The sequence below is a fragment of the Aquimarina ulvae genome (assembly GCF_053613295.3).
This window is the reverse complement of sequence record NZ_JBSIBP030000015.1, coordinates 57,672-115,342: the sequence shown is the minus strand read 5'-3', so window position 1 is coordinate 115,342 and position 57,671 is coordinate 57,672. Positions and strand designations below refer to the sequence as shown.

Sequence of the window (57,671 nt, the reverse complement as noted above, 5' to 3'; positions counted from 1 at the left end):
AGGAGATGTACGAACAACCGCTATTTGGCGTGAGGCCACACTAAATAATATACCTGCTGGATCTAACTTGAGATTAAGAATTACCGTTTCTGATGGTGTTGGTAATGGTGATATTGTAGAAGGTGGTATAGATGACTTGACTATTATCTCTACTCCTGGAGAAATATCAATCGACGATGTTACAGTCAACGAAGGAGATGGAACAGCAACTTTTACAGTAACTCATTCTGGAGCTAATGTATCAGGCCCCTTCACAATTGACTACACTACAACTAACAATACCGCTCTTTCGGGTAGTGACTATACGTTAACAAGTTCTCCTCCACCTCTTACATTTACAGGTGTTAGCGGAACTACTAGAAGTATTACTGTTCCTCTAATCGATGACAGCGTTTTTGAAGGAAACGAAAGTTTTTTTCTTAATCTTAGTAATGCTAGCAATCCTTCTGTGTTAATTACAGACGGACAGGGACAAGGAATAATCACAGATAATGACGGTTTTATTATCACAGATAACACCACAGTAAATACGTGTAGCGGTACCTTTTTCGATTCTGGCGGACCTGCAGGAAATTATTCCAATAATGAAGAAATCACATATACTATTTGCCCTGATAGTCCTAACTCATTTGCCCAACTAGATTTTACATTTTTCGACATAGAGGATAGAGGATTTTTTGGTCAAATTTACGATACTATGACCATCCACAACGGAGATGATGATACTGCTCCAGTGATTGATGTTTATGATGACGGGAACCCACCAGGAATCATATTTGCAACTAATGCTTCTGGCTGCTTAACAATTGTTTTTGATTCTGATTTTACTGAAGTTGCGCCGGGTTGGGAAGCCACTATTAGTTGTATTGAAACCATAGTGTTAATAAATGACATTGTAGTGAACGAATCAGATGGTACAGCGACGTTTCAAGCTACTTACAATGGTCCTGTGGGTGTTGGTAATTTTACCGTTGACTACTTTACTGTTGACAACACTGCCTACGCTACATCAGACTATACTGATACTTCAGGAACACTAACATTTTCTAAAGCTCTTCCTGGGGTGCCCCAAAATATAACTATTCCGTTAATTGATAATCCTTTTGCAGAAGATGATGAAACTTTTTTCCTAAATCTAAGAAATATTAGTGACCCTACAATTAATCTGGGAAATGGAATCGCTACGATTATTGATGATGCTGCTGATAACCCTGTACCTGTAGATGCTCCTCTAACTCTTTTTGATGAGTTCAACGGCTATTTTGATTACGCTCTTGTGGGAGGTACTTTTAGGGACAATGTTAATGATCAATGTTCTATAGTGAACAGTTCTTCTGTTACTGGTTTGACAACACCTATTCCAAATACTGCCACGATCACCAAAGCATACTTATTGTGGGCTCATTCCGGACCTGCTGCCGATGATGTCATAACGTTTGAGGGACAAGTAGTAGTTGCTGATATTGTCAATAAATCAAACAGTTTTGGTACCAATTTTAACTCTTATGGGATGATTTCTGATATTACCTCCATAATCAATTCAATTTCTGATCCTTCTAATAATCAATATGATGTATCAGACCTTAAAATAGATAATGGTTCTCCTTATTGTGACAGAACCGTCGTTTTCGGAGGATGGTCTTTAATGATATTTTATACAGAACCGACATTACCTGCGGTAGGTATTAACTTCTACAGAGGATTTGATGGTGAACAGAATACTTCTACAGATTATACGTTAGACGGCTTTTATGCTATTGGTTCTAACGGATCTAAAACTACAATACTATCTTGGGAAGGAGATGTAGATTTGGCAAATAACGAGTCATTAACAATATCAAATGGTTTGGGTACAGCAAGCGATATAGAATTGGTTGGAGATGGTAATAATGATGGTACCACCATTGACAACCCTTTTAATTCCACCATTTATGATAATACTGCTATACCCATTGTAAATAACCAAACTTTAGGTTTGGATCTTGATACTTATGATATTTCTTCTTATATCGCTCAAGGTGAATCCTCTGTAACAACATCTGTTAATGTAGGAGATGATTTTGTATTGCTTAATGCGGTATTGCTAAAAGTTCCTAGTAATTTGATAACAGGGACTGTTTTTGAAGATATTAACTATCCTGGAGGCAGTGGAAGAAATCAAACAGTAGCATTAGGTACGGGATTAATTAACGTAACTGTAGAATTATACGATGATTCGGACAACCTTATAGAGACTACTACAACAGATGCGTCTGGAGTTTATTCCTTTGGAGGAATGGCGGACGGAGATTACAGTATACGGGTAGTTAATGAAAGCATACGTTCTGCAAGAGGTGGTGGTAGCGGATGCTCTTCTTGTTACGCCGTGCAAACTTTTAGAAGAAATTATATTTCAAGTACACTTATCGATGTAGTCAATGAAGTGGGGGGAGCTAATCCTTCTAATCAAGATTCCGCATCTAACGTATTGACAGGGGCTCAAAGCGTCTCTACTGTATCTATAGCAAGTGAAGGTGTTGCAGGACTCGATTTTGGTTTCAATTTTAATACGATTGTTAATACCAATGGAGATGGACAAGGATCTTTAGGCCAGTTTATCATTAACAGTAATAACTTAGATGAAACTGGTTTAAATATTGAAGCAAATGGTATTTTTGATCCAGCTGCTGGAGAAGACACTTCTATCTTTATGATCCCTCCTACCGGAGATCCATTAGGTAGAACAGCTGATATTAACTTTGCTACTGGATTTTTTGATATTGATTTACCGAATAGCACCCCTCTTGATGTAATTACAGATGATGCCACACATATTGATGGTCGAACGCAAACAGCATATTCCGGAGATACAAATACGGGAACTATTGGCTCTGGTGGAACTGCTGTTGGAATCTCGACTAATACATTACCAAATTATGATTTACCTGAAATACAAGTACGAAGTGATGATGGTGATGTTATACATTTACAAGCTTCAAATACTGTGATTAGAAATCTTGCTGTTTATGGAGGAAATCGAAGAGCCATACGTCAGGATTCAGGTGCTGGAAATCTAATTACTGAAAATCTACTAGGCGTAAATGCTCTGGGAGTAGTTGGTTCTGTTGGCGTAGGAAGCTATGTAGATGACGGTTTTGAAATTAGTGGTGGAACAGTTACCATTGATGGTAATTATATCGCTTCCAACACTGATTTTGGAATTTCTATTAATGGAGGAACTTCTACTCTTATCCAAAATAATCATATTACGAATAACGGATTTAGAAATTGTGAATTCAATATTATAATTAATAACGGAAGTGGAGTTACCATACAAAACAACCTTATTAATGGTTCGGCATCCACAGGAATTTTTGATAATCAAGGCAATGTTACGATAAGTGAAAATACCATAACTACGTCAGGTAGTGATAATGGATGTTCACAACTAAGTGGTATCAATTTAGCACAAAATAACTCGTCAATAATTAATAATGTTATCAATACAAATGCAGGATCTGGTATAGCACTGACCGGAGGAACTACTTCGGGAAATTTAATATCACAAAATTCTATATATGCAAATGGTACAGTGGTAGATGCTTTAGGAATAGACATTGCTAACGATGGAGTAACAATAAATGACTCCGGTGATAGTGATCCGGGACCTAACGGACGTCTTAACTTCCCCGTTTTCGAATCTGCAACAATTTCAGGAAATACCCTAAAAATAGTTGGTTGGGCTCGTCCCGATGCTACTATTGAAGTTTTCCTAACTGATATTAATCAAGGAACAGCCATTGCTAATGATAATCAATTAGGCTTGACCCAAGATTACGGTGAAGGTCAAATATACTTGGGGACCGCCATAGAAGGAAGTGGTACTGATACGGATAATACCACCTCAGCATATACCGATGCAGATGGAAATACAGATAATACGAATAAGTTTAATATCAGCATAACATTAGGATCAACAATACCACCAGGAAGTATTATTACAGCTACTGCAACTTTGTCTAATGCTACTTCTGAGTTTGCAAATGGGTTTGTTGTAGGAGTTGGTCAAGTTATTACTAACCGGAGAATAACCTATAGAGTAAGACCAAATTAAACCGTATTTTCTAAGAAAGTTTACCTACATAGTAACGACTAATTCATATAACGACTTCTTTTCATAAATTTATATGTAATTAAGACGTTAAATATTTTAAGAAACAATTATATTTCAAATATTATTATTATTATGAAAAAATTCCAACGTAAACATCCTTGCCCTCAAATAACCTTTTACCTGTTTTAGTAATAATCATCTTTTGTAAAACAAAAAACCACAACAAGAGAATAAATTTTCCCTATTTAAAAAAATTAGTACTGCATTTAAAATTGAATAAAAAGCTATTCATCGATACAAAAACGCATTACGTCGACTATTCCTTAATTAACAACGAATTAAAACAAGACAAACAACTATTTTGCTTATATTCGCGTAACAAAACTACTCGAAAACCGTAATTTAATGAAGCCCCAAAATAATTCCCTTACGAACCTAATCCTCACTGGTTTATTGATCATACCTTTTATTATGTTCTCTCAGCTAGCCTTTCATAATTTTGGTAACGTGCAGATACATGATCAAGGTCAAGTAGGATTTCATATTGATGTAATTAACGACGGAGCTTTTGATCAAAATATTGGATTAACTGGTTTTTATAGTCAAAACAGCTTAAGAATATCAGGAAGTAATCGCCCTATATTTCACGATACAGAAATTGATGTAATAAATGATTTATTTTTAGAAGTCCCGGTTGGAGTTCGCAATTTTCAAGAATTTATTAGTGGAAGAGTCATAACTCCAAGAGACCAAAAAAATATTTCTTTAGATTATCTAAATGATGCTCCATATTTAGGACAAAGCGATGAAAGACACGTGGATGGTTATGTCACTATAACCGGGCAATTAGATTTTACATTTCCTATTGGCGATGATTTTCGTCATAGACCTATTCGTATAGAAAGTCAAGCGGCTAATGATACAGCAAAAGCAGCTTATTATTTTGAAAATCCTAATTTTCCAAACTTTTTTTCTGAAAGTTTTGACACTAACAATTTTGAGGAGTTATTATTTGGAATAAGCATCTTTGAATTTTGGGATTTAGATGGTAATGAAGGAACTAGAGTGACACTAACTTGGGATGATAACAGCAATATCCCCACACTTGCAAGTGACCCAGCAGATTTAAGAGTTGTTGGTTGGCATAAGGTTCTTAAAAAATGGGTTAATCTAGGAAATACTAATGTTTCCGGAGATTTAAATAATGGTGAAATCACTTCAGATTTTATTCTTCCTGATGATTATGAAATTCTCACCTTTGGTTCTTCTAGTAGAATCCTAGACGGTGATTTGGAGATTTTTACAGCTGTTTCTCCTAATGGAGATGGATTTAATGATACTTTTACTATCCAAGGATTAGCTAGATTTCCAGAGAATGAACTTTTTATCTACAATCGCTGGGGTGTTTTAGTTTTTAACAAAAAAGCATATCACGAAAACCAAAACTTTGCTGGAGTTTCTGAGGGTCGTGCAACTGTTTCAAAGGAAACTGAATTGCCTGTGGGTACCTATTATTATGTTTTAAATATAGAGGGAGGAAAAGACCGATCTGGATACTTGTATATCAATCGCTAAGTTTTACTTCTGTTTCTACAAAATGATTTTGGCAAATATGACATTACCAAAGTACATTGTATCATTCATATCAATATATAACGACTCTTTTCATTTTAACAGTTAAATAAATCAATACTTCGGTATGTTCAGATTTTAAAATCTTGTTAAAAATTAGATGCTTTCAAACAAGTATCCAATTTGTTATTCTTTATTTCGTGGTACTTTCCGAAAATAATTATACTTTTAACTACAACATGAAAATAAGTATAAAAAAACATGAAAGAAAAATCAGGAAAAACTCAGGATATAATCGATAAGAAATTCTTAGAAGAGCGTAGTGTTTTTCTATGGGGACAAGTTGATGACAAATCTGCTAAACATGTAATCGACAGATTAATGTACCTGGATATGGTTAGCAATGATGAAATTAAACTTTTTATCAATAGCCCTGGTGGGTATGTAACTTCAGGGTTTGCCATATATGATACAATCATATCCTTAAAAAGCCCGGTTTCAACGATTTGCACAGGGCTAGCCGCATCGATGGGGTCGATTCTGTTAAGTGTAGGAGAGAAAGGACGCAGATTTATCCAACCACACGCGAAGGTAATGATACATCAACCTAGCGGAGGAGCAAGAGGTCAGGCTTCTAATATAGAGATTCAGGCTACCGAAATTTTAAAAACCAAAGAGTTAAGTGCTCAAATACTAGCTGATAATTGCGGTCAAGAAATTGAAAAAGTACTAAAAGATTTTAACCGTGATTACTGGATGGACGCTCAAGAGTCTATAGAATATGGTATTGTTGATGGGATAGTTCCGTAGGCATAAAACAGTTAATAGCTTGAGCTATTAACTTTTAAAAATAAGGCATGCCGCTACAATATCTTTGGATTATCGTTGCGGCATATCATTTTATTTTCTTACATTACAAATACATTTATTAACTTTCAAGTATCACTCTTTTTGTTAAAAGAAGATAATTTTAACCTATAATGCAAAGAAAAAAATTCATTCAGGTTAGTGCTCTAGGACTTGTGGGATTGTCTTCTGTATCATTTGTCGATTTTCAATCAAAAATCTCCAAAGACGATCTTATGGGAAAAGGAAGTCCAAGAATCGTTGGCGAAGGATATAAACTACGAAAAAAGGCAAGTCAAGCCTATTTAAAAATGAAAAGTGCTGCTTTAAAACAAGGTATTGAACTTAAAGTTGTTTCTAGCTATAGAGATTATGCACATCAAAATCGTATTTGGGAACGTAAATACGAAAGATATACAGCAAGCGGACTATCCCCTATGAAAGCAATAAATAAGATCATTGAGTACTCTACAATTCCCGGGACTTCTCGTCACCATTGGGGTACAGATCTGGACATTGTTGATGGTAGTGTTAAGCAGCCTAAAGATGTACTTTTAGCAAAACATTTTCATAATGAAGGGCCTTTTACCAGATTCAAAATATGGATGGATCATAATGCCAATGACTTTGGTTTCTATCTTGTATATACCAATAAAAAAGGAAGAAAAGGTTTCAAATACGAGCCTTGGCATTACTCCTATGCTCCCTCTTCTATACCTATGCTAAAAGAATTCAAAAAACTTGATATAAAAAGTGAATTACAAAAGACGGTTTTAATGGGAAGCGCGAATTTTACTTCAGCATTTATCCAACAATATATGAACGAAAATATATTAGACGTAAATCCTAAATTGCTTTAATATATACTAAAATTAATTTCTTTCAGTTATATAAAACAAATACAATATTTTATGAAGAGAGTTCTGAAGTCTGTTTATATATCACTCATGTTCATTATAATAACATCATGCTCATCAGAAGATGATACTACAATTATTGATGAAGAAACAACCGAACTTATAAATGAAGTTGATATTTCTAACACCATATTATCGCTTGTAAATCAACATCGACAGGATCTTGGATTATCTTCTCTATCTAAAAATGGAACAGCAGAACAATTAGCTATTAATCATACAAAATATATGATCTCCGTAAATCAAATCAATCACAATGACTTTAATCAGCGAGGAAACACTTTGATTGATCAGGAAAATGCCACAGCAACAGCAGAAAATGTAGCAAGATTTTATCCAGACGCACAGAATGTTGTAAACGGCTGGCTTAACAGTGCGGATCATCGACAAAATATAGAAGGTAATTATATGTATACAGGTATTTCTGCAATAAAAGACCGGGATGGTAAATACTACTATACACAACTTTTTTACCGCTAACCACGCGTCAACTATGCTAATTAGCACTATTCGTATTCAATAGCCCGAACACAAAACCTCTAGTAGTTGCTTACCATAAATGATATATTATATTTATTGGTAAGCAACTTTTATATTTAGTAACTTTAAAAGCCTAAAAATTAGATTTCGCTAACTAAAAAATGCTTCCATGAGACGTAGTGGATTAAAAATAAGAATATTTATAGGACTTGCCATTGTAGCTTTTGCCTTCTTTAAGAAATGTAATAATAAAACGCTAAATGAATATACTGATAGGGTGCAAAACATTAATATGACGACAGATCAGGAAATCGCTATTGGATTGCAGAGTGAACCTGAAATAACCAGAAAACATGGAGGACTCTATCCAGATCAAAAGTTACAAGACTATGTCGATAATATTGGAAATAAACTTATTAATAACACGATGGCAAAAGAGTCGCCTTATCAGTATGAATTTCATCTTTTAGCTGACCCAAATACCATTAATGCTTTTGCTTTACCTGGCGGTCAAATTTTTATAACGTACGCACTCTATTCAAAATTACAAAATGAAGATCAACTAGCAGGTGTTTTGGGACACGAAATTGGTCATGTTTTGGGCAGACATTCTGCAGAACGAATAGCAGAACATGAATTTTGGAAAACCATTTCCACGGGCGCTTCTGTTGGTGCTGATGCAGGAGGTATTGTTAGTGGAATCGGACAAAATGTATTATTAGGAAATGGCAGAGAAGATGAACTAGAAAGTGATAAACTAGGAATTTTATTTATGATTAATTCTGGCTATAACCCTCAAGAGATGATAGGTGTTATGAAAATTCTAAAAGCAGCAGCAGGTCCCAACCGTACTCCAGAATTCCAAAGCACTCATCCCGATCCGGATAATCGTATCGAAAAAATCCAAGAGGCCATAGAAGAATATAGTAAACAATGAAAGCCCCGCTTGAAAACTTCATCAAGCAGGGATTTAAGTTTTGAACGTTTATGATAATTCTTCAAGCACTGCCGCTGCCTCTTTGGCATTGGACAGTTGTGCAAATTTCATAGCAGTATTTCCATTTTTATCTTTGGCCTGAACATATGCGCCTTTTCCTACTAACAACCTAATAATATCAACCCTATTATAGCGGGCAGCATACATTAAAGGTGTTTTTCCTTCTGATCTTAGATTTACATTGGCTCCCTCTTCTATCATTTTTACTACAGCATCAAAATCGCCTTTAATAATAGCCATAATAAAAGGATCAGCCTTACTCAAAGCTAGTTCGTGATTATTATTTTGATTGTTCTCTACTTCTGATGAGGCAAAGCCAACAGAAGTAATAAACAAAATCATCAATGCGGTTACAATTGTTTTTTTCATAATATTGTGGATTATTCGGATTAGTAAAAAGGCTTGTTCTCCTCAAAAAATTCTTTAAGAAACAACTCGCTAATTATCAACCATTAAATTACATAACATTAATCAATAAATAGCTTAAAATTTTAATAATATTTTAAAAATTTAACATTTTAAAAATATATTTGATAACTATCGTAAAGATTGAAATTTCTACTAATATAAAAGAGTTAGCTCTAAACTACCTCACCTAACAAACACTGAATTTTAAGAATTTTACATTTAGAAACAGTTCTTGGGCTACCTAAAGGGTATCTTGTTCTCAAATTGAAACAACGTCAAATTAGCCTGTTCACCTTTAGAGGATGTCAATATATCTACAAATTTGGCATGGTTAGGCCTTTAGACAAAAATTAATCTGCCTTCACTCTATCATATTTTGTGTTGAGATCAAGATCAGCCTTACTGGTATAAGTTCTAATACTTCTAAATTAAAGTTGTTTTGTAATTTCAAAAAGAATTCAAAAACAGTCACCAAAACGCAGTTAATTATAAGAATTTTATATTTTATTGCTTTTTTATTAGAATCATTTAACAGTTTTTTAAAAAACACATAAAATCAGCACTGAAAACATTTAAAAATTTTGAACCTATATATATTGATTTTTGTCCACAAGGGTTCTATATTGTAATTTAGCTTTACGATATAATTTGCAATTGTTTTGAATTACAATTGAAAATCATCTAATTTACATAACCAAAATGAACAAAAAAGTAATCTTAATGATTCTGGATGGATGGGGTACATCTCCAGATCCTAACGTTTCTGCCATTGACCATGCCAAAACTGCATTTATCGACGGTTTATATACCAAATATCCCAACGCCGCTTTAAGAACTGATGGTTTACACGTGGGACTTCCTGACGGGCAAATGGGAAATAGTGAAGTAGGCCACATGAATTTGGGAGCAGGAAGAATTGTATATCAGGACTTAGCCAAAATTAACTTAGCCATTCAAAATGATACATTGAAAAATGAAAAAACATTGGTTGATGCCCTAAATTATGCTAAAGAAAATAATAAAAACATCCACCTATTAGGATTGGTTAGTGATGGTGGAGTGCACTCTCATATATCACATATCAAAGGGTTATTAGATGTGGCTAGTACTTATGGATTAGATAATGTTTTTTTACACGCTTTTACTGATGGACGCGATGTGGATCCAAAATCTGGAATAAATCATATTACGGACATTCAAAAGCATATGACGCAATCTACCGGTAAACTGGCTTCTATTGTGGGACGCTATTACGCCATGGACCGAGATAAAAGATGGGAACGGGTTAAACTAGCCTATGATCTTATAGTTAATGGTAAAGGAGAATCCAGTACGGATGCTATTAAGAGTATACAGAAAAACTATGATAATGATATCACGGATGAGTTTATAAAACCAATATTGCTAGAAGAGAATGGATCTCCTGTTGCCACAATCAAAGATGATGATGTAGTCATATTTTTTAATTTTAGAACAGATCGTGGCCGTGAACTTACAGAAATGTTGTCACAATCGGATATGCACGAATATAATACTCATAAATTAAGATTGTATTATGTTACGATGACAAATTATGATGAGAATTTTCAAGGTATTCATGTGATTTATAATAAAGATAACATTACCGAAACTATAGGAGAAGTATTATCCCAAGCAGGTAAGAAGCAAATCCGAATCGCAGAAACCGAAAAGTATCCGCACGTTACCTTTTTCTTCTCGGGCGGGCAGGAAGAACCTTTTAAAGGAGAATCTAGAATCCTGCGGAATTCACCAAAAGTTGCTACCTATGATTTAAAGCCAGAAATGAGTGCATATGAGTTAAGAGATGCGCTGGTGCCTGAATTACAAAAAGGAGAAATTGACTTTGTTTGTCTTAATTTTGCCAATGGTGATATGGTCGGTCATACTGGAGTCATGGAAGCTGCTATCAAGGCCTGCGAAGCGGTAGACGAATGTGTAAAAGATGTGGTAACCACAGGGTTAGATAATGGATATAGCACATTACTGATTGCAGATCACGGTAATTGTGAAACTATGGTCAATCCCGATGGATCACCGCACACTGCGCATACAACTAATCCTGTCCCTTTCATTTTAATCGACGAGGAGCAAATACAAATTAAAGATGGTGTATTAGGTGACATTGCACCAACTATTCTAGAACTTATTGGAGTAGATCAACCCGCTGCAATGACTCAAAGATCTCTTCTGGTTAAGTAACCAGAAACTATTGAAATTATAAGCAGCTATGTTTTATACATAGCCGCTTTTTTATGTCAAAAATTTCAATTTATTGTATTAATTTAAGCCATTATGCATTAAAAAAGAAATTTACCATTAGAATAATATATCGACATTCTTCTAAAGATTAAAATTAGATCCTTCAACCCAATCTTAATATTCTTTGTAAATTTGCCTTCCGTAATAAGAATATTATGATCATTACCAAAACACGTGAAGAAATTGAATTAATGCGCGAAAGTGCATTGATAGTTTCTAAAACATTAGGTATGCTTGCTTCCGAAATAAAACCCGGAGTAACTACCTTGCAATTAGATAAGTTAGCAGAAGAATTTATACGAGATCATGGTGCTATTCCAGGATTTTTAGGATTATATGATTTTCCTAACACACTATGTATGAGCCCAAATCAGCAAGTCGTTCATGGCATCCCTAACAATACTCCATTAGAAGAAGGAGATATTATCTCTGTTGATTGTGGAGCTATCAAGAATGAATTCTACGGTGATCACGCTTACACATTTCCTGTCGGAAATGTCTCTCCTGAAGTAGCCCGTTTATTAAAAATCACTAAAGAATCTTTATATGTTGGTATTGCTGAACTTAAAGTTGGCAAAAGAGTTGGCGATGTAGGATATGCTATTCAGAAATATACGGAAGAAGCCGGTTACGGAGTAGTCAGAGAACTTGTAGGGCATGGATTAGGACGTAAAATGCATGAAGATCCAGAAATGCCTAATTATGGAAGACGCGGTAGAGGTAAAAAGTTTATAGAAGGAATGGTAGTAGCAATCGAACCCATGACAAATATGGGTACACATCGTATCAAACAACTAAGGGATGGTTGGACTATTCTTACTGCGGATGGTAAACCAAGTGCACATTTTGAGCACGATGTTGCCATTATAGATGGTAAACCCGAAATTCTTTCTACGTTTAAATATATCTACCAGGCATTAGGTATCGAATCGGACGAAGAAGATGCTTTTAGACAAGAACTGTTAGCTGTTTAAGTTTTTTCTTGCAATGAAAAAACTATTCAAATTTATATTAAATACGATCCCAAGACCGCTTTTAATTCGCTTGAGTTATTTGGCAAGACCAGTCATTTCTTTTTTTCTTAGCGGAAATAAATATACGGATCCAATCGACGGAAGAAGTTTCTCTAAGTTTTTACCTTATGGATATGGTACACAAAGAGAAAATGTACTCTCCCCTTCCACACTTTCATTAGAACGTCATCGACTACTTTGGTTATACCTGCAAAACGAAACTAATTTTTTTACAGCTAAGGCCAAAGTTTTACACTTTGCACCAGAGCAAGCTTTTTATAAGAGATTTAAAAATTTAGAAAATCTAGCATACACTACTACAGATCTTAACTCACCATTAGCTGATATAAAAGCCGATATTTGTGACCTTCCATTTCCAGACGATGCATATGATGTTATATTTTGTAACCACGTTTTAGAACATATTCCTGATGATACTAAAGCAATGCACGAACTATTCAGGGTTCTAAAACCTGGAGGAATGGCAATTTTACAAATTCCACAGGATTTAAGCAGAACTACAACTTTTGAAGATAATACAATCACAGATCCTAAAAAACGTGCTCAGATTTTTGGTCAGTATGATCATGTACGAGTATATGGGCAAGACTATTTCAATAAATTGCGGTCTATCGGTTTTCAGGTACACGAAGTTGACTACACCAATAAACTACCTAAACAAGAAGTACTCAAATACTGTCTTGCTCCTGGAGAGATACTTCCTGTGTGTTATAAAGCTTAAATTTTCTTACGAATTTGATGCTTTTCAATAGGAATATTTCAAAATATAATGATTCACATATCAAAGGGTTAACTGCATTTCTTCTACCGTAACTAAAGATAAACACACGGCTGTTACATTTCAACATAAAATAACGACGGTTGAAAGATATAAGTGTTTTATTTTCTTCATTGCATCCAGATATTAGCGTCAATATTGAATCAAATCATTAATTAAACTTAAACAAATATGACTCCTGCTGATGTTTTTTCTTTTGCCAATATGACGGCTATGCCTATGTGGATTCTTATGATACTGCTACCTAAATGGAAAGGAACAAGATTGCTTATCGACTTTAAAGTAATCCCGCTTCTCTTATCTTTTGCATATGTTATTTACATTTTTCAGGCCATAAAAATTGGCGGAGGAATGGATTTTGGAAGTCTGGCTTCTGTAATGCAGTTATTTACAGAAGAAAACGCCGTAATGGCAGGTTGGGTACATTATTTAGCCTTTGATCTCATCGTAGGAATGTGGATACTAGATCACAACAAAAGATTGGGAATTCATCAATTGTTAATAGCTCCTTGTCTTTTCGCCACATTCATGTTTGGGCCTGTTGGTTTTTTACTTTTTATGATTCTTAAAACAGTTAAAAAAGAAAAGTCATGATCTATCTACGCCAAGTATTGAGTACCGTAAAAAAAGAAAGCCTTATAATTTATTGGGCTGTCTGGATAAATTGCATAATTGCCTTACTATGTTTATCTGCATTCTTTGTAGACGACCGAACTTTATATGGAGTTAGTGTATGGATAAAACCTCTCAAATTCTCAATATCTATAGCCATTTACACACTAACTGTAGGATATTTAACAACTATATATCCGTACTCCAATAGAAAGAAGAATATTATAAATAATGTAGTTTCTTGGTCATTATTACTAGAATTGAGTATTATTTTTTATCAAGCATCAAGAGGTGTACCTTCACATTATAATGAATCGACTCTATTTGATGGTATTCTTTTTATGGCTATGGGTGTATTAATCGGGATCAACGTATTGATCATGGTATTATTTATTTTAGATACTATCCGATTAAAATTAAACACAACAAAATCAATTCAATATGCTATACTACTGGGTTGGCTCATTGTATTTTTTGGTAGTTGGATAGGAGGTCAAATGATCTCTCAAATGTCTCATAATGTTGGTCCCGTAAATGGATCAGAAGGTTTACCTCTGATTAATTGGAGTACGATAAGTGGAGATTTGAGAGTAGCACATTTTTTCGGATTGCACGGGATACAAATAATTCCGTTATTCGCATTATGGGTATCAAAAAAATGGAAAGTTTCTAGTAGAAACCAGGTGATTATTGTATTATTTTTTGGAATACTGTATGCCTCTTGGATTGGTTTCACTTTTTATCAGGCAAAACAAGGTATTCCATTACTTAAACTATAATAGAAAAATAAATGTTGGTCAACAAGAAGAAACGTATCAAACATCTAGGGTTTAATGACTTTTGGTTTATTATCATCGGTATTCTAATCCTTAGTTTTGTTACGTACTTCCTTTTTAATAATTCATTTGGAAGATATTCGCTGACCGAAGCAATTACTAGATGGGGTATCTCGTTATTCTTCTCTACCTGTGATTGGTTTATCATCCGTGAAATCATGATACTTTTAAGAAAGAGATTTCCTTATTTTAAAGATAACCGAAAGCGTATTATTCTATTCTTCTTAGCTATAGTTAGTACTGTTATCGTAGTAGATTTTGTTGGTGGCATCTTGTTGTCATTTATTTGGAATATCAACTACAACCCTGCTTCCAAAGCAAAAATATTAGTACCTATTATTTTAATCAGCACTATGACCATGGCTATTTATGAAGCTATTTATTTTTATGTACGGTTAAAAAAATCAATACGAGAAGAAGAACAATCAAAGCAAATGATCGTACAGGCGCAATTAGATACGCTAAGGAATCAAGCACAACCTCATTTTTTCTTTAACACACTGAATACCTTACGTGATATTATTGATCAAAATTCTAAAGAAGAAGCTACAGATTTTGTAGATAAACTTTCAGCAGTATATCGTTTTATATTAGAGTCAGGAAATGCTAATCTTATTTCATTGGGTGAAGAATTGAAATTTTCAAAATCATATATTCATATACAATCCGAAAGGTTTGGAAATAACTTATATATAGATTGGGATATTCCAGAAATCTCATTATCTGCCAAGATCATACCAATGAGTTTACAACTTTTATTAGAAAATGCCATTAAGCATAATGTAATTTCGAAATCTAAACCACTAACCATAGGAGTAAGAGTTCAACATGATTTACTAATTGTAACAAATAAAATTCAGCCTAAATCAACTAAAATCCCTTCTACAAAAGTTGGGCTAAAAAATATTAAAAAGCGTTATGCATTAATTTCCAGCAAACCCGTCGAGATTACAAATGATAAAAATCAATTTACTGTTTCCCTTCCATTATTAAAACTATCTGATAAAAAAAGTAATTATGAAGGTATTGATCATTGAAGATGAACCAAGAGCGGCAAATCAACTACAGAGTAAGCTTACGGCTTGTAATTTTAAATATCAGTTATTAGATATCATTGATACGGTTGAAAATGCGATATTTTGGTTTAAAACAAACGTGTTCCCGGATTTAGTGTTCATGGATATCCAACTGGCAGATGGGCTGAGTTTTGAAATTTTCCAGAAAACTGAAATTGATGTTCCTATAATTTTTACTACAGCTTTTGATCAATATGCCATTGAGGCGTTTAAAGTGAATAGTATAGATTACTTGTTAAAACCAATTCAGCAGGATGAACTAAATCGTGCATTAACAAAATTTACCAAGTCAAACAAACCACCTTCAATTGATCCATTGATTCTAAAAAAACTTCTTACCAGCATGCAGATTACAAACAATAGTCGTGAAGGCATATTGGTAAGAGAAGGGAGCGGATTTGTTCAAATCAAAATCCGTGATCTTTTGTACATTTACTCTGAGGATAGTATTACTTTTGGGGTCACTTCTGCCAAAAGATATATTATTAATGAAACTATGGATCAACTATTTGATTCTATTGATCCTAACCAATTCTTTAGAATCAACCGCGGACAAATAATTTCTAAAAATTCAATTCAAAAAATAGATACTTATTTTAATCATAGAATTAAACTTTCTATTGTAAATCCAAAAGGTCAAGAATTTATTGTGAGTAGACAAAAAACCACTGATTTTAAAGAATGGCTCAATCGCTAGTATTCATCTCTGTTAATTATTAGGAAAATTATTTATGCTAAGTGTTTTGAGTTCTTTTTGTTCATCCTCATAAATAAAGTATACTTTCAATTCTGGATATTGTTTTAAAAACTGTTTAGAGTTCTCTAATCCCATCGACATCAACGCTGTGGCATATGCATCAGCCTCCATACAGGTATTCGTTATTACAGAAACGCTTAGGAGATTGGATTTATTGGGGTATCCTGTTTTTGTATCAATAATATGCGCATACCTGTTACCTTGTTCATCCAGCTTAAATTTGCGATAACTTCCTGAAGTTGCCATTGCTTCATTATCTAAAGAAATAACCTTACTATACGATTGAGTTTGATCAAAATTAGGATCTTCTACTCCAATTTTCCAAGCTTTTTCTTTAATTAAATTTCTTCCTTTTCCTCTGATCTCACCTCCTATTTCTACTAAGTAATTTTTAAAGCCTTTTGACGCTAGAAATTCAGCAAACACATCTACCGCATAGCCTTTCGCTAATGCATTAAAATCAATAAATGTATTATGATGCTGTTTTAGAACCTTGTTTTTTTGCAAGCTAACTTTATCCAATCCAACTGTCGTAAGCAAGCTATCAATTTTAAGACTATCTAATGCAACAAGGTTACCTTCGGGTCCAAAATCCCAGGCATTTACCAAAACTCCAATCGTAGGATCAAAAATACCTTCTGTTTCTTTATAGATTCTTTTTGATGTGTTAAACACATTTTTGAAGTGGTTATCAATCACGATAGTTGAGTCTCCCTGATTAATTTTAGAGATATCAGAATCATCTTGATACGTAGACATTGAAGCGTTTATAACCGATACGATGCTATCATAAGATTGTGTTAGATCAATCTCTTCTTTATCTATAAACTGAACTGAAAATGTCGTACCAAATGCATTTCCGCTTGAATAATTAAGATATTGATTTGGTGTTTTTTTACAAGAAAATGTAGCAAGAAAACATATTAGAAGTAGGTTGCGAATCATATTATTCAATTAAGATGTGTTTCTATGGTTTGTAACCCTGCATATTCCAGAACATATTCTTCATTCAAAAAAACAGGTTTAGCGGGGTTTTCAGAATTTTGTAATCCTACACCTGCATAAAATACCTTTGCCTCTTGTTCTCTGGCGTGCTTTTTAAAAGCTTCCATCCAAACCATATCATAGTTATGTGGATTATCAGGATAAGCAATCGCTTTTACGATCACAAAATATCTTTGATTTGATTTATCAATACAAACGAACTGCGGATGTTTACCTAATTTGCTATTAATAGCAATAAATTCAAACCCCTTTTTTTCTAATTCTTTTCCAACAATATTCATTGCCAGATTATGAAGCTCTTGTTTGGTAAGTACTCTTGTCATAGCGATACAAAGATAATACTATCATCAAAAAACCGAATATATTAATTAAAAACTTGAACAATCTATAAGATATGATTTTCTCAAGGTATCCTCTACTCCAGTTTGGATAACTTCTCTATAATTATGAAAATCTTCATTAGAATAACCTGTAGCATATGTAAATCTTACCTCAATATCTGAATTAGGTTTTGTTCTTAAATAAATCAAAGTATCCTTTTCCTGTTCAAATACATTTTGCGAACCAAAAAGATACGAAATATTATCATTCTCAATAACACCATTAGCTATCGTTAAAGGTTCATAGTCATTATTTCGTATTTTTAAATCTAATTCTAAAATAACGGGATACCAGGCATCGATATCTTTTATATTTTCCTGACCTGGAATAATACTATCCTTCTGAATTACTTCGGTATAATAAGGAGTGCCATAATACTGCTTCAAAAGGGCGTGATCTTTCCCAAGGACATGGTTATAAGTTATAGAATAATTACCATTAGTATCTGTCCAAACGGAATCAATCGGGCTGGAAGGACAACCGTAAGCAAAATTTACGAATTTACATTCTACAGTTCCTAGAACTATTCTAAAATCCTCCACATTAACGTTTCGCTCTACATCATATACACGTCCTTTAATAGTGGTTACTACTGAGGCTTGACCATCATCAGTGTCACAAGAGATTAATAATTGAATTATAATAATAACTAAACTATTTAAAACAAACTTTTTCATATTCTATATTTATTAAAACCGGTGTAAATATAGCATCTAAGCCCACCTCTAACTTGTAATAAATAAGAAAACAAGTTTTTAGTTTTGCAAAAATCACAAAAAGTAGAACTAACTATTTTGAATCTTATTGAAGCTATTTTTCTTAAAATTTTAAACTTCCAATCTCAATTTCCTCCTCTTGTTCACCTAACCTTACAATACTTACTTTTTTTGATTCATTTTTCTTTCCATAGTTTGTAAACATTGTTACTTTCAGGATCGTTGGACCAGATATTTTTTGAACATTATCTGCAAAATAATCAATCATAACTTTATAATTCCCTTTTACAGCATCTTTAAGCATAAACTCCTCAGGGCCATACCCTTCAGTCATATCTTCAGATAGTCTACCTCCTATTTCTGTTTCCGAATTACTATAATACCCTTTTTCCTCATTCGGATCTATTACCCATAAGTCTATATCTGTATCATTATGATTCCAATCAATTACCACTCTTACATCTACGGGAATTTCTTTAAAGATCTTCTCTGCAGATTTTGGTAATTTAAGTTTCTTTTTATACTTATATACCAATCTATTGAGTTCTACATAAGCCAATTGTTCAATTCCTGAAAATCGTTCGTCTTCATCTTTTTCTAACAAGTCTCCTCTGTATATTTTATACAGTAAATCAAAACTCTTTTGAAACGCTCCTACAACCTCATAAGCTAATGCTAAATCTCTATAAGATTGAGGTTCTTCAGTTCTTAGTTCTAGTACTTTTTCATATACTACCACCGCAAGATCGTATCGACCAAAATATTCTAACTTATACGCCAATGCTCTCATTAATTCAGGGTTATCCAAGTCTTTTTCAATCAGATTAGTTACTATTTTGATTGCTAGTGTAGGAGCTTCTTTGCTATCAAAAAAGTCTGCCACATCAAGATAAAATGAAGGAGTATTCGTGTATTGACTTCTGATGTCTAAATATTTGTCATATGCTAAATCAACAGTCTTTTCCTTTGACAAAATCTTCAGATATGGAACTTCTGGATTCCAAGACTTTAATTCTATTTTTTCTGAAATTTTTTGATTTAATTCTTCAATTTTTTCTGAGTTGTTCTCTTTCCCTTCTTTAGTGATAATGACAATTATACCATTGTTCCCGGCAGAACCATATAAAGCTACTCCACTTTCTTCTTTTAACACCTGTATAGATTCTATATCACCCGGTAGTAATTTATCTGTTGGATTTCCCTGAACAGGTATGCCATCAACAATATAAAGAGGTTCAGCATTTGAAGTAATGGACGAAACACCCCTAACTACCACAGATGAATTTGCTCTTGGCTGGGGTCTTTCTACACGAACTCCAGCAACAGCTCCAGCAAGTGACTGGGTTGTTACAGTTGCGACTGATGTTGTCATCGATTTTCGTTTATGAGTCCCATAACCAGTTACCACTACTTCTTCTAAAAGTGATGCATCTTCTGCCAATTTAATTTGTAGAATATTAGAATTTTCAATAGTAATTTCTTTAGAAGCAAAACCTATATAGGAGATTTCTAACGCTTGTTGGGATTCTGCATTCATACTAAAATTACCATCAAAATCAGTTTGAGTACCATTTGTAGTTCCCTTAATCACAATATTTACACCTGGTAACGGAAGACCGTTATTATCGGTAACTGTTCCGGATATAATTCTTTTTGAAGGATCTATAGGATTGGTCACGGATTGCGCAGGTGTTGTGGGTGTGGTTATATTGGTGTTAGCTTCGTTTTGCGCTGTAGTCGTATTTATAGTACTATTTTGAGAAGGGGAATTGCTGTTTTCACTATTAGAATTAATTCGACTTCCTTGTTTTGTTACTTTTTTAGGAAAACTTGTAGCATACCACGCTAATAAATTCTCATAACCTTTAAACAAATCTGCTCTTCTCTCTTCTATTTCTTCTCTTTTATAGCGTTCTTCTTCCTCAATATTCGCAATTCGCTCTTTATAGGCAGCTTTTAACTCTTGTGGAGGTTCTATACGGTATTTAACATAATCTTCTATTCTATCTAAAATCAACATAGAAGTGTATTCTGTGATTAGCTTATACTGTTTCGCCAAAGAGATAATTTTTTTCTTATTCTCTTTTTTATCCTTATTTAAAAATGCAAGTTTTTGCTTTGCCCAAAGTCTTTTTATAGTTTTATCTTCTGTTTCCGGAGTAATGGAAATTTTAATTTCTTCTGTTACTTTATTCCTATATCCAAAGAGTAATTTGATTGTAGTATTTTCTTTAAACTTACCGGATAAAGAAAAATCGGATAGAACATTCGTATTTTGAGTAGGATACACTTCTTCTACTGTATCATTTTCCCTTATTCCCAAAAACTGGTAGGTTTCATGTTTTAAAATTTCTAAAGCATTCCCGGTAGAAAATCTAGTAAGATTTATATAATTCCCTCCAGAAGTCGTGGCTATTTTATTCATATATTCATGATCTCCGGAAACAGAAGAATTAATAGTATAGATACTTCTATTAATTGTCTTGGTAAAACTACCCAGATTGATTAATCCATCCGTAAAAAGCAAAATCTCATCGGATTTTATTTTCATACTATCTAAGAAACCTAAAGAAGTACCTCCGTCATATGCTAGCTTTTCTATTTGTTCTTTTAAAATCGACCAATTTCCATTAGTAACTCTAAACTCTTTATTGTTATGTATGGAGTTGCTAAATGCTATAAATTGAACTTTGACATTTTGTAAATAGTTAAAGTGCAAATCCAATAGCTCTAGTTCTTTTTGAATTTTTCTATGGTTATTGGAAAATGAAGAATCCCATAAAATCGTAATACTGTTTGGTTTTTTCTTTAGTCTTGAATTGGGCTCTAACTGTTGATTAATATAGAAAAAATCATTGTAGGTGATCACTTGTCTCGAGCCTAAACTTTTTGGAATATCAATAATTATAGAAGAAGAAGCTATATAATGCTTTTTATGTACTAATGCTTTGTATTTATTTCCTTCTTGACGAAAAATTAAATCGTCATTATTGGTTTGTGGTTTTTTATCTCCATAAACAGTTATATCAACCAAAAATTCATCCAGATTATTCGTAAAATTAAAAGGTAATTCGTAAAGCTTAGAACTATTCTTGTTGAACAATTCCTGCTCGTACGTAATAACAATATTCTTATAACCCTTGGGTAAAATCGGATAGATTCTAGCTTTGTAATTATTTCCTTGTGTTTTTTCTAAAAGACCTGGATCGATATTTTGTCTTATTGTACTTTCATAAGCAACTCGTGCCAGTTCTTTTTCTACAATAACTGCTTCTCTCATTTTATCATTAACATCCATAGCAAATCCAGAAACGGATTGTCCCTGACCCAAAGGAAACATCAATTCACCCTCTAAAGTCCTTTCGTGTTCATTATAGAACTTCATATCATATGTGGTTGTAGCAAAATTTCCTACAATTTTTACATCTACCTTCAAAACAGAGAGTTTCAACTGAGTGGAGTCTTTTAATTGAATGACCGGAGCTTCTTGGCTAAACAGCGCTGTTAAAGAGATGAGAAATGTAAATAGTAGTAAAGATTTTTTCATGATTGGCTTATTTTCTATTTAGAGTAAAACTCATCAATATTAACCATTCATAAAACTCAAAATGAGTGAAGTCATCTTTTGATTGAGTAAACACTACATCATTTAAACCTAATATATACGGATTCTTCAAAATAATAACTAGGAGTATATACCGGTTTACCTTCTTCAAACCTATACCAAGGTGATATACTGGTATCTTCAAAGTTTTTAAGTAGACACACATTCTGCGCAGGAGTATTTCCCTGAGCCAATAAAAACATCTTATCACCTTCAAGATTGATGATCTCATCTACAATAATCTCTATATGACCCGGCGTTTCTGGATTTACCAACATATCGCCAATAGCTAAATCTTTTATTTTCACTTTTGGCAATTCTGTATGTAATGACAAGGTTCCGGCATATGTATAAATTAAACTTAAGTACTTATAAAAATTTGATTTAGAAGAATTAGGTCTAGCTGTTTTATGAAAAGTTACTTTATTACCTTTAATTCTAGGGCAATATCCTGCTGCGTATTTTTTCCAAGAACAGTAATGTCCAGAAGTAAAATTAAAACCGATTTCATTTTTTCTATTTTGATCCCACAGATACTCTGCTCTAATTCTCATTAAGGCGTCCGCACATTGCTGTAATCCATTTGAAGGAACAGGAACTTCTAGAATTAGAATTGCATCGTGCCAATGTTGCGCAAAATATTTGGTGTCATCGTAGTTAATGATTGGTGATCCATATTTCTTTAAAGGATACTTACGAAGATATTCCTGAAAAGAACCCTTTGGATATGCTTTCCTTTTATATCCATTTGGGACTTTTACTCTGCTTAAAATTGTATTACCATCTTCATTAATATAATTAGGAACTGAAATTATGTTATTTATAATTCATTTCACGTGATTCGTAAAATGTTTTCCTTTAGAGCTTTTTCCAAAAATGAATATTGCAATAATTATTACAGTGATAACCAAAACAATCTTTTTCATCTATAGTATTATTTTACGTATATAAACTAAAAAAACCGATACAGTGCATCAGTTTTTTTAGTTTATATTATGAAAGATATCTTGTATCTATCCTCCAAAGTCATCAAATCTGATATGCTCATCAGGAATACCAAAATCTTCTCCCATTTTTTGAACTGCTTTATTCATTAATGGCGGTCCACAAAAATATAATTCTATATCCTCTGGAGCTTCATGATGATTCAGGTAATTATCAATTACACAATTATGAATAAATCCTACAAAACCATCTCCTTCTTCGTCATTGATATCCTTTTTTACTTTCCAATTATCCTCTTCTAATGGTTCGGATAATGCTAAGTAAAACTTGAAGTTCGGAAATTTATCTTCTAATTGTTTAAAGTGATCTAAATAGAATAATTCTCTTTTAGAACGACCTCCATACCAATAGGTAACGATACGCCCTGTTTGTAAAGTCTTGAATAAGTGATATAAGTGAGAACGCATTGGTGCCATTCCAGCTCCTCCACCTACATATAGCATTTCTGATTCAGATTCATTAATGAAGAATTCTCCATAAGGTCCAGAGATTGTTACTTTATCTCCAGGTTTCTGTGCAAAAATATAAGAAGATGCAACACCTGGATTGACATCCATCCATCCATTTTTACTTCGATCCCAAGGTGGAGTAGCAATACGCACATTAAGCATGATTTCTCTTCCTTCTGCTGGGTAAGAAGCCATAGAATAGGCACGTTCTACAGTTTCATTGTTTTTCATCACTAAAGGCCATAAACCAAATTTATCCCATTCTGCTTGAAATTTATCAGGTGTATCGTGCTCTTCTGGGTGTGCAGTAATGTCTATATCCGAATATTTGATTTCACAAGGTGGAATCTCAATCTGGATATATCCGCCTGCCTTATATCCCATATCCTCAGGAATCTCGACTACAAATTCTTTAATGAAAGAAGCCACATTGTAATTACGAACAACTGTTGCTTCCCATTTTTTAATTCCGAATACTTCTTCAGGAATCTCAATGTTCATATCTTGCTTTACTTTTACCTGACAGGCTAAGCGAGCACCGTGTTGTAATTCTTTACGAGAAAAGTGTGGTGTTTCTGTGGGCAGTGCTTCTCCTCCTCCTTCAAGAACGTGACATTCGCACTGTATACATGTTCCACCACCTCCACAAGCAGAAGGTAAAAATATTTTTTCACTACCTAAGGTCGATAATAAAGTACCTCCTGAAGCAACCTCTATCTCTTTTTCACCATTAATGGTAATTTTAACTGGCCCTGATGGTAATAGTTTGTCTTTTGCAAATAATAAAATCCCTACCAAAACCAATGTAAGCACCAAAAATGAGATGATGGTGATTGTAATTGTTCCAATTGTTGACGCTAAAAATATCATATTATTTAAGTATTGAAACGTTAGTATTTTCTGCTACTTCTTTGGTAGTTTTTTCTTCTACCTGAACAGTTTTCTCTTTCTTTGCTTCCTCTTCATCTCCTCCAGTTAGCATTCCTCCGAAACTCATAAAGCCGATCGCCATAAGTCCGGTGAGAATGAAAGTAATCCCTAATCCTCTTAATGGCGCTGGTACATTAGAGTATCTAATTTTTTCTCTAATCGCGGCAATCGCAAGAATTGCCAAGAACCATCCGATTCCTGATCCAACACCGTACACTGCAGCATGAGAAATCGTAGCAAATTCTTTCTGTTGCATAAATAACGACCCACCCAAGATCGCACAGTTTACAGCAATTAACGGTAAGAAAATACCTAAAGAGTTGTATAATGAAGGTGAAAACTTTTCTACGATTATTTCTACCAATTGTACCATTGTTGCAATGGTGGCAATAAATAAAATAAAGGTTAAGAAACTTAGATCATAATCTGCATATTCTGGTCCTAACCACGTTAACGCACCTTCTCTGAGAATATATTTATCTAACAAAAAGTTTAAAGGCACTGTTATCGCTAAAACAAATATAACCGCAGCACCAAGCCCTACAGCCGTAGAAACCTTCTTAGATACAGCAAGGTATGAACACATCCCTAAAAAGAATGCGAATACCATATTGTCAATAAAGATCGATTTTAAAAATAATTCTAAATAGTCCATGTTTCTTTATTTTAATGATCTTCAATTAATGCTTTATTTCTACTTCTCTGAATCCAAATGATAATTCCTACAGTAATCAGAGCCATCGGCGCCAATACCATAAAACCATTGTTTTCATATCCAAAGGCATATACACCTGTTTTATCGATAGGATTACCCAAAATTTCCACACCAAACAATGTTCCGGAGCCTAGCAATTCTCTAAAAAAAGCAACAACTATCAACAACAATCCATAACCGGCAGCATTACCAATTCCATCTAGGAATGATTTCCACACACCATTACCAAGGGCAAATGCTTCGAAACGTCCCATTATAATACAATTAGTAATTATCAGACCAATGAACACAGATAGTTCCTTACTTAATGTATAAGCAAATGCTTTTAATACCTGATCAACGATTATTACCAAAGCAGCTACCACTACCAACTGAACAATAATCCTGATTTTGGAAGGTATAATGTTTCGCATTAAGGAAATCACTACGTTTCCTATTGCCATCACAAAAATAACCGAAATCGCCATAACGATAGAGGGTTTCAATTGTGCTGTAATTGCTAATGCAGAACAAATACCTAATACCTGTATCGTGATAGGGTTATTATCAGCTAGCGGATCTACTAGTAATTTTTTGTTTTTCTTAGAAAACAATGGCTCTTTAGGCTCTTTTACTTTTACTTCAACGTTTTCTTCTGTTACTTCAGCCATTTGTTATTTTTTTAAAGTTTCGAAATAAGGTTGATACATTTTGATTCCTTTTTTTACCATTGCTGTCACACCATCTCCTGTGATCGTAGCACCAGCCATAGCATCTACGGCGTTATCATTTTTATCTACATTTTTAGGGTCTGCATTACCTTTCTTTACAGTAATTCCTGCATAATTTCCAGATGCATCTAAAATACTTTCTCCAATAAAGTCATCTCTAAAATAAGCCTCCTTAATATTAGCTCCTAAACCTGGAGTTTCTCCTTTATGATCAAAAAATGCTCCTTTTACAGTCTTGAATTCCCTATCTAAAGAGACATACCCCCAGATGGCATCCCATAAACCATTTCCTCTCATAGGAACAACATAATATTCTTGCCCATCTTTTTTACCAATAAATAAAGGCATTTTTCGCTGATAATCGGGATCTTGCTTTATCTTATCATTTTCCTTTTTAACTTCTATGCTGAACGCTTCCGTTGTTTTCTTTGCAGAATCTCCAACAATGATATATTGTTCATCTCCCACATATTGATCAAACAACTCTTGCGCTTTCTCTGCAGGTACAAACTCATTAGGATCTTCTGTATCCGTAACACCCATCGCAAATAAAATATTCTGCTGTTTTTCTGTTATTTTATTGGCTGCAATATTAGGTTTCAAAACTGAAGAAATACCTGCTAACAGCGTACCTACCACAACCACCATCGCCACAGCAAAAATGATTGTATATGAATTTTTATCTGTATTAATCGCCATTACTAAGCTGTTTTTAATTTTAGACGTTTCATTCTTTTCTTAACATTTCCTTGAACCACATAATGATCAATAGTAGGAGCAAATACATTCATCAATAAAATTGCTAAAAATACTCCTTCTGGATATGCTGGGTTAAACACACGAATTAAAACGGAAATAAATCCGATCAAGAATCCATAAATCCATTTCCCTTTATTGGTTTGTGAGGCTGTTACGGGATCCGTAGCCATAAAAACAATACCAAATGCTATTCCTCCTACAATTAAGTGTTTCCAGAACTCCAGATTCATCAATGCATAAAATTTACTGGACTCTGCTATCCATCCTGCATTTGTCACGCCATTAAATATTAATCCCATCAATAAAGTACCTAATACAGCACTTACCATAATTCTCCAGCTTCCTATTTTCGTGAAAATTAAGAAAGCTGCTCCGACTAATATTAATAATGCAGATGTTTCTCCTACTGATCCTGGTATAAAACCATAAAAGGCATCTGCCAAAGAATATGTAGCTTCACCAGAACCTAAAATATTTTTCCCCTGTGCTAATCCACCAAGTATTGTTTCTCCAGAGATCGCATCTAATTCTGCTCCATCAGCAATCTTATTAGCTCTTTCTACAGCCCCATGTACCCATACTTTATCACCAGACATCCAAGTAGGATATGCAAAGAATAGAAATGCTCTAATAGTTAAAGCGGGATTCAAAATATTCATACCTGTTCCACCGAATACCTCTTTTCCTATCACCACACCAAATATGACGGCAACTGCTAACATCCATAATGGAGTATCTACAGGAACAATCAATGGCACTAACATTCCGGTTACCAAATATCCCTCTTCAACCTCATGTCCTTTGATCACTGCGAACAAAAATTCTACTGCCAATCCTACTCCGTACGATACAACAACCAACGGTAAAACTTGCCATAAACCTATGACTAAGTTATCTAGAGACCAAAAGGAAGCACTAAAGAAGCCATTAGAAACCGCCTCTATTTCACCTAAAGCCAAATAGTGTTGATACCCGGCATTAAACATACCAAATATCAAACAAGGCACCAATGCCATTATTACCGTGTTCATGGTACGTTTAAGGTCATCTGCTGCACGAACGTGTGCTCCAGAATGTGTAGTTTCATTTGGCAAGTATAAAAAAGTATGAAGCGCATTAAATGCAGGCGCCATCTTTTTATCTTTATACTTCAGTTTTAAGTTATGTAATTTACTTTTTAAACCCATGACTTTATCCTATTTCTTTTAACATTAAATCTAGTCCTTCTCTAATGATCTGCTGATGCGGTTGTTTAGAAACACATACAAATTCAGTCAGCGCAAAATCTTCAGGAGCTACTTCATACATGCCTAACTGTTCCATAGCATCCAGATCATTAACGACACAGGCTTTTAGGATTTGTAGCGGGTAAATATCCATAGGAAAAACTTCCTCATAATTACCTGTTACTACAAATGCTCTGTGCTCACCATTCGTATTCGTATCCAACTCGTACTTTTTATTAGGAAATAACCAAGAAAAAGTAAGCGCTCTGGATGGTGAAATTTTATTAAAAATAGGCTTGTTCCAACCAAAAAGTTCATAGTCATTACCTTCTGGAATTACTGTGATACTTGTATGATAAAATCCTAAGTTTCCGTCAGGCTTTACATTATCTCCCGTAAGCACATCACCACTAATGACTCTGATATTTCCATCTTTCACTCCTGAATCATAAACTACCGAAGATACCTCTGCACCTATTCTGGTTTTGAAATATTTTGGATTTTTAGCTGCAGATCCGGTTAATGCTACGATACGTTCTGAATTGAACTTCCCTGTTAGCAACAACTCTCCTATAATCACTAAGTCTTGTGGATTTACAACCCATGCAACCTCTCCTTTGTTGATAGGGTCTATTTTAGCGATTTGTACTCCAACATTTCCAGCAGGGTGCGGACCGCTTACATTGTGCAATGTAATATGATCTAATCCAGAAAAAAGTGACTTCCCTTTTTTACCAATAGACACGTGGACATCTCCTTCGGTTAACTTACTCAAAGCAGTAATTGCAGTCTGAAGTTCTTTATCTTTCCCTGCCAGCACGTGTTCTAGGTCAGCAGCTAATGGTGCTGTTGCGTACGCAGATATAAAAATTGCTTTGGGCGCAGCTTTAGGATTCGCAATAACATCATACGGACGTTGTTTGATAAAGGGCCAGCATCCTGCGGATAATAAGTGAGCTTTGACATCTTCACCATTCATCTTATTTACATCCTTTGTCCCAAAATTTGCAAATTGCTGTTCTTTATCCGCTAAAATCTTGAATGCTAAAATTTTTCTTTTGGCACCACGTATAATTTCCACAACCTCACCACTAACGGGCGAAGGAAATAACATTTTTTCATTTGTCTTTGAGTGGAAAAGTGGTTCGCCGGCTTTAACTTCTGTACCTTGTTTAGCAATAACTTTGGGTACGATACCGTGAAAATCGTCAGGCTTAATTGCGTATACATTACTTTTGGTAGCTTCTACAGTAACTTTTTCTGCCTCGCCAACAAGCTTAATGTCTAAGCCTTTTCTGATACGAATGTCTTTTGACATATTTGTAGTCTATGTTAATTAACTAAAAAAATCGTGCAAATTTACTAATTAAAACACGTAAGTGAAAGCAGCTTTTGTTATAAGATTTTATTTATAATGTTTCTAAATAATGTTTTTTTTAACTCAAAAAAGTGACCAGCTTAATCAGGCATACATTTTGTTTATCTTTACACAGTTAACTAAGGAAAAATGTTAAAAAAACTTAAACAAATCTTATTAATTTTAGTAGTATTTAGTGGCTTTCAATCTTTTATTGAGGCACAGGAAAGTGTAGAAGAAGTCAATCCTCCTGATTATATAAAAACAATACAATTATTCGGAAGCGATGAATTCTCTGGAACTCCTATTTTAAAACTTGGGGAACCACTCACAATCCGGTTTGATGATATTAACGGGGATGAAGCGGATTATTACTATAAAATAACACACTACGATTTTGACTGGAAACCATCCGTGTTGTATAAGAATGAATACCTCAACGGCTTCGATGATATCAGAATTATTAATTACGAAAATTCGTTCAACTCGTTACAATTATATAGCCATTATACACTAAGAATTCCTAATGAAGATACCCGAAGTTTAAAAGTTAGCGGTAATTATATGATTGAAATTTATAATGATGACGATGAAATTGTTTTTTCAAGAAAATTCATTGTGTATGAAAACCTTGCTAATGTAAAAGTGTACACAAAAAGATCCAGAGATTTAAAATATATCAATACTCGACAAGTCGTTCAATTCGAAATCAGTTCATCCAACGAAATTTTGAAGAACCCGAAACGTACAGTAAAAACATTGGTTATACAAAATAATGATCTCAAGAACGCGATTACGGATCTTATCCCGCAATTTACCATTGCAAACGATTTGATGTATAAATACGATATCGAAGCTAGTTTTTGGGCTGGAAACGAATATCTTTTCTTTGATAATAAAGAAGTTAGATCTCCTACTGCTAATATCAGACGCATTGACCTAGAAGACATCTATAACAATTATTTATATACTGACATTGTTCGAGCTAACAGAATTTACACCTACAATCCCGACATCAACGGTAATTTTGTTGTAAGAAATTTAAGAGCCAGCAATAGCAATACAGAAGCAGACTACGTTTTGATGCACTTTTCTCTGGAATGCTACGAGCCTCTTGATGGTGGTGAAATTCATATTTACGGTAATTTTAACAATTACATTATAGACGCATCTACTCGATTAACATATGACAAGGAAAATGCGATATATAAAGCAAAAAGATTATTTAAACAAGGATTTTATAACTACAAGTATGTATTAGTAAGACCTGATGGAACATTGGATCCTGGTTTTATCAGTGGTAATTTTGATGAAACCGAAAACGAGTATGTCGTGATACCTTATTACAGGGCGCCGGCAGCTAGATATGATAGAGCTATTGGCAAAGGTATCGGAAATTCCAGAAACATTACAAATTAAGTGAAGCCTAAAAGATGTGCCCTCGTATAGTTTCTAGACCTTTATTTTCAATGACAACTGGATATATGACGACATTTTATTGGACAACTACCTTTATAGTCCCTAAGTTGATCCTATTTAAAGAAATCACATAAAAATATATCCCTTTAGCATTCACCTGATTTCGGTTTAAAAGTATCGCTTGTTCACCAGATGTTATCATTTTTTTGTAAAGCACCTTTTTTTGTCCGAAAAAATTAATAGCCGCTATTTCCAATATTCCATTCGTTCTAGTCTGAAATTTTAGCACTGATTGCTCACTAATTGGATTCGGAGTAATAACTGGCTTTCCTATTTCTCCCAAAGTATAATCATCTTGTTCTTTAATAGGTGTTATATCACAAGATGAAGGACACAAATCAGTCCAAAAACCATTAAATTTTCCATCTGCGTTTGAATATGTTCTGGTAAACCACCCTGTTGTACCCCTTGCCAAATCTATAGTTTGTGTTCCTTGACCATCATTAAATACAATGCCAATATCATTAGACAAAACTCCATCAGGAACTGCAAAAGACCATCGACCCCAAGCAGAGCCACCTGTAACTGTCATTACCTGACCGGGCCATCCTGCAGTATTTTCTAGTGTAACATTTCGTGCTCTATCAAATATGTAGATATACGATGACCCATCCCAGTTATATGTTGGTGTTTTAAAATAAATATCGACTACAGTTGTATTTAGCCCATTACAATCACTCAAACACTCAGTACTCCAAACGCCGTCCTGATACCATCCACTGGTATTTCTAGACAAATCATTGGTCTGACTATTAGCTCCATTGAAAACCATTCTTACCTCATCAGGGTTAACTCCTTCAGGCAATATCAATGTATAACTATACCAATTCGTATCATGATAATTATTCATTTGTTGACCTGGCCATACATTTGTAGTTAATAATGTTGAATCGGATGCTGAACTAAAAAAGTAAACATTTACTATAGAATCCCAACCTAATGGTTTGTGAAAATTATATGTAATCTCAATTGCTCCTTCTGTAGTTACCAAACTCACTTCGCTAAAAGCTGATTGATTACCTTTTCGATCTTTTGCTACAACTCTGAACTCATAACTGGTATCAAATGACAATCCATTGATAGTAGCAGAAGAAGTATTCACAAACTTGACAAATTCTGCCCCCTCATATATATCATAACCCGTAACCGCAATATTATCAGTTGAGGGATTCCAACTTAAGGTTACCGAAGATTGATTTATGTTGGATACTACAAGATCTGTAGGAGTGGATGGAGCAATATCATCTACAGCTAATTCGACTTTTAACGGTGCTTTCCACACACCTCTACCATACGTAGCAGCTAATAAAACTTTATCTTTCAAATTGATTTCTAAATCCCTTACTGCTACATTAGGAAGATTCGTAGAATAATTTTGCCAAGGCTGATCTCCATCTTTAATGTACACTCCCAAATAAGTCCCCAAATATATCGATTCAGTCCCCTTATGATGCCGTACTACAAACTTTCCTTCTTCTGGAAGATTTCCTGTGATATTAACAAAACTATTACCTTGATCATCTGATTTAAGCACTTTTCCTGTGATGGAACCTGCTGTGGAAACATACATAATTTGATGATTATCATTATGAACCTCTATCGAAGTTATTGAATTAGAGAAAGTATATACTTTGGACCAATTGACACCCTTGTCTATACTCTTATATAGGTTTTGATTATTAGCAATATACATAATCTTAGCATCAGATGGGTCTAACTCGATATGATCAATATTACCACCACCGAAATTAAATTCTGTCATTTTCTCAAAAGATGTATTTTCGAGTTTATAAAAACTATTAAAACCAGCATACACATTACCATTTCGATCAGACACTAATGGAGTCACCCAATTTCCTCTTTCAGGACCACCTGCTGCATAGCTCCTAGTTTTACCTCTGTCTTCTGTTTTGTACAAACTACTACCATATTGTATAAAACCATAATATGTATCTGAATTATTTCCTTGTACAGCACAATCCATACCATCTGCTCCATGATATACATTCCATTGCGACCCATCTAAAGCATATCCGCCATTATCCTGTAAACCTCCCACCAGGTGGTCGGCACTACTGTTTTCTGCTACCGATATTTTATAAAACTGTCCTATCTGAAGTCCTTTTGTTAAATCTGTAAATGAAATACCGTCATTATCGGATTCATAAATCCCTCCATCACTTCCGCATAATAACCTTCCATTATAATAACGCAAAAAATGAATATCTGCGTGTGTATATGTAGCTTGAGTAGGAGTACTCCATCGGTTGATTCGAATAAAGTTATCTCCACCGTTTGTGGATTTCCAAACGTTTAGACATCCAACAAAAACAAGATCAGGATCCTGATCAGAAACTGCCATCGCCAAATCATACCAAGACTGTGTGCTTTCTAATATATTCTCTGTTTCCTGTGTTTTGCTAAAATTAGCACCTGCATCTGTAGATTTATACAACCCCTGAAAAGAATAATTTGTAGATGCGCTCAGCACATATACATAATTGGGATTAGCAGGAGTTACATCAATAACCAATCTGGAAGCGTTAACTGGCAATCCATTTCGAACAACAAAAAAGCTATCCCCACCATTTATGGATTTATAAAATGTATTTGTAGTCGCTGCATAGACTACGTTGGTGTCACCAGGTTTTATCTTAATATCTTTAATATTACCAGATAAAGTTTTTATCCATGTTCCTCCAGCATCTACTGTTTTATAAACACCCCTGCTTGTTGCCACCCATAATCTATTAGAATTATTAGGGTCTATATAAATATCATTTCCTATTTCATATTGATCAGAAGCGTCAAGACCCGTTTTATTCCACGTATAACCACCATCTACAGATTTCAAAACACCAATACCAAATGCATCACTAGCATCATCATCTCCTGTAGAAATATAAATGATATTAGAATTGTTATAATCTATTGCGATTCCTGAAACTCCAATCTGTGGTAGATAATCGGACAACGGCTCCCAATGTTCGCCGCTATCAATCGATTTCCAGATACCTCCCGCTGGTGCACCAACATACATAACATTTGGCTGATTGGGATCCACAATACTAACATTTATCCTACCCTGACCTGGTGACCAAGAATTAGTAGGATCATGATCAAATGGTCCCATTGGCGACCAAGTGTTTGCGCTTTCTTGCTCAGGTATTTTTATTGATTTTTTTTGTTTCCAAATATTCCAATAAAAACCCGGAGTAGGTAAAGTTCCGTCTGGCATCAGCGCATTTTTATTGAACTCCTGCCATCTCTTAAAAGGTTTATGACCGCTTCCTTTTGCAGAAAAATCCCTTTTTTCCCAGTAATTATTAAAAGCATTTACAATCTCGTCAAACTTAGGAGCACTTACTTTATCAGATTCTTTATTTAATTCAACTTCAGACATCCACGGTGCATCCGTTTTGTATTGAGCATTGACCAAGGTAATTTCAAAAAAGACAAATAAAAATAGGAACATTGTCTGTATGCTTATTATCGTTGTTTTCATGTTGACAGGTTTAGTAAATATTGATAGAAGCTTATTGTTAAACCGTAAATTGTATACGTAAAAATAAACATCATCAATTCGAAAAACTAGTAACCCTATCTCCTAAAAAAATTATAAAAAACTTAAAATCAATAACTTAAACACATCTCTAACGATAAAGGTTAAATTATTTTTTTCGATAAAGAACTCAATAGATTTGTCTAAAAACATAACCTAAAGAGCCCTAAAACGTTATAAATCTTTTTTCCTACATTGTTATTATATCGTTTGAGTTTGTATTACTGCCTACTCTTATCAATCTTCTCCCAACCTTAAACTTTAATTTTGTGATTTGTAACGAAATACTCTTACTTTAGTCCTATTAGGCAAATCATCAGCTAAAAATGAAAGAAAAGGGGAGATTTCTTAAAAAGTACCGAGGAAACAAATGTTTAAATTGCAATGTTCCACTTGATGTAGTTGACCGTTATTGTCACAATTGCGGCCAGATAAACTCTACAAAAAAACTATCTTTTAAAGATTTTTTTAATGAGTTTTTTGCCAGTATATTCTCTTATGATTCTAGGTTAAGACATACAATAGTCGGCTTATTATTCAGACCCGGAAAAATTTCTAAAGATTATGTTGAAGGGAAAAGGATAAAATATGCCAATCCTTTTAGATTCTACTTAAGCGTTTCCATCCTTTTTTTTATTATCAATGGCCTATTTATTGATTTTGATCAAGTAGCCTTTCAGTTTAACAATGGTCCAAAACAAGAAAAAGAGAAGGCAAAAGTTTCTGAGGTTGAAACTGTAGAAACTAAGAAAAAATCTAAGACTAAAGCCAATTTAGCTAAAAAATCTCCTAAAGAAATATACTTTACAGAAGCCCAATTAGACACCATGAGGTTGTTTAAAGCAATTAATAAACGTTGGAAAACCTATAAATCTTATTACAAAAAAACCGGGGAGTTGATCCCCACGACGGCTTTGGATAGTTTAGGGCATAAAAATAATGCTTACACTAAATATTTGTACACCAGAAGTATTAAAACAAAAAACCTTAGTGACAATCCTATGGAATTGCTGGTATTTGTGTTTAACAAATTGCCATTTATTATATTCTTCTTTCTGCCTGTTTTTGCGCTGGTAATGTGGTTAATATATATTAGAAAATCTTTTAATTATATGGAACACCTGGTATTTGTTTTTCATACTCAAACCATGTTTTTTATCTTGTTAGGCATCACAATATTAATTGATCAAATCACCAAAAGTGAACTAGCATCTAGTATCGCGATGTTTGTTTTTCTCTTCTATTTATACAAGGCTATGCGTAAATTTTATCAGCAAGGAAGAGCCAAAACTATTGTTAAATTTCTGTTAGTGAACATATTATTTTTTATATTAGCAGGTGTAGGGTCTCTTATAACAATCATAGGATCCATGTTTATTTTTTAATATGGTTGAGCAAATAACCAGCGGCATAAAAATTTCGGTGGATACCACCTTTGAAGGTACGTTCTTTAAGAACTATAAGATTCATTTTGCCTTTGGTTATCGGGTTACTATAGAAAATCAGAGTAAAGATTCTGTACAACTCACTTCTCGTTTTTGGGAAATCAAGGACGCATTAAGTAATACTGAAATTGTAGAAGGTGAAGGCGTCATAGGAAAAAAACCAGTTTTAAAACCCGGAGAATCACACACGTACAATAGTGGGTGTTTACTAAGTTCTCCTTTTGGAGCTATGAAAGGACATTACAATATGGTTAATTTTACATCTACAAAAAAGTTTGAGGTAATGATTCCAAGCTTTAAGCTTAGCGCACCATTTGCTCTCAATTGAGCCTCTTTACTAGATCAAATCTTATTACTTTATCATCTTGTTCCACGTGGCAATATTTGCAATGAGAATCATATACAAACCGATATTTTTTAGTCTCTATAAAATTTGATTCGGTTTCAAACAGACCTTTAAAGTCTTCATTACCGAACTCTGTGAACCTCGTGATTTCAAACAAACTCTCTTGAGAAGATCTTTTTAGAATAAAGTACGCTCCACTCCCAATTCCCGAAAGGAAATGAGCCTCTTTTAAAAAACTCGGTATTACCACCTCCTTATTATCTTCCAAATTTGGCACTCTTTTATCAAAATAATTGGTAAGGTTCTCTACAAAGACAGAATTTGGATATTCTATTAAAATACCCTTCTCTACTTGAAACATTTTGTTTTCCAGAGAACCCTTTTCTACATTACCTAAGGGACTCGGGGTAAATAACTTATTACGCAACAAAGGTGTCCTAATCCTTAATTTATCAGTGCTTTTGAGAATTGTGTCTGTAACGATTCGAGAGCAATTACTTCCTTCTTTCCTAAAGGTTGAATAAGGAATGCTTCCTTTTTGCTGCATTTCTAGAATATAGGTTTTAGCACTATCGTAGCATATATAATCACATACCGATGCCACTAATCGTCCATTTCCATGAGTTTTTTCTGGATTTGCTTCCAACCATAAAAGAAATTGGTCAATATTAGCAAGTTTTCCTTCTGATGTAAATGCAGCTTTAAAGGGTATTTCTAACTCTACATCGGTTACTGCACTTCTTACTCTTCCTTTTCCTGAAGGAGTTATATATCTGCCAAAATCGTAGTACTCTGCAATACCGGTTTTATTTTCAATGAGCACAAGCGCTGCGTGCCCTGCTTTGATAATTCCGTTTTTTCCCAAACCAAAAAACTGTAATAAACCCGTAGCCTTCTTTTCGTCAGAAAATCGAACAAAAGTGTCTGGAAAAGCTAGGGATATTATTTTACCTGTGTAATTCATCACACGTCTAAAATTTTAATTAGACTTGTTTTCAAAAGAAAGATTGGTAACAGTTTCAACTAAACGGTGATACCATCAAAGGTTACAACATTTACTTGTTTATTCTGAAGATCTTCATAACGCATGCTAAGCTCCTCCTCATTTTTATTAATAATCTGAGTAATACTTCTTGTTTTTAGAAATCCTCTATCGATCTGAAGATCTACATCCTTATCTCCGATTCCTGCATTCTTATGAAAATCCAGCAGTGCATCTGGTGATAATATATTTTTTTGTTCAAATTCATTAAACCAATCCTCTCTGGTTTTTTTCATTGCCTGAGTATACAATGTAGAAGATGACCAAATATGCGTTTCTTTTTCGAGAGTTCTGAAATGCTTTTCTTTTCCATCCCAAACCAACTCAAAGAACACCAATTCGGATTGCCAGTTGGCAGCAACTATAGTAAAAGGTTCAATTCCTTTATAATCGTATGCAATCATTGCTTCTTCTAAATTATCTGCCCCCAATAAATCCTTTACTACCACTCCTCTGCTCTGTCTGTAAGAAACAAGCCTTTCGTGTATCTCAAAACCTCCATTAAGTAAGCAAATCATCGTGTTTTTATCACTAAGTCCAATCCAGGTTCCTCCAGCAACTGCATCTTTTGGAAATAACATTCTGGTTTTATGAACCTGATAAAATTCTGGAACTAAAGTTTTTCGATTTACTGCCTCGTCTCGATTAGAGGTTAATATAAAACCATTTTCTTGGGTAGGGATCAACGTTACTGTACACATAGATTTTTTGGGTCGGATAATTTTTTCACAACTTACAAAAAAAAATACATACTCTATATGTTTATAAAAGGTTAAAATCAACAGAACCCTACATAATTTTATATCTTTGCCGCTTAAAGTATTCTAACACATCTTACTAATTAAAACTAATACACAAGATCATGGGAAAAGGTTTTTTTCAAGTTCCAACAGCAATAAATGAACCCATAAAATCATACGCTCCAGGTACACCTGAAAGAGAAGAAGTTCTAGCAACATATAAATCTATGTATAATTCATCAGTTGATGTTCCACTATACATTAACGGAGAAGAAATCAAAACAGGTGATACAGGTACGATGTCACCTCCACACGACCATAAACACACATTAGGAACCTATCATAAAGCAGAAAAGCATCATATTCAAAAAGCTATTGATACGGCTATAGAAGCTCGTAAAAAATGGGCAGATTTAGCTTGGGAACAACGTGCAGCAATTTTCTTAAAAGCTGCTGAACTAATTGCTGGTCCTTACAGAGCTACAATCAACGCGGCTACCATGTTAGCACAATCTAAAAATATTTTTCAGGCAGAAATTGACTCTGCTTGTGAACTAATAGATTTTCTACGTTTCAATGTAGAATTTATGGCTCAGATCTATGAAGACCAACCAGATTCTACATCGGGGGCTTGGAATCGATTGGAATATAGACCATTAGAAGGTTTTATCTATGCGATCACACCGTTTAACTTTACTGCTATTGCAGGAAACTTACCAGCAAGTGCTGCATTGATGGGAAATACAGTAATATGGAAACCAAGTGATAGTCAAATTTATTCTGCAAAAGTAATCGTAGATATCTTTAGAGAAGCAGGAGTTCCTGACGGCGTGATCAACGTAGTGTATGGAGATCCGGTAATGATCACAGATACGATATTAGCAAGTCCTGATTTTGCTGGTATTCATTTTACAGGAAGTACACACGTTTTTAAAGATATTTGGGCTAAAATCGGAACTAATATTCATAATTATAAAACATATCCAAGAATTGTTGGAGAAACTGGTGGAAAAGATTTTATCATCGCACATCCTAGTGCCAATGCAAAACAAGTAGCTACAGGAATTTCTCGTGGAGCATTCGAATTCCAAGGACAAAAATGTAGTGCTGCCTCCAGAGCTTATATTCCTAAAAGTTTATGGACTGATGTAGAGAAATTTGTGAAAGCGGATATCAAATCTTTTAAAATGGGATCTCCCGAAGATATGAGTAATTTTATTACTGCAGTAATTCATGAAGGTTCTTTTGATAAGCTTGCTAAATATATTGATCAGGCAAAAGAAGATACAGATGCAACTATCATTGCTGGTGGTGGACACGACAAATCCAAAGGGTATTTTATCGAACCAACGGTTATTTTTACCGAAAATCCTAAATACACTACCATGTGTACAGAACTTTTTGGACCCGTTATTACAATTTATGTATACGATGATGACAAATGGGAAGAAACATTAGCTTTAGTTGATCAAACAAGTGAATATGCATTAACAGGAGCGATTTTTTCTGCAGACAGGTATGCTGCAGCAGAAGCTACAAAAGTACTGGAAAATGCTGCAGGTAATTTCTATATCAACGATAAACCTACAGGTGCTGTTGTAGGACAACAACCTTTTGGGGGAGCAAGAGCATCAGGTACTAACGATAAAGCCGGATCCTATCTAAACTTATTACGTTGGGTGTCTCCTCGTACAATCAAAGAAACGTTTGTAACTCCAGTAGATTATAGATATCCTTTCTTAGGAGAGTAATTTTCTGTGAAACATTTGATACATAAACCGTATATCATTTTTTGGAGTTTGGTTCCAATTTTGTTGATATACGGTTTTTCTTTTGGTGAAGAAACATTCGATATTAATGTTCATGACACCTATTTTCTTGTATCCATAGTGTTCATTTTTCAGATTCTTTCTATACTATCGTTTGGATACGGCCTACTCTATTTTATAATTCTTAAATTAAACAAAAGACTTATTCCAGTACGTACTCAAATCCACATATTTGGAACAATAACCTGTTTATTTATAGTTATGTCTGTGCTATCTATCTCTCGATCTGATTGGTTTTATCAATTTACTTTGGATTCACAAAGTATTTGGGAAATAAATGAAAATCTACTAATCATTCAATCTATTGTCTTGTTTATTCTACTGATTATTCAACCATTATTTATCTTAGACATAATTATTAGTGTCTTCAGAAAGGAAAAACAGTATTATATAGGTTGTTAAAATTGAATAAAATGATGCTACGTTCTGCAAAAACTGAAGATTTACCTATACTACTTGATTTTGAACAGAAAATCATAGAGACAGAAATTCCGATGGATCCTACATTGGTCACTTCAAGGAAAATTAATTATTATAATCTTTCTGAATATATAAAATCTGATCATACAGAGGTTGTCGTTGCAGAAATCAATGGCGAAATTGTAGGTAGTGGTTATGGCCAGATTAGAGATCGCAACGATTTTTTTAAGCAAAACAAAATGGGGTATATCGGTTTTATGTATGTTAAAGAAGCATATAGGGGAAAAGGAATCAGTCAACAAATCATCAACTATTTATCAAACTGGTTTGAAACAAAAGATATGGAAGAAATTCAGCTTGATGTGTATGATCAAAATCAAAGAGCAATTAAAGCTTATCAAAAAGCAGGTTTTGAAAAATATCTGGTACGAATGCGAATTAACTTAAAGAAGGGTCAGTGATAGTTTGCGTTAAAAACATCCTTTTTCCAACTTTACCGAAATGCAAAAAATAAAAAACCGAGAAACTTCGTCCTACTGATACACATCTGAAACCAATATAACACATGGATCACTAAAAACAATTACAAACGCTATCTTTAGGCATGTATATTTATACTTTTATAAAAACAACCTTCTGACGCAATGGATCAAAAAACAGCGCCCTGGTACTTTCTATTACTACTTATTTTGGCTGGAGAATCAGTATTTATTCTTCCTTTTGTACTTGCTCGGGTCTTTAGACCCACGGTACTCGAAGCCTTTGGGTTGGACAACCTGCAATTAGGGCTTTGCTTTTCTATATACGGCATCGTAGCCTTGCTATCCTATCTTTTTGGAGGACCCATAGCTGATAAATTCCCACCAAGAAAACTGATTGCAGTGGCATTATGGATGACAGCATTAGGTGGTTTAGTCTATGCTACATTTCCAGATTACACTACCTTGAAAATAGTATACGGATACTGGGGTTTTACAACTATTTTTATATTCTGGGCTCCGATGATCAAAGCTACCCGTGTTTGGGGTGGAGCTGCATCGCAAGGGAAGGCATTTGGATTCTTAGATGGTGGCCGTGGATTGGTAGGTGCATTATTTGGAGCTATGGGCGTTTTTATTTTTTCATTATTTATTACTCCCGACATTGTAGAGGCAACAGTTGCTGAAAGCAGAACTGCTTTTAAACAAGTAATACTCGTATCTACTGCCATAGTTAGTTTGGTTGGAATTTTAGTGTGGTTTTTTATGAAACTAGATCGCGAAACCGAACAAAAGATCATCCTAGAGAAAATAACAATCTCTCAAATTGCAGCGGTACTACGATTACCTTCTGTATGGTTACTGATGATAATTATTCTTTGTGCATATGTAGGTTACAAAATTACCGATGTATTTTCGCTCTATGCGCAAGATGTAATGTTATATAATCAAGTAAAATCTGCCCAAATTGGTACTTTTTTATTATTCATACGTCCTGTTATTGGCGTACTCATAGGTGTATTGGCCGATCGTACCAAAACTACTTTTTGGTTAGTGGTTAGTTTTGTCATATCCTTCTTTGGAGCAATTTTGTTTGCTATTGGTATTATCACATCATCGGCAACCTATATATTCTTCATATCCATATTGGTAGTAGCAACCGGAGTGTATGCGGCTCGTTCTTTGTACTTTGCTGTTATGCAGCGGGGTCAGATCCCATTAGCTCTCACCGGAACAGCAGTTGGACTTATTTCACTTATTGGGTATACACCCGATATTTTTGCCGGGCCAGCTATGGGATATCTTTTAGACAATGCTCGAGGCATTACCGGACACCAACATGTTTTCTGGATGCTAGCCTTGTTTTCTTGTATAGGTGGTGTTGCAGCTTGGTTTTATTATAAATTATACAATAAGAAAAAATCAGTCTGACTTTTTGACAAATGCCACAAATTGCTCAACTCGATTCTGTATTATTTTATTTAAAAAAACTGTTGCTAACTATCACTTTGAGTTTGTAGCGGCAAAATTCCTTGATGGAATTTCACTCTCATTTTTTATCTTATACTCTTTACCTAGAATCACGCTCCTGTGCGATTTTGCACGAAACATCACCAACGATAACAGAATAAACCACAAATTTTGAACTAAATAAATTAATTGAAATACTTGAACGAACTCCAGAGGTGTATTTAGCGCTCTTTAAATGATCGATCCATTAGCAGTAATATTTACCAAAAGCAATGAACAAATTAAAATTGTTTCTAATTTCAATCTTATTGATTTCTTACAATGACTCTGCAAAAGAAAATTAACAACCTATGGAAAAGTCGGAAATAACAAGGAATAATAGTAACGAGTTCATTCCAAACGGATAAGAAATTGTTGTGCCTAGAAATGAACTTAATAAAGTAATGTCCGTATGTTAAAATCTTATTTTTTACTTTTAAAAAACAAAATTTTAAAACTATCAAAACAAACAAACATGGGATACAAAATATGACTAGCCGAAGGAAAAGATGGGGTTAGTCCTTTAGACCCCATCGATAATCTGTATAACCTTCATTGGACTTTGAATGCTAAGTCATATGCAGAAAAAAATTCAGGGAATGCAACTTTTCAAATGAGTCACAACTACCCGAAGAATACCTTGTTATTAGATCACATGGAGACAGGATGTGGTTGGCTTTTAGTCACTCTTCCGGTAGTTGAAGCAATAAAGAAACTATAATCCTGAAAGTACAGAATTTTTACCTGTTAATGTTTTAAATCATAATGGAGAACCCTGTGGAATTGATTATTTTCATGTGAATCCTTTAAAAATTATTGACTTTATAGATAAAGATGCCTCTGATTTACTCTGGAGAGACAACGTTAAAAATATAGATGGTGCTTATTTGTTAGTTAGAAAGACAGATTTGCCTGCCAATTTAACCATTTTTAGACTTAAGCATCTATTAGATGTTTTGGTGGTATCAGATGAATTTACAGAAATGATTATTGATCATAATTTTTTTCCATATTTTCTAGAGATGGATGAATATACAGGGTAATTTATTTTTAAATATTAGAGATTGTTATTTTTATTAAAACACCTCTTCCCTTTCCAAAAACAAAATTTAAAATCTAAAAAATTGTTAGTTTCAAAATAACACATACTTTTATAAGTGATTACTCACTATTTAAATGACAGAGAAACAAGAAAAGATTATTAATGCTGCGCTTACCCTTTTTGCTAAAGAAGGCTATACTGCCACTTCTACCAATAAAGTAGCTAAACTTGCCGGAGCTTCTGAAGGATTGATTTTTCGTCATTTTAAAAATAAAGAAGGATTACTAAACGCTATTTTACTACAAGGCGAAGAGCGGATTAAAGAAATGTTTATTCCTATTCTAACTTCAGAAGATCCAAAAGAAGTGATTCGATTAACATTAGAAATGCCTTTTTCAGTGACTGAAAATGAATTTGAATTCTGGAAACTTCAATTTAAACTAAAGTGGGAATTAGAATATAACAATCCAGAAAAGATGGAACCGTTACAACAAGCCCTGACTGTAGCTTTTCAAAAATTAGGCTACAAAACACCAGAACTCGAAGCAGAATTCATTATTGTATTTTTGGAAGGAATTTCGACAGCAATTATAAAAGATAATATGTCAGACAAACTGAATTTTAAAGAATTTTTAATTAAAAAATATCAGCTTTAAAAAATTTTAAATTAAAAATAAGTAAGTACTCACTAATTAAAATAGTATGAAAGAAAAAGTAATCTTAATAACAGGTGCTTCCTCAGGAATCGGAAAAGAAACTGCCAAGCAGCTCAGCAACGAAGGTCATATTGTGTATACCGCCGCAAGACGCATTAACAAGTTGGAAGATCTGGCTTCTACAGGAGGGTTTACTCTAAAAATGGATATCACTAAAGATGCCGATATTCTAAACGCAGTCCATACTGTTATTGAGAAACACCAAAAAATCGATGTATTGGTAAACAATGCTGGCTACGCCATTTATGGAGCTGTAGAAGACACCTCTATCGAGGATGCCAGAAGACAATTTGAAGTGAATATTTTTGGATTGGGTAGATTAACACAACTCGTATTACCACATATGCGCAAGCAACAAAGTGGGAAAATCATTAACATTTCCTCGATGGGAGGAAAAATGTATACTCCTCTAGGTTCCTGGTATCATGCAACCAAACACGCCCTAGAAGGCTGGTCTGATTGTCTAAGACTAGAAATAGCACAATTTGGGATTGATGTAGTGATTATCGAACCAGGAGCTATACAGACAGAGTTTGGTGATGTCATGACAAAACCAATGATGGAAAGATCCGGAACTACCGCTTATAGTGAACTTGCAAACGCCATTGAAAGGTCAACAATAGAGACCTACAATAAAACAGGAGGAGGGTCTCCTAGCTCGGTAATATCAAATCTTATTTCGAAAGCTATTAAAGCAAAAAGACCAAAAACCCGTTATGTAGCCGGTAAGTATGCAAAACCTATGCTATTTATTCGTAAATATTTTGGCGATAGGGTTTTTGATAAACTTATTATGAGTCGGGTAAAATAACCATAAAAATCGCCTGCCTGTGCTAATAGACCCGCAAGCGATTTATTATAATTTATACTTTAGCGGAACATGCACTACTTTTTTTGTTTCGAAAAAATCTTCTTCAAAAAAATCCTGTAAATCATATTGAGTAGCTTTTGGAAAAAGCGCTAACTCTTCGGTTAAATCACCTCCTTTAAGATACAAAATTCCATTTGGCAACGTGTGATTTGATTTTTTCGTTACATTTTTGCGAACCCACTTTACAAAATCTGGCATATTAGTAACCGCTCTACTGACTATAAAATCAAAACGATCATCAAAAGTACCTGCTCGTTGTTGTGCAGCTTTTACATTTGTTAATCCTAAAACACTAGCCACTTCGTTTACCACACGTATTTTTTTTGCAATTACATCCACCAAGTAAAACTCAGTTTCAGGAAACATAATAGCTAATGGTATTCCAGGAAACCCACCACCTGTTCCTACATCCAATATTTTAGTTCCTTCATTAAATCTTTGGACCTTGGCAATACCTAAAGAATGTAATATGTGCCTTTCGTATAACAAGTCAATATCTTTTCTGGAAATCACGTTGATCTTTGCATTCCAATCTTTATATAAATCACCAAGTTGTTCGAACTTATGTATTTGGTCTTCTGTTAAATCGGAGAAATATTTAAGTAAAATATCCATGAAGTTCTTTTTAAAGCGCAAAAATACATGTAAACTTGATATATTTTACTACTTTTTAAGAAGTTAAAAAAATATAAATACCTAACTTTACCGAATAAATTATGACGAGCAACGTTAAGTCATAAATACAAAGCCAATGACTACACCCAACGTAAAATTTAGCAGAGCGGATTCCGCAAAATTTTTCAGAACCCTGAACAAGCGCGTGAATCAGTATTTCAAAGAAAATAATATTAAGCGAACCGGAAACTGGAAATTACATCTAAAAACGATTGTAATGTTTTCTATGTTCTTAACACCTTATTTTCTAATACTTACGCTGGACATCTCTCAATGGTGGATGTTGTTACTGACCCTTGTTATGGGTGTTGGAATGGCCGGAGTTGGAATGAATGTTATGCATGATGGAAACCACGGATCCTATTCTTCAAAAAAATGGATCAATAATTTAATGGGGAGCAGCCTTTATATTCTAGCAGGCAATGTATACAATTGGCAGGTACAACATAATGTACTGCATCACACCTATACAAATATCCACGGTCACGATGAAGATATGGATGCTGGAAGAATTATTCGTTTTACAAAACACGCAGAATGGAAACGTTTTCATAAATTTCAGCATTACTATTCCGTATTCCTTTATGGTTTATTAACTTTTAATTGGGCAATAACTACTGATTTTAAACAAACCAGAAACTACCTAAAGCGTAAACTTTCTTATGGAAAATTACCGAGTCCTTTGAAGCAATGGAGTACTGTAGTAGTAACTAAAACAATCTATGTTATGATCTGGATTGTAATTCCTATGCTCATCTTATCTATAGCTTGGTGGAAAATATTAATTGGTTTTTTTATCATGCATTATGTTGCAGGTCTTATCCTTAGCATCGTATTTCAACTAGCGCATATGGTAGAAGAGGCACAAATGCCATTACCCGATACTACAGGTACCATGAAAAACACTTGGGCAATACATCAGTTGTTTACGACTGTTAATTTCTCGACCAAAAATAGACTAATCAACTGGTTTACAGGAGGATTAAACCATCAAGTGGAACACCACATTTTTCCAAACATCAGCCATGTTCATTACACTAAAATTTCTAAAATAGTGAAGCAGACCGCTCAGGAATTTAATCTACCATATAATGAATATAAAACCACCCGCAAAGCAATTATTGCCCATTTCAGACATTTAAAAGAAATGGGAATGAAACCCGCGATGCAACCATAACTTTTATTTACCAAATACCAAAATGAGCACACAAGTATCAGAAATGAGTATTCAATTATCAGACAAGATTAACCAATTGAAAGCCTCTGCTACATTAGCAATGGCTGCCAAAGCAAGAGAACTAAGAGCAGAAGGAAAAGATATTATAGGGCTAAGCTTAGGGGAGCCAGATTTTAACACACCCGACTTCATTAAAGATGCTGCGATTCAAGCAGTCAACGACAATTATAATTCTTATACTCCTGTAGATGGGTATGTAGAATTAAAAGATGCTATAATTACCAAGTTTAAAAGAGACAATAATCTTACATATGATCGTTCCCAGATCGTTGTATCCACAGGTGCAAAACAATCGTTATACAACGTAGCTCAGGTATATCTAAATCCGGGAGATGAAGTAATATTACCTTGTCCTTATTGGGTAAGTTATAGCGATATAGTAAAACTGGCAGAAGGAGTTCCTGTAGAAGTAAAAACGTCTATAGAAAATGATTTTAAAATGACTGCGGCGCAGTTAGAAAAAGCAATTACTCCTAAAACCAAAATGATCTGGTATAGTTCTCCTTGTAACCCAAGTGGTTCTATATACAGTAAAGAAGAGTTGAGGGCGTTGGCAGATGTATTACAAAAATATCCAAATATCATTGTAGTAAGTGATGAAATCTACGAGCATATAAACTATGTAGGTGATCATGCTTCGATGGCTCAATTTGATGATATGTATAATAGAACAGTAACAGTAAACGGTGTTGCAAAAGCTTTTGCTATGACAGGATGGAGAATCGGTTATATCGGAGCTCCTACAGAAATTGCTAGAGCTTGTAACAAAATGCAAGGACAAGTAACCAGTGGTGCGAATTGTATTGCACAACGAGCTGTAATTACTGCTTTAGAAGCACCCGTTAGCAAGATTCAGTATATGGTAGATGAATTTAAAAATCGCAGAAAATTGATCTTAAATTTATTAACAGATATTCCAGGATTTGATTGTAATGAACCAGAAGGTGCTTTCTATGTTTTTCCTGACGTTTCTTATTACTTTGGGAAAACGATTAATGAAACAGTTATTAAAAATGCTTCGGACTTCTCTATGTTTTTATTAGAAAATGCAAACGTTGCAACAGTTACAGGGGACGCATTCGGAAACGGGAATTGTATTAGAATTTCTTATGCAGCCAGTACTGAACAAATCACTGAAGCGGTAAATAGAATTAAAAAATCTTTGACTTAAGTCCCATAACCTTATATAATTTTAATAAAAAAACCGATGATTCCATAAAAATCATCGGTTTTTATTTTTTTTCAAAATAAATAACTGTTTTTAGAGTTATACTAATCTTAGTATTTTAATTGTTTTGGGGGAAACACTTAAGTCAGAGACTATAATTGTAGTTTGAACATAAATAACAATCTTAAAACCTGTATTTGTATTTATGGACATTCTTGAAAAAGAACGTATTGTTCAAAAAAATGTGCTTCAAATTTTCAAAGAAAATTTTAAAGCACCTCACTCTGAAGATGAAATCTTAAACTATACTCCTTCAGAAATAGAAGACACAGCTACCTCTTATTATGAATCTATACTTGATATCTTTTATATTGAACCAAAATATTTACAAAGCATAAAAGGCAACGTACAAGACACCATCAAAAAAGTAGCTGAACTCTGGAGTATTAATCCATACGTTTTTGGTCCGTGGGAAGAATCTTTTTAATCATCTATTTCTCCAAAAAAATGGAGTAAGCAATATTAGTACCGTAAAAAGTTCTAATCTTCCGATTAGCATTAAAAAAGAACACCACCATTTACCGAAGGCTGGCAGTACATCAAAGTTATTTACGGGACTCAATTTACCAAATGCTGGTCCTACGTTTCCTAGTGATGAAGCTGCCCCACCAATAGCGGTTTCAAAATCCAATCCGAGCATCCCAAGAACCAATGATCCAATAATGAATGACAACATGTATAAAATAAAAAATGCCAACACATTGAATACGATTTCTTTTGAAACGGCTCTTTGATTATATCGCACTGGTAAAACCGCTCTGGGATGTAACGTTCGTTTAAACTCTAAAATACCGTTCTTAATAGTAATAAGGTGTCTTACTATCTTCATTCCTCCCGCTGTGGATCCAGCTGATCCTCCTAGAAACATTAACCCAAAGAAAACGATTTTCAAAAAAGGAGTCCAAACGGTAAAATCAGCAGACACAAATCCAGTGGTAGTAACAACCGCCAACACCTGAAACAATGCATGACGAAAAGCACTCTCTGCCTCCCCTAAAACCATTGGATGATCTATGACAGAATTTGCCGGATCTGCTTTTAGATAAATAATCAAAGCTGATACCAAGGTAAAAGCCACTAAAAAAATGGCATACCATTTAAATTCTTCATCTTTTGAAAACTTTCTGAATTTTCCTTTGAAACCAAAATAGCTCAATATAAAATTCATCCCAGCCAAAAACATAAACAATATAATAATATATTGAATCAGTGGTTGATCGTTCCAATACGCTACACTAGCGTTCTTTGTAGAAAAACCTCCTGTAGACAGCGTACTCAAGGCATGATTAATAGCATCAAAGAAATCCATCCCAGCTAGTTTTAGTAAAATGGTTTCTGCCACTGTATATCCAAAATAGATGAGCCATAGTCTTTTGGCAGTGTCTGTAATTCTCGGATGTAATTTATCAGCACTGGGACCGGGAGCTTCTGCAGCAAATAACTGCATCCCACCTATTCCTAATAATGGTAAAATGGCAACAGCGAGTACTATAATTCCCATACCACCAATCCAATGGGTAAGACTACGCCAAAACAAAACTCCTTTAGGAACAATTTCTATTTCGTTTAGTATAGAAGCTCCTGTAGTGGTATATCCCGACATTGTCTCAAAAAATGCATTTGTAAACGACGGAATTGCTTCAGAAAATAAATAAGGTAAAGTTCCGCTAAGGGACATAAATATCCAACCAAAGGTAACAACGATATACCCTTCTCTTTTATTGATGGATTTCTCATGTTCTCTGGTAAGAAACATCAAAATTATTCCTATAAACATTGTAGACAATGCCGACAGCATAATTTGCATAGTCACACCATCTTTGTAAATAAAACTTACAATAGTTGCTAACAGCATAAATCCTCCATTACAGAGCAATAAAAGCCCCATAATATGAGTAATAATCTTAAAATTTAGCTTAGACATTTTACAAGAAGAGGTTTTCTATTTTCTTAATGGATTTGGGTAAACAACAAACCACTACCCTATCCCCTGCTTTGATATAAAAACCACCAAGTGGGATCATCCCAACACCATCTCTAATCACTCCCGCAATAATAGCAGAACGAGGAAAATCAAGATCTCTAATCAAATTATCACTTACTTCAGAAGTCGGCTTTACGACAAACTCCAGCAACTCGGCATTCATATTATTTAGCTTGGTCATGGCCACCACCTCTCCTTTTCTAATAAATCTAAAGATATTATTAGCCGCCAATAATTTTTTATTAATTAAGGTATCGATTCCGATAGAATGTGAAAGCTGAAAGTAATCCATATTTTCTACCAAAGCAATGGTTTTACGAACTCCTTTTGACTTCGCCACTAAACACGACATGATATTTGTTTCAGAATTACCTGTTACTGCAATAAAGGCATCCATATCGTCTATATTCTCTTCTTCCAGAAGTTCTACATTACGACCATCTCCATTTATGATTAGCGCATTAGGAAGGTCGTCTGCTAGATCAAATGCTTTATCTTTATCACTTTCAATAAGTTTCACCCTGAATTTATGATCACACAGGTCGCAGGTGGTCTTATATCCAATTTTACTACCTCCCAAAATCATCACTTTTTTGATCTGCTCTTTTACCTTTCCGGTTAATTTATAGAGCTCTTCTACGCCGCCTTTTGAGGTAACAAAATATACCTGATCCCCTTCTTTAAACTTAGTATCTCCTCTAGGAATGATTGTATATTGCGTTCCTGATCGCTGAATTGCGATTGGCATAAAATGTAATTCAGGGAATATCTCTGCAGCTTCCCTAACAGTTTTATCTACAAACAGAGCGCTCTCAGACAAGGTGGTACCTACCATAGTAAGCGCACCTTCTTCAAACTCATAACTATCACTAAAAGCAGATTGATTGAGCAGCAATTCTATTTCACTTGCTGCTAAGGCTTCTGGCGAAATCAATTCGTCAATTCCAAATTTAATAAAACCAACTTCTTCCTTGTTTTCAATAAACTCCGTGTTAGAAATTCGTGCAATAGTTCGTTTTGCACCCAATTGTTTTGCTAATACACAAACAGTAATATTGGTAGTTTCACTAGAAGTAACACTAATCACCATATCTACATTCTGCACTCTGGCATCTTTCAGAATACTTATAGATGTAGCATCTCCTTTAATTACTCTAATATCTAGATGACTATCTGCATAATTCAAGCATTCTTTATCAGGATCAATAAGCGTAATATCCTGAGACTCAAATGAAAGTAGTTTTGCCAAATGAAATCCGACCTCACCAGCTCCGGCAATAATAATTTTCATCCGTATTTATTTATTATTTATCATTAAAAGATAAAATTAAACTTCAGTCAAGCACACCATCATAAAAATGAAAATGAATAGCTGAAAAAATAAAAGCGTACAAAGATAGTGGAATTTCAGAAACTGGTGAAAATAATTAATAAATAGCGACTTAGATGCATTTTTATTTTATCTCGTTTATTGATTTACATAATAGCGTAGTAAAAGTGCAAGCAAAACAATAAGCTTATCACAACAAAATGACAATCTTTTCCTACGATCCATATCAAAAATGTATATTTGCCTAAATTTTTTTTGAATGTCAGAAAAGATAACTCCATATAAAGACAAAAACGCGACCAAGAAAGAGCAGGTTACCAAAATGTTTGATACTATTTCAGGCAATTACGATGGTCTTAACCGAGTGATTTCTTTTGGGATTGATGTAAAATGGCGAAAGAAGGTCGTGAAAATTGTTACAAATTCTAAACCTAATAGAATTTTGGATGTTGCTACAGGAACAGGTGATCTGGCTATTAATCTAGCCAAAACCGGTGCTTTAGAAATTATTGGTTTGGATATCTCGGCAGGGATGCTAGCTGTAGGAAAAGACAAGATAAAAGAGAAAAATCTGGATCAAATCATCTCCATGGTCAAAGGGGATGGAGAAAGCTTACCGTACGAAGAAAATTATTTTGACGCTATCACCGTAGCTTTTGGTGTAAGAAATTTTGAAGACTTGGAACAAGGACTTTCTGAAATATACAGAGTATTAAAACCTGAAGGTATTTTCGTTGTTTTAGAAACCTCCATCCCTACCAAGACTCCTTATAAACAAGGGTACAGACTATATTCTTCTACAATTCTTCCTTTAATTGGAAAGATGTTTTCTAAAGACCGATCTGCTTATTCATACCTTAGCGAAAGTGCAGCAGCTTTTCCTTATGGAGACGCTTTCAACAATATTTTGAGAAAAATTGGGTTTATAGAAGTCGAGGATAATCCGCAAACTTTTGGTGTTGCCACTATTTATACAGCCACAAAATAATATGAAAAAACTTTTTATAGCAATAGCTGTTATTGTATGTACTCAGAATGTGAGTGCACAATTATTTTCTAAAGAAAGGGTTAGAAACCTTCAGAACTATGACAAACCTCGATTAAGTTGGGGATATATTCTTGGTTTTAACAGCTACGACTTTAATTTTGATTACAAAGCCACTCCAGAAGGAGAGGATCCAATATTAGATGGAGATATATTGGTTGCTAAATCTGTAGGATTTAATGTAGGATTATTGGGCAATATGAGAATTAACGATTACCTGGACCTTAGATTAGAGCCTCAGGTATCTTTTGTGAGAAGAGATCTTACTTTTAATTCACCTGACATCGATGAAAATCAATCTCAGAGGGAAGTAACATCGACCTATGTTCATATCCCTTTATTACTAAAAATTTCTACAAAAAGACTTAACAATTTTAAACCTTTTATTGTAGGAGGAGTGTCTACTTCTCTTAATTTATCTAGTAATGAGGATAATCCAGATGATAATAGCGTGGGGCAGTTCAGAACCAAAACGAACACTAATTATTTTGAGCTTGGTTTTGGAATAGATTTTTATTTGTTCTATTTTAAATTCACTCCTTCTATACGAGGCGTTTTTGCTATGTCTGACGAATTAGTCGCTGATGCAGACCCAGATAGTCCTTATACATCCGCGATAGATAAAATGTCATCCCGAGGGATTTTTATCAACTTTACTTTTCAATAGGAAGATACCACCTAGGCGCGCCTAAACTCGTTTAGAATGATCGCAGTGGCAGTTGCTACATTAAGGCTTTCTGTTTTTTGAGTCTTTCCAAATCTGGGTATAGTAACTTTTTGAGATATTAATTGCTCAATTTTCATTGATATGCCATTAGCTTCATTACCCATAACAACAATTCCATTTTGGGGTAATTGCTTCTGATAAATGGTATGACCATCCATAAAAGTCCCATAAATAGGCGTCACTTTTTTTTGATCATTCAAAAAACTATACAAATCGGTATATACAATATTCACCCTAGTAACTGAACCCATTGTAGCCTGAATGACTTTAGGATTATAACAATCAACAGTTTGTTCAGAACAGACCAAATCGGTAATACCAAACCAATCACATAGCCTAATAATAGTCCCCAAATTGCCTGGATCCCGCACATCATCCAGTGCCAAAATTAATCCTTGAGGATCAATGGATCTTGCATTCGGCACGTGAAACACGGCTAAAGCCACTTGAGGCGTTGTCAGAAAGCTAATGCCTTTTAGCTCGGCTTCAGTCACGATATAGGTGTCATTAGAAAAAGTTTCAAAATATGTGGAATCTAAAGTAAATAAAGAATGAAGTTTAAGACCCGCTTCTAAAAACTCTTTAATTACCTTTTTACCTTCTGCAACAAACAATCCGTGTTGTTTTCGGTATTTTTTTTGATGTAAACTATTTATTAATTTCTTTTGGTTTTTGCTAACCATACAAATAATGTATTTTTGACACAATAATGAATTTCGATTGAAACACCTGCTCACAAAAATAGTGTTTGTTGTAGTAACTACAACTTTTTTAATTTCATGTAATGCAATTAAAAGAGTGAAAGAAGAAGAACACCTATTAACTAAAAATGAAATTTTTGTTGATAGTGTTAAAACCAATAACACTAAGTTATACAATCAGCTATACCAGAAGCCCAACACAAAGCTTGCCTGGACTCCATTTAGATTGCATATTTATAATTTCGCTAAGGTAAACCCTGATTCTTCCTATCAAAGCTGGCTTCATAAAAATCCAAATAGAGAGAAGAGATTAGTTAATTTTTTATCAAAGAAACAGGTAAATCGATTAGGAGTTGGGTATGCTGGCATCAATAATTGGCTTAAAAAAACTGGTGAAGCCCCAGTTATCGTTGATGAATCAAAAGCAAAACGTTCTGTAAAGCGATTAGAATCTTACTACTGGAACAACGGCTGGTTTAACATAGAGGCTGATTACAAAATAAATTATGAAAAGAACCAAAGGGCATCAATATCCTATTTCGTCAAACCTCATAAACCATATTTCATTGACTCCTTGTATACAAAGATAGAATCCAAAGCTGCAGACTCTATCTATAAACTAAACCAAAACAAATCAACCATAATATCTGGAAAACAATACAGAACATTGGATATAGAAGCAGAAAGAGAACGATTAACCCGTTTGTACAGAAATTCTGGTTTGTATCATTTCGAAAAGGAATTTATAAAATTCGATGCAGATACTATCAATACCAATAAAAAAATTAAACTTAACTTACTGATCAATAACAGACGGATTACTGAAGAAGAACAGACGATAAAAATTCCATTTAGGGTTCACAAAATCAGTAAGGTAAATGTTTTTACAGATTATTCATACAAAAACAGAAACCAAAAACCAAAAGATAGCGCGTCTTACAACGGATATAATATTTACAGCTATGATAAACTTAGGTATACCCGCAAAGCAATTGCTAATTCTATTCTGATAACACCTGGAGAAATTTTTAGAGACAGGGACAGAACCCTTACCTATAACCAAATTAGTAATCTAAAAACATTTAAATATCCTAATATACGATACAGTATAGACCCCAATAACCCAAAAGGAACTGACCTTATTGCTAATGTGCTATTGACGCCCAGAAAAAAATACAGCACTAATGTAGAATTTGATGTATCTACCTCTAATATACAAGTATTTGGAATTGGTTTTAGCGGGTCCTTTTTGATTCGAAATGTTTTTGGCGGTGCAGAAATTTTTGAAATATCGGCCAGAGGAAGTGTTGGTTCATCAAAAGATCCGGTAGATCCGGATGGACAGTTTTTTGATATTTCGGAAATTGGTGTGGATCTTAAATTATCATTTCCTAAAATAATATTCCCTTTTCAAACTAGGAAAATCATTCCTAAATATATGTCCCCAACGACCAATCTTATTTTTGGTATCAACACACAACAAAACATAGGGCTTGACAAACAAAATGCCTCAGGAATTTTTAATTATCAGTGGAAACCAAGCACAAAACTTACGCATCAGGTTGACTTGGTAAATGTACAATATGTACGCAACCTAAATACTGGTAATTATTTTAATGTATACTCCAACTCATTTAGCAGGCTAAACAATATCGCTACAGAAGTATTAGCTCCCAATTCACCGTTTTTTGACGTCGAAAACACAAATCAAAGTGTATTAACGATACCAACTGGAGCTAATAGTTTTATTACACAATCTCTGGGAGAAACTCCAAATAATGATCTAACTGCAGATCAACTACAGGAAATTAGAAATATTAACGAAAGAAAAGAAAGACTGACAGAAGACAACCTGATTTTTGCATCTAGCTATACCTATCTAAAAAATAATCGGGAGAATCTTTATGACGAAAATTTCTCTAGATTTAGAGTAAAAATAGAATTTGCTGGAAACGTATTGAAGACAGCGTCTAACATTCTGGGACTAAAAGAGAACGCTAACAATCGTTTAGAAGTATTTGGTGTTGAGTTTTCGCAATACGCCAAAACGGAATTAGATTATATTAAACATTGGGAGCTTGGCAGAAAAAGTGTTTTAGCCTTTAGAGTGTTTGGAGGTATTGCACTGCCATACGGAAATGCTAACAGTATTCCATTTGCACGAAGCTTTTTCGGAGGAGGACCTAATGATAATCGCGCATGGTTACCGTATGATCTGGGTCCAGGAAGTAGCGGTGGGAGAAATGAGTTTAACGAAGCTAACATGAAGTTAGCTTTAAATGCAGAATACCGGTATAACATTTTGGGTGCTCTAAATGGTGCTTTCTTTATTGACGCAGGTAATATCTGGAACGTGCTGGACAGTGTAGAAGAAGAAGATGCCGTTTTTTCGAGATGGGATGACCTTCAGGAAATAGCCGTAGGTAGTGGTTTAGGCCTCCGGTATGATTTTGACTTCTTTGTAGTGAGACTTGATATTGGATTTAAAACATTTAATCCTGCTAACATTGAGGATCAACGATGGTTTAAAGGTTATAACTTCTCAGAAGCAGTTTATAATGTAGGAATTAATTATCCTTTCTGAAAGCATTGTTACTTTTCATCTTCAAATATAAAATCGATTCCGTATTATTTTATTATTTTTGTAGGCTTATTAACTAAAAGTAAATTATGAGTCACAACATCAAACCAGGAGTTGCTACAGGAGACGAAGTGCAGGAAATCTTTAAGTACGCTAAAGAAAAAGCTTTTGCACTACCAGCGGTAAATGTAATTGGATCCAATTCGATTAACGCAGTATTGGAAACTGCGGCAGAATTAAACTCACCCGTAATCATCCAATTCTCTAATGGAGGAGCACAATTTAATGCCGGAAAAGGCCTTTCTAACGAAGACCAAAAAGCAGCGATCGCAGGGGCTACAGCAGGAGCCAGACATGTACATTTAATGGCTGAAGCGTATGGAGTGCCTGTAATTTTGCATACTGACCACTGTGCGAAAAAATTACTGCCTTGGATAGACGGACTCTTAGATGCAGGAGAAGCTTTCTACAAAGAAACTGGAAAACCTCTTTACAGTTCTCATATGATTGACCTGTCTGAAGAGCCAATAGAAGAAAATATAGAAATTTGTAAAGAATACCTTTCAAGAATGAGTAAAATGGGTATGACTTTAGAAATTGAACTTGGAATTACCGGAGGTGAAGAAGATGGTGTAGATAATAGTGATGTAGATGATTCTAAATTATATACACAACCAGAAGAAGTAGCCTATGCTTATGAGGAGCTGAGCAAGGTAAGTGATAAATTTACAGTAGCAGCAGCTTTTGGTAACGTTCATGGTGTTTACAAACCTGGTAATGTGAAATTAACTCCAAAAATCCTTAAAAATTCTCAAGAATTTATTTCAGAAAAATATGGCGTAGAACATAACCACATTGACTTCGTGTTTCACGGAGGAAGTGGTTCTACATTAGAAGAAATTAGAGAAGCAATAGGATACGGGGTTATTAAAATGAATATTGATACAGATCTTCAATTTGCATTTTGTGAAGGTATTAGGGATTATATGACTGGCAAAGTAGAATACCTGAAAACACAAATTGGAAATCCTGATGGATCAGAAGAGCCTAATAAAAAATATTACGATCCGAGAAAATGGTTAAGAGAAGGAGAAATTACTTTTAAGAACCGTCTCAAAAAGGCTTTTGAAGATTTAAATA

The 57,671-nt window shown here is 34.3% G+C and carries 47 protein-coding genes and 1 pseudogene (2 of these 48 cut by a window edge); 29 read left to right on the top strand and 19 right to left on the bottom strand.

What is annotated here, in order from left to right:
* The 6 genes from ACWGOQ_RS22095 to ACWGOQ_RS22070 form a co-directional block, all read left to right on the top strand.
* Positions 1 to 4,093 carry the 3' portion of a Calx-beta domain-containing protein gene (locus tag ACWGOQ_RS22095; RefSeq protein WP_452059818.1) on the top strand. It extends 446 nt beyond the left edge of the window, so the window shows 4,093 of its 4,539 coding nt (coding positions 447-4,539); its start codon lies off the left edge, out of view; its stop codon occupies positions 4,091 to 4,093.
* A gap of 405 nt (positions 4,094 to 4,498) precedes the next feature.
* Positions 4,499 to 5,668 carry a T9SS type B sorting domain-containing protein gene (locus tag ACWGOQ_RS22090; protein WP_452059819.1) on the top strand — a complete coding sequence of 390 codons (1,170 nt, stop codon included), beginning with the start codon at positions 4,499 to 4,501 and terminating at the stop codon, positions 5,666 to 5,668.
* Between the two features lie 258 nt (positions 5,669 to 5,926).
* On the top strand, positions 5,927 to 6,475 hold the full coding sequence (locus ACWGOQ_RS22085; RefSeq protein WP_452059820.1) for a ClpP family protease: 549 nt from the start codon (positions 5,927 to 5,929) through the stop codon (positions 6,473 to 6,475).
* Positions 6,476 to 6,645: 170 nt separating this feature from the next.
* The gene (locus ACWGOQ_RS22080) at positions 6,646 to 7,371 is read left to right on the top strand and encodes a M15 family metallopeptidase (protein ID WP_452059821.1); all 726 of its coding nucleotides are present in this window, start codon (positions 6,646 to 6,648) and stop codon (positions 7,369 to 7,371) included.
* 51 nt (positions 7,372 to 7,422) lie between these two features.
* Complete coding sequence (locus ACWGOQ_RS22075; RefSeq protein WP_452059822.1) at positions 7,423 to 7,908, top strand: CAP domain-containing protein; 486 nt, start codon at positions 7,423 to 7,425, stop codon at positions 7,906 to 7,908.
* Between the two features lie 169 nt (positions 7,909 to 8,077).
* Complete coding sequence (locus ACWGOQ_RS22070) at positions 8,078 to 8,845, top strand: M48 family metalloprotease (protein WP_452059823.1); 768 nt, start codon at positions 8,078 to 8,080, stop codon at positions 8,843 to 8,845.
* A 48-nt stretch (positions 8,846 to 8,893) separates the two neighbouring features.
* Here ACWGOQ_RS22070 and ACWGOQ_RS22065 read toward each other — a convergent pair whose 3' ends face one another.
* Positions 8,894 to 9,274 (bottom strand): ankyrin repeat domain-containing protein, encoded by a 381-nt coding sequence (locus tag ACWGOQ_RS22065; protein WP_452059824.1) that lies wholly within the window; start codon positions 9,272 to 9,274, stop codon positions 8,894 to 8,896.
* 738 nt (positions 9,275 to 10,012) lie between these two features.
* Here ACWGOQ_RS22065 and gpmI point away from each other — a divergent pair.
* The 7 genes from gpmI (at position 10,013) to ACWGOQ_RS22030 (ending at position 16,626) form a co-directional block, all read left to right on the top strand.
* Positions 10,013 to 11,533 (top strand): 2,3-bisphosphoglycerate-independent phosphoglycerate mutase, encoded by a 1,521-nt coding sequence (gene gpmI, locus ACWGOQ_RS22060; RefSeq protein ID WP_452059825.1) that lies wholly within the window; start codon positions 10,013 to 10,015, stop codon positions 11,531 to 11,533.
* 215 nt (positions 11,534 to 11,748) lie between these two features.
* On the top strand, positions 11,749 to 12,567 hold the full coding sequence (gene map, locus ACWGOQ_RS22055; protein WP_452059826.1) for a type I methionyl aminopeptidase: 819 nt from the start codon (positions 11,749 to 11,751) through the stop codon (positions 12,565 to 12,567).
* Between the two features lie 13 nt (positions 12,568 to 12,580).
* Positions 12,581 to 13,348: a class I SAM-dependent methyltransferase gene (locus ACWGOQ_RS22050; RefSeq protein ID WP_452059827.1), complete on the top strand. Its 768-nt coding sequence runs from the start codon at positions 12,581 to 12,583 to the stop codon at positions 13,346 to 13,348.
* A 228-nt stretch (positions 13,349 to 13,576) separates the two neighbouring features.
* Entirely contained in the window at positions 13,577 to 13,999 is a 423-nt protein-coding gene (locus ACWGOQ_RS22045) for an ABA4-like family protein (protein WP_452059828.1), read from the top strand.
* Complete coding sequence (locus tag ACWGOQ_RS22040) at positions 13,996 to 14,796, top strand: hypothetical protein (RefSeq protein WP_452059829.1); 801 nt, start codon at positions 13,996 to 13,998, stop codon at positions 14,794 to 14,796. The genes ACWGOQ_RS22045 and ACWGOQ_RS22040 overlap by 4 nt, the downstream gene beginning before the upstream one ends.
* An 11-nt stretch (positions 14,797 to 14,807) precedes the next feature.
* Complete coding sequence (locus ACWGOQ_RS22035; RefSeq protein WP_452059830.1) at positions 14,808 to 15,890, top strand: sensor histidine kinase; 1,083 nt, start codon at positions 14,808 to 14,810, stop codon at positions 15,888 to 15,890.
* Positions 15,871 to 16,626, top strand: a complete 756-nt coding sequence (locus tag ACWGOQ_RS22030) for a LytR/AlgR family response regulator transcription factor (protein ID WP_452059831.1) — start codon at positions 15,871 to 15,873, stop codon at positions 16,624 to 16,626. Before ACWGOQ_RS22035 ends, ACWGOQ_RS22030 begins: the two co-directional genes overlap by 20 nt.
* A gap of 12 nt (positions 16,627 to 16,638) precedes the next feature.
* Here ACWGOQ_RS22030 and ACWGOQ_RS22025 read toward each other — a convergent pair whose 3' ends face one another.
* The 11 genes from ACWGOQ_RS22025 to ACWGOQ_RS21975 form a co-directional block, all read right to left on the bottom strand.
* Positions 16,639 to 17,631 (bottom strand): FAD:protein FMN transferase, encoded by a 993-nt coding sequence (locus ACWGOQ_RS22025; RefSeq protein ID WP_452059832.1) that lies wholly within the window; start codon positions 17,629 to 17,631, stop codon positions 16,639 to 16,641.
* A 5-nt stretch (positions 17,632 to 17,636) separates the two neighbouring features.
* Complete coding sequence (locus ACWGOQ_RS22020) at positions 17,637 to 18,014, bottom strand: DUF8840 domain-containing protein (RefSeq protein WP_452059833.1); 378 nt, start codon at positions 18,012 to 18,014, stop codon at positions 17,637 to 17,639.
* A gap of 45 nt (positions 18,015 to 18,059) precedes the next feature.
* A complete protein-coding gene (locus ACWGOQ_RS22015; protein ID WP_452059834.1) occupies positions 18,060 to 18,749 on the bottom strand; it encodes a hypothetical protein in 690 nt (229 codons plus the stop codon).
* A gap of 142 nt (positions 18,750 to 18,891) precedes the next feature.
* Positions 18,892 to 22,335 (bottom strand): DUF2135 domain-containing protein, encoded by a 3,444-nt coding sequence (locus tag ACWGOQ_RS22010; RefSeq protein ID WP_452059835.1) that lies wholly within the window; start codon positions 22,333 to 22,335, stop codon positions 18,892 to 18,894.
* Positions 22,336 to 22,433: 98 nt separating this feature from the next.
* The gene (locus ACWGOQ_RS22005) at positions 22,434 to 23,165 is read right to left on the bottom strand and encodes a DUF4846 domain-containing protein (RefSeq protein ID WP_458202870.1); all 732 of its coding nucleotides are present in this window, start codon (positions 23,163 to 23,165) and stop codon (positions 22,434 to 22,436) included.
* Positions 23,166 to 23,405: 240 nt separating this feature from the next.
* Complete coding sequence (nqrF, locus tag ACWGOQ_RS22000; protein ID WP_452059836.1) at positions 23,406 to 24,716, bottom strand: NADH:ubiquinone reductase (Na(+)-transporting) subunit F; 1,311 nt, start codon at positions 24,714 to 24,716, stop codon at positions 23,406 to 23,408.
* 1 nt (position 24,717) lies between these two features.
* On the bottom strand, positions 24,718 to 25,431 hold the full coding sequence (nqrE, locus tag ACWGOQ_RS21995; RefSeq protein WP_452059837.1) for an NADH:ubiquinone reductase (Na(+)-transporting) subunit E: 714 nt from the start codon (positions 25,429 to 25,431) through the stop codon (positions 24,718 to 24,720).
* A gap of 11 nt (positions 25,432 to 25,442) precedes the next feature.
* Positions 25,443 to 26,141, bottom strand: a complete 699-nt coding sequence (locus tag ACWGOQ_RS21990) for an NADH:ubiquinone reductase (Na(+)-transporting) subunit D (RefSeq protein WP_452059838.1) — start codon at positions 26,139 to 26,141, stop codon at positions 25,443 to 25,445.
* 3 nt (positions 26,142 to 26,144) lie between these two features.
* Positions 26,145 to 26,900 carry a Na(+)-translocating NADH-quinone reductase subunit C gene (locus ACWGOQ_RS21985; protein ID WP_452059839.1) on the bottom strand — a complete coding sequence of 252 codons (756 nt, stop codon included), beginning with the start codon at positions 26,898 to 26,900 and terminating at the stop codon, positions 26,145 to 26,147.
* Positions 26,901 to 26,902: 2 nt separating this feature from the next.
* Positions 26,903 to 28,147, bottom strand: coding sequence for an NADH:ubiquinone reductase (Na(+)-transporting) subunit B (locus ACWGOQ_RS21980; protein ID WP_452059840.1), 1,245 nt, complete (start codon positions 28,145 to 28,147; stop codon positions 26,903 to 26,905).
* 4 nt (positions 28,148 to 28,151) lie between these two features.
* Positions 28,152 to 29,504: a Na(+)-translocating NADH-quinone reductase subunit A gene (locus ACWGOQ_RS21975; RefSeq protein WP_452059841.1), complete on the bottom strand. Its 1,353-nt coding sequence runs from the start codon at positions 29,502 to 29,504 to the stop codon at positions 28,152 to 28,154.
* A 189-nt stretch (positions 29,505 to 29,693) separates the two neighbouring features.
* Between ACWGOQ_RS21975 and ACWGOQ_RS21970 the strand changes: the two genes are divergently transcribed.
* Positions 29,694 to 30,962: a type IX secretion system plug protein gene (locus tag ACWGOQ_RS21970; protein ID WP_452059842.1), complete on the top strand. Its 1,269-nt coding sequence runs from the start codon at positions 29,694 to 29,696 to the stop codon at positions 30,960 to 30,962.
* 76 nt (positions 30,963 to 31,038) lie between these two features.
* On the opposite strand, the gene ACWGOQ_RS21965 is transcribed toward ACWGOQ_RS21970, so the two are convergent.
* The gene (locus ACWGOQ_RS21965) at positions 31,039 to 34,527 is read right to left on the bottom strand and encodes a starch-binding protein (RefSeq protein WP_452059843.1); all 3,489 of its coding nucleotides are present in this window, start codon (positions 34,525 to 34,527) and stop codon (positions 31,039 to 31,041) included.
* Between the two features lie 383 nt (positions 34,528 to 34,910).
* Between ACWGOQ_RS21965 and ACWGOQ_RS21960 the strand changes: the two genes are divergently transcribed.
* Both ACWGOQ_RS21960 and apaG read left to right on the top strand, forming a co-directional pair.
* On the top strand, positions 34,911 to 35,969 hold the full coding sequence (locus tag ACWGOQ_RS21960) for a DUF3667 domain-containing protein (protein WP_452059844.1): 1,059 nt from the start codon (positions 34,911 to 34,913) through the stop codon (positions 35,967 to 35,969).
* Position 35,970: 1 nt separating this feature from the next.
* Positions 35,971 to 36,357, top strand: a complete 387-nt coding sequence (gene apaG / locus ACWGOQ_RS21955; protein ID WP_452059845.1) for a Co2+/Mg2+ efflux facilitator ApaG/CorD — start codon at positions 35,971 to 35,973, stop codon at positions 36,355 to 36,357.
* On the opposite strand, the gene ACWGOQ_RS21950 is transcribed toward apaG, so the two are convergent.
* Both ACWGOQ_RS21950 and ACWGOQ_RS21945 read right to left on the bottom strand, forming a co-directional pair.
* Positions 36,350 to 37,339 carry a DUF6695 family protein gene (locus tag ACWGOQ_RS21950; RefSeq protein ID WP_452059913.1) on the bottom strand — a complete coding sequence of 330 codons (990 nt, stop codon included), beginning with the start codon at positions 37,337 to 37,339 and terminating at the stop codon, positions 36,350 to 36,352. The genes apaG and ACWGOQ_RS21950 overlap by 8 nt on opposite strands.
* Positions 37,340 to 37,398: 59 nt before the next feature.
* Complete coding sequence (locus ACWGOQ_RS21945) at positions 37,399 to 38,118, bottom strand: NRDE family protein (RefSeq protein ID WP_452059846.1); 720 nt, start codon at positions 38,116 to 38,118, stop codon at positions 37,399 to 37,401.
* A 161-nt stretch (positions 38,119 to 38,279) separates the two neighbouring features.
* On the opposite strand from ACWGOQ_RS21945, the gene pruA reads away from it, so the two are divergent.
* From pruA to ACWGOQ_RS21915, 6 genes and pseudogenes are all read left to right on the top strand, one after another.
* Entirely contained in the window at positions 38,280 to 39,908 is a 1,629-nt protein-coding gene (gene pruA, locus ACWGOQ_RS21940; RefSeq protein ID WP_452059847.1) for an L-glutamate gamma-semialdehyde dehydrogenase, read from the top strand.
* A gap of 491 nt (positions 39,909 to 40,399) precedes the next feature.
* Positions 40,400 to 40,867 (top strand): GNAT family N-acetyltransferase, encoded by a 468-nt coding sequence (locus tag ACWGOQ_RS21935; RefSeq protein ID WP_452059848.1) that lies wholly within the window; start codon positions 40,400 to 40,402, stop codon positions 40,865 to 40,867.
* 183 nt (positions 40,868 to 41,050) lie between these two features.
* Positions 41,051 to 42,316 carry an MFS transporter gene (locus ACWGOQ_RS21930; protein WP_452059849.1) on the top strand — a complete coding sequence of 422 codons (1,266 nt, stop codon included), beginning with the start codon at positions 41,051 to 41,053 and terminating at the stop codon, positions 42,314 to 42,316.
* 803 nt (positions 42,317 to 43,119) lie between these two features.
* Positions 43,120 to 43,437 (top strand): annotated as a pseudogene (locus tag ACWGOQ_RS21925) (imm11 family protein); the annotation flags it as partial.
* Between the two features lie 133 nt (positions 43,438 to 43,570).
* Positions 43,571 to 44,092: a TetR/AcrR family transcriptional regulator gene (locus ACWGOQ_RS21920; RefSeq protein ID WP_452059850.1), complete on the top strand. Its 522-nt coding sequence runs from the start codon at positions 43,571 to 43,573 to the stop codon at positions 44,090 to 44,092.
* Between the two features lie 46 nt (positions 44,093 to 44,138).
* Positions 44,139 to 44,963 (top strand): oxidoreductase, encoded by an 825-nt coding sequence (locus tag ACWGOQ_RS21915; RefSeq protein WP_452059851.1) that lies wholly within the window; start codon positions 44,139 to 44,141, stop codon positions 44,961 to 44,963.
* 45 nt (positions 44,964 to 45,008) lie between these two features.
* On the opposite strand, the gene rsmG is transcribed toward ACWGOQ_RS21915, so the two are convergent.
* A complete protein-coding gene (gene rsmG, locus ACWGOQ_RS21910) occupies positions 45,009 to 45,638 on the bottom strand; it encodes a 16S rRNA (guanine(527)-N(7))-methyltransferase RsmG (RefSeq protein WP_452059852.1) in 630 nt (209 codons plus the stop codon).
* A gap of 136 nt (positions 45,639 to 45,774) precedes the next feature.
* Between rsmG and ACWGOQ_RS21905 the strand changes: the two genes are divergently transcribed.
* The 3 genes from ACWGOQ_RS21905 to ACWGOQ_RS21895 all read left to right on the top strand — a co-directional run bounded on the left by ACWGOQ_RS21905 (position 45,775) and on the right by ACWGOQ_RS21895 (position 48,590).
* Positions 45,775 to 46,875 carry a fatty acid desaturase family protein gene (locus tag ACWGOQ_RS21905; protein ID WP_452059853.1) on the top strand — a complete coding sequence of 367 codons (1,101 nt, stop codon included), beginning with the start codon at positions 45,775 to 45,777 and terminating at the stop codon, positions 46,873 to 46,875.
* Positions 46,876 to 46,918: 43 nt separating this feature from the next.
* Positions 46,919 to 48,106, top strand: coding sequence for a pyridoxal phosphate-dependent aminotransferase (locus ACWGOQ_RS21900; RefSeq protein ID WP_452059914.1), 1,188 nt, complete (start codon positions 46,919 to 46,921; stop codon positions 48,104 to 48,106).
* A gap of 202 nt (positions 48,107 to 48,308) precedes the next feature.
* Positions 48,309 to 48,590, top strand: coding sequence for a hypothetical protein (locus ACWGOQ_RS21895; protein ID WP_452059854.1), 282 nt, complete (start codon positions 48,309 to 48,311; stop codon positions 48,588 to 48,590).
* Here ACWGOQ_RS21895 and ACWGOQ_RS21890 read toward each other — a convergent pair whose 3' ends face one another.
* Both ACWGOQ_RS21890 and trkA read right to left on the bottom strand, forming a co-directional pair.
* Complete coding sequence (locus ACWGOQ_RS21890) at positions 48,591 to 50,087, bottom strand: TrkH family potassium uptake protein (RefSeq protein ID WP_452059855.1); 1,497 nt, start codon at positions 50,085 to 50,087, stop codon at positions 48,591 to 48,593.
* Between the two features lies 1 nt (position 50,088).
* Positions 50,089 to 51,438, bottom strand: a complete 1,350-nt coding sequence (gene trkA / locus ACWGOQ_RS21885; RefSeq protein WP_452059856.1) for a Trk system potassium transporter TrkA — start codon at positions 51,436 to 51,438, stop codon at positions 50,089 to 50,091.
* 298 nt (positions 51,439 to 51,736) lie between these two features.
* Between trkA and ubiE the strand changes: the two genes are divergently transcribed.
* Positions 51,737 to 52,465: a bifunctional demethylmenaquinone methyltransferase/2-methoxy-6-polyprenyl-1,4-benzoquinol methylase UbiE gene (ubiE, locus tag ACWGOQ_RS21880; RefSeq protein ID WP_452059857.1), complete on the top strand. Its 729-nt coding sequence runs from the start codon at positions 51,737 to 51,739 to the stop codon at positions 52,463 to 52,465.
* A 1-nt stretch (position 52,466) separates the two neighbouring features.
* Positions 52,467 to 53,189, top strand: coding sequence for a type IX secretion/gliding motility protein PorT/SprT (gene porT / locus ACWGOQ_RS21875; RefSeq protein WP_452059858.1), 723 nt, complete (start codon positions 52,467 to 52,469; stop codon positions 53,187 to 53,189).
* 11 nt (positions 53,190 to 53,200) lie between these two features.
* Here porT and ACWGOQ_RS21870 read toward each other — a convergent pair whose 3' ends face one another.
* Positions 53,201 to 53,932, bottom strand: coding sequence for a TrmH family RNA methyltransferase (locus tag ACWGOQ_RS21870; protein ID WP_452059859.1), 732 nt, complete (start codon positions 53,930 to 53,932; stop codon positions 53,201 to 53,203).
* A 61-nt stretch (positions 53,933 to 53,993) separates the two neighbouring features.
* On the opposite strand from ACWGOQ_RS21870, the gene tamL reads away from it, so the two are divergent.
* Both tamL and fbaA read left to right on the top strand, forming a co-directional pair.
* Positions 53,994 to 56,534 (top strand): translocation and assembly module lipoprotein TamL, encoded by a 2,541-nt coding sequence (gene tamL, locus ACWGOQ_RS21865; protein WP_452059860.1) that lies wholly within the window; start codon positions 53,994 to 53,996, stop codon positions 56,532 to 56,534.
* An 86-nt stretch (positions 56,535 to 56,620) separates the two neighbouring features.
* Positions 56,621 to 57,671 carry the 5' portion of a class II fructose-bisphosphate aldolase gene (fbaA, locus tag ACWGOQ_RS21860; RefSeq protein WP_452059861.1) on the top strand. The gene runs 17 nt beyond the window's last position, so only the first 1,051 of its 1,068 coding nucleotides appear in the window; the start codon lies at positions 56,621 to 56,623; the stop codon falls past the right edge of the window.

Bases quoted from the DNA above. Each gene is read 5' to 3' on its own strand.
- ACWGOQ_RS22020 (WP_452059833.1), bottom strand. From the start codon at position 18,014: ATGACAAGAGTACTTACCAAACAAGAGCTTCATAATCTGGCAATGAAT.
- ACWGOQ_RS22040 (WP_452059829.1), top strand. From the start codon at position 13,996: ATGATCTATCTACGCCAAGTATTGAGTACCGTAAAAAAAGAAAGCCTT.
- ACWGOQ_RS22075 (WP_452059822.1), top strand. From the start codon at position 7,423: ATGAAGAGAGTTCTGAAGTCTGTTTATATATCACTCATGTTCATTATA.
- ACWGOQ_RS21960 (WP_452059844.1), top strand. From the start codon at position 34,911: ATGAAAGAAAAGGGGAGATTTCTTAAAAAGTACCGAGGAAACAAATGT.
- ACWGOQ_RS21980 (WP_452059840.1), bottom strand. From the start codon at position 28,147: ATGGGTTTAAAAAGTAAATTACATAACTTAAAACTGAAGTATAAAGAT.
- ACWGOQ_RS21905 (WP_452059853.1), top strand. From the start codon at position 45,775: ATGACTACACCCAACGTAAAATTTAGCAGAGCGGATTCCGCAAAATTT.
- trkA (WP_452059856.1), bottom strand. From the start codon at position 51,438: ATGAAAATTATTATTGCCGGAGCTGGTGAGGTCGGATTTCATTTGGCA.
- ACWGOQ_RS22050 (WP_452059827.1), top strand. From the start codon at position 12,581: ATGAAAAAACTATTCAAATTTATATTAAATACGATCCCAAGACCGCTT.
- ACWGOQ_RS21890 (WP_452059855.1), bottom strand. From the start codon at position 50,087: ATGTCTAAGCTAAATTTTAAGATTATTACTCATATTATGGGGCTTTTA.
- ACWGOQ_RS21985 (WP_452059839.1), bottom strand. From the start codon at position 26,900: ATGGCGATTAATACAGATAAAAATTCATATACAATCATTTTTGCTGTG.
- ACWGOQ_RS21970 (WP_452059842.1), top strand. From the start codon at position 29,694: ATGTTAAAAAAACTTAAACAAATCTTATTAATTTTAGTAGTATTTAGT.
- ACWGOQ_RS21990 (WP_452059838.1), bottom strand. From the start codon at position 26,141: ATGGCTGAAGTAACAGAAGAAAACGTTGAAGTAAAAGTAAAAGAGCCT.
- ACWGOQ_RS21870 (WP_452059859.1), bottom strand. From the start codon at position 53,932: ATGGTTAGCAAAAACCAAAAGAAATTAATAAATAGTTTACATCAAAAA.
- ACWGOQ_RS21975 (WP_452059841.1), bottom strand. From the start codon at position 29,504: ATGTCAAAAGACATTCGTATCAGAAAAGGCTTAGACATTAAGCTTGTT.
- ACWGOQ_RS22080 (WP_452059821.1), top strand. From the start codon at position 6,646: ATGCAAAGAAAAAAATTCATTCAGGTTAGTGCTCTAGGACTTGTGGGA.
- map (WP_452059826.1), top strand. From the start codon at position 11,749: ATGATCATTACCAAAACACGTGAAGAAATTGAATTAATGCGCGAAAGT.
- ACWGOQ_RS22070 (WP_452059823.1), top strand. From the start codon at position 8,078: ATGAGACGTAGTGGATTAAAAATAAGAATATTTATAGGACTTGCCATT.
- apaG (WP_452059845.1), top strand. From the start codon at position 35,971: ATGGTTGAGCAAATAACCAGCGGCATAAAAATTTCGGTGGATACCACC.
- ACWGOQ_RS22065 (WP_452059824.1), bottom strand. From the start codon at position 9,274: ATGAAAAAAACAATTGTAACCGCATTGATGATTTTGTTTATTACTTCT.
- ACWGOQ_RS22090 (WP_452059819.1), top strand. From the start codon at position 4,499: ATGAAGCCCCAAAATAATTCCCTTACGAACCTAATCCTCACTGGTTTA.
- porT (WP_452059858.1), top strand. From the start codon at position 52,467: ATGAAAAAACTTTTTATAGCAATAGCTGTTATTGTATGTACTCAGAAT.
- ACWGOQ_RS22085 (WP_452059820.1), top strand. From the start codon at position 5,927: ATGAAAGAAAAATCAGGAAAAACTCAGGATATAATCGATAAGAAATTC.
- ubiE (WP_452059857.1), top strand. From the start codon at position 51,737: ATGTCAGAAAAGATAACTCCATATAAAGACAAAAACGCGACCAAGAAA.
- nqrF (WP_452059836.1), bottom strand. From the start codon at position 24,716: ATGATATTTTTAGCGTCAACAATTGGAACAATTACAATCACCATCATC.
- rsmG (WP_452059852.1), bottom strand. From the start codon at position 45,638: ATGGATATTTTACTTAAATATTTCTCCGATTTAACAGAAGACCAAATA.
- gpmI (WP_452059825.1), top strand. From the start codon at position 10,013: ATGAACAAAAAAGTAATCTTAATGATTCTGGATGGATGGGGTACATCT.
- ACWGOQ_RS22035 (WP_452059830.1), top strand. From the start codon at position 14,808: ATGTTGGTCAACAAGAAGAAACGTATCAAACATCTAGGGTTTAATGAC.
- ACWGOQ_RS21935 (WP_452059848.1), top strand. From the start codon at position 40,400: ATGATGCTACGTTCTGCAAAAACTGAAGATTTACCTATACTACTTGAT.
- ACWGOQ_RS22030 (WP_452059831.1), top strand. From the start codon at position 15,871: ATGAAGGTATTGATCATTGAAGATGAACCAAGAGCGGCAAATCAACTA.
- ACWGOQ_RS21920 (WP_452059850.1), top strand. From the start codon at position 43,571: ATGACAGAGAAACAAGAAAAGATTATTAATGCTGCGCTTACCCTTTTT.
- ACWGOQ_RS22025 (WP_452059832.1), bottom strand. From the start codon at position 17,631: ATGATTCGCAACCTACTTCTAATATGTTTTCTTGCTACATTTTCTTGT.
- ACWGOQ_RS21930 (WP_452059849.1), top strand. From the start codon at position 41,051: ATGGATCAAAAAACAGCGCCCTGGTACTTTCTATTACTACTTATTTTG.
- ACWGOQ_RS21895 (WP_452059854.1), top strand. From the start codon at position 48,309: ATGGACATTCTTGAAAAAGAACGTATTGTTCAAAAAAATGTGCTTCAA.
- ACWGOQ_RS21945 (WP_452059846.1), bottom strand. From the start codon at position 38,118: ATGTGTACAGTAACGTTGATCCCTACCCAAGAAAATGGTTTTATATTA.
- nqrE (WP_452059837.1), bottom strand. From the start codon at position 25,431: ATGGACTATTTAGAATTATTTTTAAAATCGATCTTTATTGACAATATG.
- ACWGOQ_RS22010 (WP_452059835.1), bottom strand. From the start codon at position 22,335: ATGAAAAAATCTTTACTACTATTTACATTTCTCATCTCTTTAACAGCG.
- ACWGOQ_RS21965 (WP_452059843.1), bottom strand. From the start codon at position 34,527: ATGAAAACAACGATAATAAGCATACAGACAATGTTCCTATTTTTATTT.
- ACWGOQ_RS22015 (WP_452059834.1), bottom strand. From the start codon at position 18,749: ATGAAAAAGTTTGTTTTAAATAGTTTAGTTATTATTATAATTCAATTA.
- ACWGOQ_RS22045 (WP_452059828.1), top strand. From the start codon at position 13,577: ATGACTCCTGCTGATGTTTTTTCTTTTGCCAATATGACGGCTATGCCT.
- ACWGOQ_RS21915 (WP_452059851.1), top strand. From the start codon at position 44,139: ATGAAAGAAAAAGTAATCTTAATAACAGGTGCTTCCTCAGGAATCGGA.
- ACWGOQ_RS21900 (WP_452059914.1), top strand. From the start codon at position 46,919: ATGAGTATTCAATTATCAGACAAGATTAACCAATTGAAAGCCTCTGCT.
- pruA (WP_452059847.1), top strand. From the start codon at position 38,280: ATGGGAAAAGGTTTTTTTCAAGTTCCAACAGCAATAAATGAACCCATA.
- ACWGOQ_RS21950 (WP_452059913.1), bottom strand. From the start codon at position 37,339: ATGAATTACACAGGTAAAATAATATCCCTAGCTTTTCCAGACACTTTT.